Genomic DNA, 57,671 nt, shown 5'->3' with positions numbered 1-57,671 from the left:
AGCGTTCCCTGATTCGGGTCGGCTTCGTCGCGGGGGATGTCCTGATTCGCTTTCTGATAGCAGGTGACTAGCGTAATAACGAACAGAAACAACGCGCTCACGCCCGTCATCAGGAGCCAGCTTCCGAAACCACTAAAACTTACTTTATTGAAGGGCCAGATATAAAAGGCAAACGCCACCACGAAGGCCAGCCCAACGGCCGTCCAGGTTAACGGTGACAGGAGTTCTTCCTGATACAAATCTTCAAGCAGGCTGCCGTTAACGAACAGATTGTAAAAGTTATAAAGCGATTCTTCCATGTTTAGAAAGGTGAAAGAGTAAATGAGCGAAAGAGCGAAATAAAACTCGCGTCAGCTTTTCGCTCTTTCGCTCATTTACTCTTTCGCTCTTTACATCTTTTTTACTCATCGTAAATTGATTGTTAGCGTGAAATATTCGGTTTGGTTAGTAGGGTTGTACGCTCGTTCGACGCCTTGCAACAGATTTTGAATACCAAAGGTCGAGTTGGCATCTGGCGAGGCATCGTTGGTCGTGTTTGTATTGGCAATCCAGCGTGGTGGAAACTGCCGACGAAGCCGGATTGTTGCCGTGCGTTCGCCACGTGCGGGCTTATCGGTGGTCAATAGTAGTTTGTGTGTCGTGCCATTAGCTCCCGAATAGGGTTGAACGGCCGATACCTTAAAGTTATCTTTTCCGTCAACAACATACTGGCTGGCATCGGTCAACAACGACGCTGGTACGCGCAGGGCCGACAAGTCGACGGCTACCGGAATGGTCAGGCTTTTGTCGGCGACATCGGGTTGCACATCATCGAGGGCGTGAATGGCTTTGGCATGACTGCGAACTTCTTCGTTTGATCGTTTGAAGCGGCCTTTCCGAGCCGGGTCCGTTACCAGAATGCTGTAAAATGGCGTTGTGGCTTTGGTATCCCGGCCAAAAAACCAGGAGTCGGCGTAACCGGGCAACTGATCGAACCGGCGAATCGTTTGATACGTCTGATCCTGGTAAAGCCGCTGCATGGTTTCATTTCGACCCACGAGGCAGAGGTAATAAGGTCGCTCTCCCTTGTACACTTTTTTGGCGTTATTCCAGCTATAATACGTTCCGTCGAAGTCGGATGTCAGCTTAATCACCAGCATCGAATGTGTGCTGGCGTATGGATTGAAGACCGTTGTGAGCAGTGAACTAGCCGCATCGAGCGTTTTCTGAGCGCTCATGCCGGCCAGGGTTGGGTCAGAATAAATCAGATCGGACACCAGCACGCTCAGGTCATCGCCCGTAGTGTTTCGCAAAATTTCGCTGAAAATACCTTCAAAGTCGGTGCTGGTGGTTTTGCCTTTCGTTTTGGCGATTGTAAAAATGTCTTTCTGTTTGAAAAACTGCGGCAGCGTCAGACCCAGATCATTCACCTCCGTGTTGACAACGAATAACTTGCCCTGGCCCGGATTGACGGCATCGAATTCTGTCAGCACATCATTGATGGTTCGTTTAAACGCGCCATTTCCGGTGGGTGCATCGTAAGGAAACATACTGGCGCTGGCTTCGAGGTAAACGTTCAGTCGCAACGGTTTGCTGGATGTGGCCGTACCCGCCATAGACAGGGTCGGTTCTTTGCCTTCTTTGGCCAGTTTGCGGTACGTGCGATTGCGCTTAATGTACGCTACCAGGGCCGATTCGTCGATTTTACCATCGGGCGTTAAGAGTGCCTTTGTTTTTTTGTCGGCACCCAATTCTTTGCTTTCCTGACCAATAAAGACACGCAGCGCATCGGCTTCCGTCACGTCCAGGGCGTTGTCATTACTCAGGGCGTCGCTAATCTGGTCATCTAATTTGTCGCCTGAACTGGAACAGCCCGATAGCCAGCTTATGGATAGAACAAGAAGTGGCAACAAACAAAAACGGCGGTGAATCATGAAGTTTTTTTTATTTTTTGATGGGTAGGGATCCGGCTGTCGATCCGCTCCCAGCGGCCCAATACGTCGCAAAAGTAGGAATCTGACTATACGTTAACCTGTCATAAACCCAAGTGACCTTAAATTTTCTTAAATTACTATAGAACGTAACGAACCACCGGGCCATTTTATGTCAATCGGTACGGATTAACGATGAACGGACGTTTACCTTTGTAGTTCTGATTACACCCAACATGACGCTTCGCCATCTAGTACTGAGTTTTTTACTGGTTCTTCCCATTCTTCTCCAAAACTGCGCACAGGTCGCTCAACCGCCTGGTGGTAAGAAAGACACGCTGGCCCCGAAACTAGTGAGTAGTATGCCTACCGCCCGCCAGCTTAACTACAAAGGCAAAACGGTTGAACTGGAGTTTAGTGAATACGTGAACAGTGAAAACCTTCAGCAAAAAATAACGATTACGCCCCAGGACAGCAATACGTTTGTGGTGAAATCATTGCCTTTGGGCATCCGGCTTACGTTTGCCAAATCCTTCCTACCCAACACAACCTACACCATTGATTTCGCCGATGGTATCAAAGACATTACCGAGCGTAACATTGCTAAGAATACCAAAATCGTGTTCAGTACGGGGGCCAGTATTGATTCGCTTTACCTGACGGGCAATGTGGTAGACGACGAGAGCCGTCAGCCGCTGCTGGGGTTTGTTGTCGGCTTGTTTGCGCCGACGGATACGCTGCCCATCAATCGAAAACGCCCCCAATATTTTGCCCGAACCGATAGTAGCGGCAATTACCGCATCGAAAACGTGAAGGCTGGCCAATATAAAGTGTATGGTTTCGACGATAAAGATTTGAACCTGGTGAACAACACACCGGGCGAGCGCATCGCTTTCCGGGATAGCGTTCTGAACCTGAATCGCAATTATTCAGATGTGAACATGGTCGCGTTTCGCGGCTACGGCAAGCCACGCATCAGCCGACGCGAACGCACCGACGAAACGCTGGGCCTCGAACTTAGCAGTGGTATTGCGAGCTATAAACTTCGCTTTGGTAAACCCGTGTCCACCACAACTAGCGCTACGACAGCAACAACGCCCGTTTCTACAACGTCGCGAAATGCATCGGCCGACACGTTAATTTCATTTCTGGAGAACCCTAAAATGATCCGGCTCTATCGACCGGCGAACCGGGCTGCCGACGACACGCTTCATTTAACCATCATGGCCGAAGATTCGGTGGGTAACGTGACGGAGTTGAGAGAGCGGGTTTATTTTTCTCCATTGAAAACAAGGGCCAAAAACCGGACCCCACTGGCCGTGCAGGTAACTCCTCCGTCGGGCGAGCCGATTGATAATAACCTGGAATTTACGCTGGTTTTCAACAAGCCCGTTTTACGTTTCAGTGCAGCGCTCATGATTATTGGGCCGGATAGCACGAAGCCCCTTAAACTGACGCCTGCCAACCTGACATGGAGTAATAATTACTCCCGACTGGTCATCCGGCAAAAGACCAATCTACGCGATACATTGCTCTTTCGGCTTCAAAAAGGGGCCTTTGTCAGCGTGCAGGGTGATACGCTGCCCCGTTATTCTGCCCGGTACCTGATCGCTAAGGATGATAGTTATGGGCTCATTGCCGGTAAAGTGAACCCGGCTACCGTTGGGCCCGCCGGAACCAACTTCATTGTTGAGCTACTGGACGATAAATACCAGGTGGTACGCACGGCCTACAGTACTCCCGCCTTTAGCTTCGGCCGACTCAAGCCAGGGCTCTACCGCCTTCGGCTGATCATCGACGCCAATAATAACCGACGGCGCGACATTGGTAATGTACAAAAAGGGATTCAGCCAGAACGGATCATTTATAACCCCGGCACCGAGGAGAACGGAACCATCCGGGTCAAGCAGGATTTTGAGTTGACCGACCTTGATTTTTGAGGAAAGAAACGAACCACCCCCAACCCCCTCCTAAAACAGGAGGGGGCTAAAAAAGTAACCCTCTGGGTAGCCCCCTCCTGTTTTAGGAGGGGGTTGGGGGTGGTTTTAATCACAAGGCAATGAGAAACCGACAACTGAATAACCTTACCGTACTGAAATCTATCCGAAAGGAATTATGCAACGGCGCAACGGATGCTGAAAAGTTACTTTGGCAACATCTAAAAGGCAGTCAGTTAGCAGGCTTGAAGTTTAGAAGACAGCACAGTATCGGCTTGTTCGTATTAGATTTCTATTGCCCTTCAGAACGGCTGGCTATCGAATTAGATGGTGAAATACACCAAACCAGCGAGGTTCGATTAAATGATGAAGAGCGGCAGAAAGCCATTGAAACGCTGGAAATTCAGGTTATTCGCTTTCAGAATGCAGCCGTTATGGATAATCTAAGCCAGGTACTTCGTGACATTCAGCAACACGTCAAAAAAGGATAGCACCAAACCACACTAAAGCTCTGTTACATGCTGAATAATAAACAAAACGGTAGCCGGGTGGCCGCTAATTATTCAGACCTTGCCCCGTACCTTTGCGTTGGGTAACAAAAACAGCCCCAATCCGCCGGTATTATGTACGTCAAACCTAAAAAAGAACTCGGTCAGCATTTTCTGAAAGACCTGAGTATTGCCCAACGTATTGCTGAATTGCTGACGATGCATGCGGGCGTTGACGGAGTGCCCTACACAAAAGTCCTCGAAATTGGGCCAGGGATGGGTGTCTTGACCCAGTTCTTACTTCAAAATACGAAACTTGACACCTATGTTATCGAGATTGACCGGGAGTCGGTCGATTACCTGAAGCAGCACGTTCCTGCGCTGGAAGGCCGAATTCTGGGGGCTGATTTTCTGAACATTCGCCCCGACCTGTTGCCGACCAAACAAGCCAATAGCACCGAGCCCTTTGCCGTTATTGGCAACTTCCCCTATAATATTTCGACCCAGATTCTTTTCAAGGTGCTGGACATGCGTGATCGTGTACCCGAAGTGGTGGGCATGTTTCAGCGCGAAGTGGCCCAGCGGGTAGCCTCGGGGCCAGGCAACAAGGATTACGGAATTTTGAGCGTGTTGTTGCAGGCCTGGTATGACATCAAGTATGAGTTCACCGTTGATCCAGACGTATTTAACCCGCCCCCGAAGGTTTTTTCGGGCGTGATTTCCCTTCGGCGTAACAAAACGACCGACCTCGGCTGCGATGTGAAGAAGTTTACGCAGGTTGTTAAACACGGCTTTAGCCAGCGCCGGAAAACGCTGCGCAATGCCCTTAAACCACTCGCTCCGTCGGAGGCTGCCCTCGCCAGTCCCTTCATGGACAAACGGGCCGAGCAGCTAAGTGTGGCGGAGTTTGTAGCGCTAACGAAGCTAATGGGCGAGAATACGCCAGAATGAATGAGTGAACACGCGTCGCCAGAACTATAAAATACAGACCATCACTCTCTCGCTCATTCACTCTTTCGCTCTTTAAAAACGTGACGTTCGAACTTACTAAAGATTATCTTGATACGATCCAGGCAGCTATCGACGCGGAGGATGATGCCTTGCTTCGGACGGAGATGGAGGAGCTGTATCCGGCCGATATTTCGGGAATTCTGGATGAGTTAGCGCCCGAATCAGCGCATTATCTGCTCAGCCTGCTCGATAAAACGGTTGGCGCCGAAATTCTGGCTAACCTCGACCAGAGTGAGCGGACGACATTGCTCAAGCTGTTTACCTCTGCTGAGATTGCCCCGTTCATCAACCAGATGGACTCCGACGATGCCGTCGACGTACTGAACCAGCAGCCCATTCAGGTGCGGGAGGAAGTCATTGGCTTGCTCGAAGACCGGGAGCAGGCGCGGTTCATTCTGGATTTGCTGCATTATGAAGATGGCGTAGCAGGTAGTCTGATGCAGAAGGAGTTAATCCGGATCAATGTCAACCTGACCGTAAATGCCTGCATTGAAGAGATCCGTCAGCAAGCCGAAGACGTCGAAAATGTATATGCGGTTTACGTAGTCGATGATGTAGGTAAACTGCTTGGACTGGTCTCGCTGAAGAAGATCGTGCTTGCCCGAAAGAATGCCAAAATCGCGGATATCTACGACGACGACATTGTTTTTGTCGAGACCTACCGACCCGTGGATGAAGTGGCCGAGGTTATGCAGAAGTATGACCTGGATGCCATTCCGGTCGTGAATGTGCAGCAACGATTATTGGGCCGGATCACCATTGATGACGTAGTGGACGTTATTACCGAACAGGCAGAAGAAGATATTCAGGTGATTTCCGGTCTGTCGGGCGAAGTAGAAGAAGATGATAACATTTGGCGACGCTCGAAAGTACAGTTGCCTTGGCTGGTAGCCGGGGCGGTGGGCAGCCTGATGGCGGCAACGGTTATTAATGGCTTTCAAAGCGAACTGGGCAAGATTGCCGCTCTGGCTGCCTTCATTCCCATTATTGGGTCAACGGGTGGCAACGTCGGCATTCAGACTTCCTCATTGATCTTGCAAAGTCTGGCCGATACGTCGGGATTGAGTACAACCCTTGGTCGGCGGTTGTTGCGAACGCTGATGGTGGCGGTGATCAATGGCCTGGTCGTGGGCCTGATTGCGGGCACCTATACGTTCATTATTGGCGAACCGCGCCTGTTTTTCGTTGTCGCCACGTCGCTACTGGCGGTTGTGTTGCTGGCCTCCTTCATGGGGACTGTAACTCCACTGTTGCTCAATAAAGTAGGTATCAACCCGGCTGTAGCCTCAGGACCATTTATCACCACCGCAAATGACCTGATTGGCATTGGCGTTTATTTCATGATTGCCCAGTGGCTTCTAGCCGAAGTTTGATATATTGGCAAAGCTATGACAATTCGTTTTGCTACTCTGGCTGATGTACCCGCTATTCTGGCTATTTATGCGCCCTACATCACCGACTCTGTTATTTCGTTCGAATACGAGGTGCCGACGCTGGCTGAGTTCTCGGAGCGTGTTCGGGTCATTCAAACGCAGTTTCCGTACTTAGTGGCCGAGCTGGATGGCCGCGTGCTGGGCTACGCGTATGCGTCGAAGCACCGCGACCGTACGGCTTACCAATGGTCGGTCGAAACGTCGGTGTATGTGCACCCCGACGGTCATCGGCAAGGCATTGCCCGACAACTTTATACGACCTTACTGACGTACCTGCGTCGGCAGGGATACATCAATGCATTTGCGGGCATCACCAGCCCGAACCCGTCGAGCGAAGCGTTTCATCGCGCTATGGCTTTTACTCATATTGGAACCTATAGCAATATTGGTTATAAAATGGGTTCCTGGCACAGTGTTTCCTGGTTTCAACTCGCTTTGCAGGCGCACAAAGTTGATCCGCCAGTGCCCTTATCAATCGGTCAACTTACGTAAGGGATATTTGCCGGTGTAAATGACTACCGATGCACATGCCTTGCCCGTACCCGGCGTCCGCCCCGGGCAAGGCCTACAATGCCCCCGGAGTCAGTGCGTTGCAGCCCATACCGCAGGATAAATCCGTAGAACGTTTTGGAACTGTCGAACGAGTCATTACTGAAATCGTAGTAGCCTGTCGTAATACCAAAACCGACTTTGGGTGAAATCTGAGCAAAAATATTGTAGGTCAATTCGAGCATCAAACTGCCTTTTGAGTCGAAAACGCGGCCCGCACCAATCGCCATTTCATTGGCGAAGATGCCATAGTTCGCTACATCCATGGTTACCCTGGCTTCCAGAAACAGGGTGGTATCGGGTCTGAGGGAATTCCGGCCGAAGGCAATTCCCAGATCAATAACATCAAATGTTTTACCGATCTCAATATTCTGCGCTACCCGATCACTGGTTTTTCCGGCCCCTGTGTAAATGGAAAACGGCACGGATCGGGCGTACCAGGGAGCTTGTTTAAAGTTAAAGGCCGTCTTCGTCGAATCGGACGCTGGTTGTCCCTGCGTCTTTGTTGATTGCCCTTGAGCCTGAATCGTACCGTTTAAGACAAGCAGGAGTAGAAGTGAACAGAAACAAGTATTCAGTAGAAAATGGCGCATAGGCAACTGAAAAGAAGTATCAAGTTAAGACACGTTAACCAAGCAGACAGGTAAATGAGTGATCAGGTCATTTACCTTGACAAAACTAGAGCCTTCTGCCTACTTGCCAATGCAAAACTTACTGAATATCGAGTCCAGTAAATCGTCTGTCGTTATTTCTCCTGTCAACTCACCTAAATGTTGTAAGGCCACGCGTAAGTCCATAGCCAGCCAGTCGGGTGTGACGCCGGCATCCAGTCCGGCAATGGCGCGGGCAAGGGCATCGTCCGTACCGATGAGGTGGTTGTAATGGCGCGCGTTGGTTACGACGGCGCTGCCCGTTTGTACGGCGGCATCCGTACGCACGCGAGCCGAGAGAGCCGCCTTTAAGTCATCCAGATGCGTTTGTCTGGCCGCCGAAATCCAGATGACTTGTTCGTTAGCCAGGATAGGACTCAAGGCTTCATGCTTGGTTTCGGTCATCAAATCGGCCTTATTACCGACCAGCAAATACGGTTTCCCCGACTGGTGTAATTCAGCAGTAACCTCGTCCAGATCGTCAGGACGTATGGCTGGGCCGTCAAACAAATAAACGACCAGAGCCGCATCGCGCATTTTCTGTTGCGTACGTTCAATGCCGATGGCTTCGATCTGGTCGGTAGCCTGACGTAATCCGGCCGTATCAATCAGCCGGAAGCGAATGCCATCCAGAAACAGTTCATCTTCAATAACATCGCGGGTCGTACCGGGAATGTCGGAAACGATCGCTTTCTCCTCGTTTAATAAGGCGTTGAGCAAGGTGGATTTCCCGGCGTTGGGTTTACCGATGATGACCGTTGGAACACCATTTTTGATCGCGTTGCCGGTGGAAAAGGAGTCGATCAAGGGATGGAGTACACGGCGTATGTCGAGCATCAGTTGGCGAAGCTTGTCGCGGTGAGCGAATTCAACATCTTCCTCACCAAAATCCAGTTCCAGTTCAACCAGCGCGACGAAATCAATGAGCTGCTGACGAAGGTCTTTCAGTTGCCGGGAGAAACCACCGCGCAGCTGATTCAGGGCGGCTCGGTGGCTGGCGTCTGAGTCGGACGCAATCAGGTCAGCTACGGCTTCGGCTTGTACAAGGTCGAACTGGCCGTTCAGAAACGCCCGCTGTGTGAACTCGCCCGGTCGTGCCAGGCGAACACCCTCCTGCATGAGCCGACGCAGAATTTGCTGAATAATGAACTCCGACCCATGGCAGGAGATTTCAGCAACGTCTTCTTTCGTGAAAGACTTCGGGGCTCTGAAAATCGTTACCAGAACCTCATCGATAATGCCACCGGTTTCGGTACGGAGAGTTCCAAAATGAGCTGTATGGCTGGCCTGTTGGGTGAGGTCTTTTCCTTTAAACAGGCGATTGGTTAATTCGATGGCGCCTTCGCCCGACACGCGCAAAACAGCAATGGCACCGATGCCTGGCGCAGTAGCGAGCGCAGCGATGGGTTCTAATTGATACAAGTTTATAAGTATTTCGGTTTATAGTTTACCGGTTTTCGGTTTGGCCTACCGGAAGCGACGGATACTGAATACCGTAAACCGAGTACGACAAATTTAAAACCTGTTCGGAAAAATGGGCAGGCGGTTTAGTAATCCGGCTAACCGCTTTTCGACTGGCGCGTTGGGAATACCAAGCCAATCGGCGTACTGGTCGCCCAGGAAGAAACGCATTTCACCCGCTGCCAGGTTCCGAATGGTTTCGGAGCCTGCTGCCATTGGCTTACCGACGCTCGCTTGGCCTGCTGCGGGCGACGCTTGAGCCGCTCCGATCCCAGCCGCTACGGCGTTCAATAACGAGCGGGTCAGACCCACACCTGCTTCGGAGGGCGCAAACTGCCGCCGGGCAATTGCATTGCCCAGGTTATAGGCTTCGCGCAGGTTCCGGGGCATGAGTTCTTCAGAAACGCCATTAAAATAGCCGACCACATTAACATGATGCAGATAGTCTTCTTCTTCCTGCTCGGTCATGGAAACGTTCAGTTTTCGTAAGCCTAGCAGCACAATATACGAAAACGCCAGGTTGGTACCGGCCATATCTTCCTGATTGACCGGATAGCCCCAGGCCATATCCCAGCGTTTTGAGTGCAGGGAAAACCAGCGGGCTCCTGCGTGAATCAGTCGGATTTTCTGTGTCCGGCTTATGGCCTGTTTAGATACCCATTCCTTGGGATTGTTGACCGCAAACACCCATTCGCCGGTTTCCTGCAATCGGCGTGTGGTGTCGTTTTTAATTCGTTCGGTCAGCCACAAAACCTGCGCTCCGTTGGCTCCGAGGTAGGAAAAAGGTAGGGAAAAGAAACCCAGCGTCAGCCCAATCTGTTGGGCGTGTTTCCTGAAAAAGGACATACCCCGCTTCATCCGGTCCGTATCCGCCCAGTCGGGCATACGAGCATACTCCGCAAAAAAAGCCTGTACGGCAGGATGCTGCGTCGTCAGCGAGAAATCACTTGTGTCGGCCAGCCAGTGCATCAGTGCTCGTAAGCCAGGGGCTGCATCGGCCTCAACAACGGCGGCAATGACTGCGTCAGCAACAGGATCGCCCTGCTGCCGGTACTGATCCAGTAACGTGTCTGTAAAGGAACGGGAAGGCTTTATGAGCGTCGGCATCGTATAACAGGTAAACTAAACGGGTAACGATGCGTGGACGGAATTGGTTTTAAGAGACTGTTTAAGGCTAGAGCGTAATCTGTAACCCATCGTAGCCCAGCCGAATATGAGGAGGCAGTTCCTCCTCGACTTCCCGATGCAGGCCCAGCTTATGGCTGATATGAACAAAATAGGTGCGGTCGGCACCAACGCGGTTGGCAAGAGCAACGGCCTGATCCAGGGTGAAATGAGAAATGTGCGGTAGGCGCTGCAGTGCATCCAGTACCAGCACTTTGGTGCCGTAAACCTTGGTTAATTCTTCGTCAGAAATGTAATTCAGATCGGTGAGGTACGTGAAATCGCCCACACGGAAGCCATAAACGGGGAGTTTATGGTGCATCACTTCAATGGGAGTGAACCGAACGCCCAGGACATCGAAAGGCTCGTTGGCCAGATCGTTTAGCTGAACGCTGGGCGTACCAGGATATTTTTTTTCGGCGAATACATACGCAAACTCGCGTTGCAGCTGCGCCAGTACCGTTGGGCGGCCATAAACGGGAATATCTTTGCCGGACCGAAAATTATACGCCCTGATTTCGTCCAGCCCGGCCGTATGGTCTTTGTGTTCGTGTGTAAACAGAACCGCGTCGAGCTGCTGTAAATTGAGCCGAAGGACTTGCTGGCGGAAATCGGGGCCGGTGTCGATGACAAAACTACGTCCGTCGATCGCCAGGTGAACGGACGTCCGGAGCCGTTTGTCCCGAAAGTCAACCGAACGGCATACTTCGCAAGTACAGCCAATGAGCGGTACTCCCGACGATGTTCCCGTACCGAGCAGCGTGATCAGCATAAAGAGCGAAGGAGTGAATGAGCGAAAGAGTGGCTGGCGCATTACTTTCGCTCATTCACTCCTTCGCTCTTTCGCTCATTTATTTATCCGTCAGTTGATTAACGACTTCCACCAGGCGGTCGAAGTTGAGGGGTTTTACCAGTACGTCGTTAAATCCAGCGGTTTTGAATTCTTCTTCGGTGTAATTTTTAGCATTGCCGGTGATGGCCACGATGGGGACACTGGCTTTTTCTTTTTCGGGTAGCGCCCTAACCCGCCGAACGCATTCCATACCATCCATAAGTGGCATGTTGATATCCAGGAGGAGAATACTGAAATCTTCTTTTTCCAGAATTTGCAGCACTTGTTCTCCGTTTTTTACGGCGGTGATGTCGTAATTCTGAAACTCAAGAATTTTGCGGGCCAGATTCTGGATAACAGAGCTATCTTCGGCAATCAGGACGCGTTTGGAAGCTGACATAGGGCTTGAGAGATCGTGATTCGTTATACTGTGGTGAAATTATAGAGTTAAATTGGCAAACGCAAAAAGGGTTTGGATTCTACAAGGGCCAAAACCATCTTTTTGCTAAATAGACGTGCGGTATGTGCATTGACTGCCAGTGATGTAACAAACAGCAGCTTGGCCTTCGCCCGATTCATAGAATTTTTTCCATGACCATAAACTCCAATGGCTGCTTTTTGATGCCAAACCGCGGATCATCCGGGAAGGGTTGTTTGTTGCCGGTCGGCTGGTAGCCGCGTCGTTCGTACCAGGCAATCAACTCGTGCCGTACCGTAATGACGGTCATGGTAATTGCCCGGCATTTTCTCTCAACGGCGAGCTGTTCAGCTGCTGTCAGTAATTGTTTGCCAATGCCATTGGCTTGCGCATCAGGCGAAACGGTCAACATGCCCAGATAAAGGTCGTTCCCTTTGGCCTCCAGATAAACACAACCTAGCAGATGGTCCGCATCTTCATATTTGAGAATCAGGGCATTGGGGTTCTGAAACATCTCCCGTAGCGATTCTTCGCTGGTTCGGACACCACCCAGCAAATCCGCTTCGGTCGTCCACCCTTTGCGCGAACTGTCGCCCCGGTAGGCACTATTTACTAAACTGACCAGGGCCGGTATGTCCTGTTCAGTAGCGGTCGATATTGGGTTTAGGTGAGTTATGTTCACAGTTGGTAATGTTAGTAGGAGGTAAGAAACATCGTGGTTGTACTAGGTTGATGTTTATTGAGGTTAACTTCTTTTAAGTTGTTATTTGGGCACCTCCCGGAAATCAAGTTGCTGAATCAGCGCGGGGTTTTCGGGTGTCAGGGTATAAAAGACATCGATATTGGCTTTGTCTCCTTCCAGCAAGAAATGGCCTCGTAGCTGATTTTCGGGAATTAGGTCGCCAACGTGCTTGATGGCCCCTGCTTTAACGTATAGGTCCTGCACCGTTTTCCGGCGTATGGCCACCGACTTATCAGGAAAGAAGTTCTCCGCGAAAATGCCGCTTTGTTCGGCATTCGTCCAATCGGGGAGCAGCTTAAGTAAGTCCGCTTTTCGCTGGGCCAGTATGCTGGATACGGGGAGTTGGCGGGGTTGAAGTTTGCCAATAGCTACCAGCGTATCGAGTACCGCCGAGTTAACGGACCCTAAGCCGGCGTAAGTCAGGTTGCCATAAGCGATGACACCAATGCCATAGTCAGGCAAAATGCGCCACTGGCTTCCAAAACCGGGTAAACCGCCACTGTGCCCAACGCCCACCTGGCCCGTGCAGTTTTTACTCCAGCCCAGCCCGTAACCATAGCCACTGGTGACCGGACAGAGCTGCCCGGCTGAATTTTTGGCCTGCGTCGACAGACCCGAGAATGTCCAGGGTTGCTGCATCTCGCGCACCGAACTCCGCTTTATGGGTGATCCGTTGTCTATCGCATTGCTGGGCGGCCAGGCGGCTTCATGCAGGGCCACATACTTACTGAAATCGTCAATGGACGTGATGAGTCCACCCATTGCGCCGTATGATCCATCATGCAGAAGGGGCTCTGCGAGCCATTGCCCGACCCCCTGACCGTTATCCTGCCAGCGGTAACCCAACGCCAGCTTGTCGGCCGGAACGCGGCTGTATTCCCACTGCGTGTCGTTCATGCCGAGTGGTTTCAGAATAGTATCGGTGATGTATTGCTGATACGGCTTCTTCGAGACAACGGTAATGATATGCCCAAGCATGGCAAAACCAAGATTGCTGTATTCGTAGGCCACGCTGGGCACGTTGGCATTTGAGAGGCCGCCTTTGATGAGGTTGAGTAAATCAGCGTCAGAGTCGGCGAGTTGCCGGTCGCCCCAGGGGTTATCTTCGGGAAAACCGGCCGAGTGCGTCATCAGGTTTCGAACCGTAATCAGGGGCGCGTCAGCCGTAAGGTATTTATGCGATTTTAGTTCAGGAATATATAATTCTGCGGGATCGTCGAGACGGAGTTTTCCTTCATCGCGGAGCTTAAGAATGGCCATTGCGGTCAGGCTCTTGGTCATCGACGCGATCCGAAACAGCGATTTGGGCGTGGCTGGCGTTTTAGCCGCTAGGTTTGTGTAGCCGAAACCGCCGGAATAAACCAGCTTGCCATCGACCACAATCCCAAAGGCGAGGCCAGGCATACGCCGTTTTTCTGCGACGTCTTTGTACAATTTTTCAACAACCGGGAAGGCCGCTTCCAGTTTTTTTAATCGGTCAGTGTCGGCAAAGACCGGTGGTTGATAGGTAGTTATATGAGGTACCGTACGGCCTGGAATCGGTTGTTGAGCCAATGCCGATGAGGCCAGAAGGAGCAGAGCTGGAAAAATTGGTTTCATTGAACGAGGGATTCAACTATTGGATTTATGTGTGCTAACATACTGAATAATGCGAAAAGCCACACCAGAAGCATGGCCTTTCGCATGAACAGGCTTTTTAGATTGGCTTAAACGGGCTTTATTTTCCCTTGCTTTCTGGTTTCTTCTCCAGGTCGGCCCGCTGATCGTCGCGGAGGGTTGGGTATTTGATACCGAGTTGCTCCAGATAAGTTTTATACTTGGTTGGATCGTAGTAGAACTTCTCCAGCTTCGGTTTAAACTCGGTCATGATCTTCTGATTCAGATAGATAGCGGGAATCTCTTTGGCCGAGATCAGGGGCGTGTACTTGGTATCTTTGGTTTGTTCGTCGGTATAATATGCCTTGGCCTGCTGGAGAACCTCGGGTTTCAGCAACATATCCAGCAACGTCATGGCTTCTACTTTAGCACCGGCCACAATACCTTTGTGGGCAATGGGCGTCGCCATCGAGATTGCATCGGACCAGTGATGCCCCGGCAAGCCCGGAATATTCGATGGGTACAAAAGCACCACCGTTGGTACGGCCCATGAAATATCCGAAATGTCATCCGAGCCACCCGTGAGCGGAACCATCGACTGGCCGCCCATCATAACCGTTGGCGCTGTAGGAACCGGGGTGCCTATGGTATCCAGCTTAATGGCTAGTCCTTCCCGTTTGGGCGATTGTAATTCTTTCTGGGTTGCTTTTGCCAGTAGTTGATCATCTGATGACCAGGTTGGTAGCCCAATCCGTTTGATGTTATCATACATTGCCGAGGCTATCGGTTTGTTAAAATGCCCTGGCCAGGCCGACCCCAGAATTTCATAGGTGAATTTTGTATCGGTCATCAGCGCAGCGCCTTCCGCCACTTTGATGCCTTTCTCGAACAGGGCTTTGATTTTAGGGTAAGAGCGTTCCCGAAAATAATACCAGACCGAAGCTTTGGAAGGGACAACATTGGGCTGATCGCCACCGTCAGACACGACATAATGCGAGCGTTGAGTCAACTCCAGGTGTTCGCGCCGGAAGTTCCAGCCGATGTTCATCAATTCGACGGCATCCAGCGCACTTCGACCGCGCCAGGGAGCCCCCGCTGCGTGAGCCGCCTGCCCCTCGAATGAAAATTTGACCGAAATCATGCCGTTATAGCCTGCATCGCCATAATTGACGCTGAGGTTGTCGGCAACGTGAGTGAAAATACACGCATCGACATCCTTGAAATACCCGTCGCGGACGTAGAACGCTTTGGCACCCAGTAACTCCTCGGCTACGCCGGGCCATAACATTAGCGTACCCGACAGTTTGTTTTTCTCCATCAATTGCTTCACGCTCAAAGCGGCTACTATATTCAGGGCCTGCCCTGAGTTGTGCCCTTCGCCATGACCGGGCGCCCCTTCCACAATCGGATCTTTATAGGCTACACCGGGTTTCTGACTGGCTTTCGGAATGCAGTCAACATCGGAGCCGATGGCAATGACAGGTTTACCAGAACCCCAGGTCGCAATCCAGGCAGTAGGCATTCCAGCAATACCTTTTTGAATGGTAAAGCCTTCTTTCTCAAGGAGGTTGGTTAGGTAATTGAAGGATTCTACTTCCTGAAAGCCGAGTTCAGAAAAGCTGAATAGCATGTCATTAATTTGCTGTGCCTGATCTTTACGCTGATCAATTGCCGCAATCGCTTCCTGTTTCAGCTTCTCTACCTTATCACTTGTCCGACCGTCGACCTTTTTAAACTTATTCCCCTGCGCGAATAGAATGGACGGAACAATGAACAAAAAAAGCAGTGTATTGGAAAGGTATTTCATAGAAGAAATGAAATTTTATTTTGATAAAAAGTCTAAGTAGCTATAAATATATTGGTTAAGTATATAAATAAGAAATAATTATGAAGCGCGCTTGCTGCACTGCTAAAAAGTCGGCCTAGTACGACATGTTTGTAACTTATGTAGGTGTTACAAACCTTAGACCGCCACACAGCCATTAGTCGCGTTGCTCACAAAAAAGAGCGGATTACATGGATAGTAGTCCATATAATCCGCTCAAATGAATGCTGCTGGCTTCGCTTATTCGGATAAAATCACTTTTCGGCTAACTCGCTGATTACCCTGAATGAGCGTGAGTATGTAATAACCACGGCTAAGCTCCCCGACGGGTAATTTGATTAGGTTTTCGCCTGCTATCACCTGATGTTTGGCTTCAATCACCGGCAGCGCTGATACTGATAATAATTGCAGACTTACTTCGCCATCGGTCTCGGCAATGTAACGGATACTGACTTCGTCGCGGGCGGGGATGGGGTATACGCGTACCGGCGAGAACTCGGTTGATTCCTGGCTGGCCAGTCGTCCGCTACCGCTGCCTGTCAATCGCGCTCCAGCCCAGTCGGCATGGTCGCAGCTTACATTGTCGCCCCCATTGGTAACCACCAGCTTTAAGGTCTGTTTGCCCGTTACGTTCAGGTCAACGGACTTGGTTGCCGAAGCGGGTGTCATAGTGCCGCTGTCGTAAACCAGCGCATTATCAACGTAGACCTGAAAATTCACTGTTCCGCAACCTGCATCGGCCATTTCGTCATCTATGCCCATATCCGTCAGAAAATGAGTATACTGGCCATTCAGGTTATAGACGATTTCGGACGGAGAATGTACACCTAGTCCTTTGGGATACGTTACCCCGTTCAGTGTGATTGTCCGGCCATCGCCCGCGGCTGATTCACCGTTGCTACGGTCTTTCTCCACGGGTCCGTGACCATTTGTGGCACTCACCCAGTTCAGATCCGATAAGTAAACCCCAGTACTCGCTGATGATGTCGTTGGTGTAGCCGGATACAGGTAGCTTTGAGGAACTACTTGCTGACCCTGTCCAGGGTAAGCCCACAGCAACTTGGCAACGGCACCGTTACCGCCATCATAATACTCCATCTGGATCGTATAGCGTTGTCCTGCCGTAAGGGTCACCGCATTGCCATCGTTGTTCGTTGACGCGTGCACTGTCCAGTTGTTGATCACCATCACACCGTTTACCCACAGCCGAACCCCATCGTCAGATGTTGTGGTGAATATGTAATTGCCGGTAATGGGTGCCTGCACTTGCCCGGTCCAGCGAACGGAAAAATTATCGTTGTTGACGCCGGATGCGGGTGAACCTGTTCCCCAATCGAAGTTGATGGTTGCGTCCGTGCGGGTAAGTACGATGGGCGCGTTGAGATTCGCATTATTGTAGTACTGGCCCAGCAGGCCGGTGCCATTGCCGGCGGTGGGCGTTGTTGGGTTAGTCGGCGTCGTTGTTGTGGCTACCCGATAAAAGGCGGAGTTTGGAATGGTCTGTTTACTGATGCCGGGGCCTTCGTAACTAACAATAAAACTTTGGCCGCCACCTCCCTGAAGGAATGGCAACGCTAGCGCATGCTTGCCTGCTTTCAATCCGATGGTGCCCGACTTTTCAATGGCTCCGTGAATACCGTCATTATTAACGACTTCGGTAGTACCGATCAGAAGTTTACTGCCGTCATCGGAGTTTGTATAGAACGTATAGGTTCCGTCTGTGGGTACATTGATGTATCCTTTATACCGAATGCCAAACTGCTCATCCCGGTTGCGAACGGATAAATCGACACTGGAAACGGTTCCTGTTTTAGTGGGATTGAGGGAGTTAAAATCAGGTATTGTGTTCCAGGAACCTTCATAATACTGATAATCAAGACCCGTGACGGCATTGCCTGGATTTTCAGGGTCGCGCAGGGAAACAGGCGGAGGGGGCGTTGCATTGACCTCTTTCATCAACACCGCCGATGTATAGGGTTGCAGCGTGATCTGGTTGGTATACTGCGTGTTTTTGGCATCCCGGTAAGAGCCACTGAGCGATGTTGTCTGGGGCTGAGCCGTTGCGTTATAAACGAGTTTAATGTAGTCGTCGGGGTTGAGGTTTGAGAGGGTAGCCTCTTTCAGCCGGATATTGTCGACCCAGGCTGTTTGCCCATCACCGGTCACCTGAAATACCAGAATGGCGTTCGATTCATCCGCTGTAGCGGTAAAAACGGCTTCATACTGCTGTCTCGACGTACCGAGCAACTGAACGCTACGCGGAGCCAGATCGCTGTAATTACCAGACAGCTGGCGGGGGTAAAGTTCAATCCGCTTATTGTTTCCGGTGGCTATCCCATCGAACAGCAACTGATACGATTTGCCACGCGAAACGGCGCCAATATTGACCGTAGCGAGCAGGTAGGAATTAGCCTGAGTATTAGAAAAGAACAATTGAAGTGACCCACCGTCGAGCCGGTTCGAGTTGTCCCAGTCGGCCCGGCCGTTGCCATTGGGCGACCATACGCTCCAGCCTTCGGTGTTGCTGTTAAACGAATTGGTAAGCAGGCTGGCCCCTGTCTGACTAACAACCTGACTCTTGTAGGTTACAGGGCTGTTGGATGAGTGTGCATCTTTTCCATACATGGCCTGCCAGGTCGTGAGGGTATTGTCCGCGCCCGTTAGTCCCGAACCGGGATTATAAACCGCTCGGATTTTAAATAGGTCTTCAAACGGACGAATGTAATAGTTGTAATCAAACTGACCATAACTCGCCAGATCATTGGCATTCGATTCGTAAGCGGCTACAACCTGGTTGGGTAGCTTGCTAAACAATATATTGTTCTGAACAACATTGTTTCGCAAGGCACAGGCACCGTTATAGGCGAGCTTGAGCTGTTCTTCTGTGTTGTTGAAACTGGTGTTTCCATTCACGGTGATGCTGGATACGCCCCGCAAGAAAATTCCCATGCCCCGCGACCCGAATGAGGTGTTACTGGCAACTTCTACATTCTGCGAGCAGTCGTCCAGGAAAATCCCGTTCGCACCCGAATAAGCGCCCCCCGGTGTTCCTTCCGGCGCACCAATGCCGTTGTAAACAATGTTCGATAGGATATGCAGATCGCCTACATTGCTACGCGCACCATTCCAGGAGTAAATGCCGCCCCCATCGCTTTTAGTCAAACAGAAGTTCGATACCTGGTTGTACCGTACCGTCGCGTTTGTAACCACCGCAATGCCGTTGTACCCCACACTCTCGACTACGTTATTTTCGATCAGCGTATTGCCCGTGCATAGTGACTGCAGGGCCGAATAGGTGCCATCGCCACTTTTGCCCCGGCCGGGCACCAGCCCAATGCGCCGGAGTGTATTGCCCCGAAAGGTAAAATTTTGATAGGGTCCAATATACATTCCGCTACTGTTGGCGTCTTCGAGCAGGTTGTTTTCGGCTACTACATTGTTGCCGGAGCCAATAATGGTTATCCCGTCTTCGCCCGAGTTCGTAATGTCGTTGCCCGAAAAGACAAAGTTCGAGCCGCCGTTAACGGCCAGACCCGTACTCAGCGTTTCTGTGATCTTGATATTCCGAACGGTAATGGACGATACATTGGTTAGGTTTATGCCTTCATTGAAAGCCGTTACGGTAATGAGCTGACTATTGGGGTTGTTCTGATTGTCGAACAAACGAATTTTTTTGCTGGAAGGGTCATAATACCACTCGCCAACCTGGTCCAGCGTAGCCGGGTGATTCTGAATGAAAAAGCCCCAGCCATCGGCAAGGTCATAGCTGCTGGAATTGTTTAACGAGAGCGAGTTTCCATTCTGTTGGGTGATAGTGGCCCGGTCCAGAATCCATTGGGTTGGCCGTAGTACCGCTTCGCCACCTGACCAGTTCTGAGATAACCCCTGCTGACTGGTTAACTGGTTTTTGCCGCTGTGCGACTGGATGGTCAGGTAACCTTTGTTGGCATCGCTGAGGTTAGGATACCGGCCTAATGGCAGTGCAGAGCCGTTTCGGTATACGCCTGTTACCCGGCTTCCGCACGAAGGGCAATCGGCCTGCCAGACGTTGTTCCCGATATTGTTCCAGCCCGAGACGGGCACTGAGCCGGCAAGAATGGGTTTGTTGCCCGAGCCATAGGCATCAACCACTATAGGACTTCCTGATGTACCGGATTGCCGGATGAGTAAGGTACCGCGGAAGGTATCGCCCCGCCGAAACAGAATGGCGTCGCCCGGTTGAAGGGACAAACTGTTTATTTTGGCAATGGTCTGAAACGGAGAGCCATCCGATCGGCCGTTGTTGGCGTCGTTTCCTGAATTCGCGACGTAATAGGTTGTTTGGGCTTTGGCAAGCTGCCAGGTTGTGCATAAAAACGCCAGGGCGATGGCGCAAACAGTAAACAGTCGACCTGTCTGGCCGTGTTTCCAGCTAGAGAAGTGAAGCATGTAGCAATAAGTATAGGTAGATACGGAAGTTAGGAGATGGAAGTAGACCAGTGCTTGCCCTATTCACATGGGCAAGTTAAGTCTAAAAATTTGTTTATTAAACGGTAGGTATATTAAAACAGTAGAGAATCCAATTTATTCTGGAATAAATCGGATAGATTTATATTTTAGCCAGTTGAACGCTGATTTTTAACTAGATAGAATACGTTTTTTACAAACAAAGGCTTCTGCCGCCTAAGCAAGCCACACCTGTACAAGGTGGCCCGATTAGGCAGCAGAAGCCTTTGTGTAAGCCCTTCGGTACTGCTTACGATGTCCGTGTTTCTACTTACTTACGATATGCATTGGTTTTGTGATCACTCTGCAAGGCTTCGAGGGCGGCTGCCAGGTAAACGAATGGAGCGTTCCAGTTGATCGCAATTTCGTTGGAAGCATAGGAGCAATCGGCATCGAGATAGACTTCATCCGCAACGGTTGTGGTGTAACCCGTACACTTATCCTGCCGGGCTGCATTGGCGTTTGTACCTCCCGAAAGCAGACCGGGCACGGGGGCTTCGATGCCATCCGCTACGGACGGACGGTGATGCGGATGCATGGTCGATCTGTCGCCGAAACCCGTCAGAAATGAGTAGCCAACTGCATTTCGGCCCAGTAAATAATCCAGGTTGGTAAGCGCGTAGTGAAGATACTGCCCGCGGTTTGGCGAGTCGGTAAAGCGGTATGCCTGAAGAAGAGCGATGCCCTGGTTCGCGGCTTCGGAACTACTGCCCCAGGTGAAATCCTTGCCCGATTTGCCCATTACCGTCTGAAACGCCTGTTGATCTGCCCCTTTGATGAGTGAATCCGCCAGTGTACTTATCTGCTGTTTCACTTTTGGCAGGTCCTGTTTGCCGCGAGCCGTCAGTGCTTTTCCTGTCCGGGCCAGTGTATAGTAAGCCAGCGTACGAACTTGCGGCCAGGAAGGTAACGGGATTTTGGTGTCAGGAAAGAAGTTGACGGCCGTGTAGTAGGCGTCGTCTTTTGTTGTCGCGTAGAGTTCGGCAGCGGCCCAAATCCACTCATCGTCGGCGCTGCGATCTTCGTACGTACCCGTCGAGATATCCGGGTCATAGTTGTCATTAATAGCCTTCTGGTTATACAGCGCATTTGGGTTCGCTTTGGCCCAGCCCCAGGCTTTTACGGCCATCGATAAGCAAGAATCCGCCAGACCGGGCAGTTCTTTATTGTATGGTTTGAGAACCCGACTTGCCTGCGCCAGTACAGCCGCAAAATCGAGGGTGGCAGTAACACTCTTAGCTACGACATAACGCTCCTTTGTCGCCTTGTCAGGCATAATCATTCCATCGAAGCTGGCATTGGTCAGTTTGTGGTAAACGCCCCCATCGGCGGGATCCTGCATGGTCAGCATCCAGCGTAAGTTCCAGAGCACTTCGTCCAGCACATCGGGCACTTTGTTGGTACTTTCAGGAATGTTCGTGTTTAGCGTTTTTACATAATCCGGAAAGTCCTCACAAAGCGAGAGCAGCGTTCCCATCGTGATGCCGGAATTGACGATGTATTTGTTGTAATCGCCGGCATCGTACCAGCCTTTAGGCGATGAAATGACCGTTCCTGCCGGCCGGCTCGCGGAAGCCGCCGAGGGGTGAATTAGCACCCGTGTATCGGGGTGACCCGCCGGACGCGCCCATTGCCCGGCAAATTTGGCCGGTAAATCAATAGCAGTCCGTTGGTAGTAAAAACCTTTGATAGCCCCGATGGCGACGTCCTGGTGGACATTCGCCCGGATTTCGAACGGGTAGGAGTGACCCAAACCGGGGATGATCACCACATACGTACCCGGTTTCGTGACCGCCGAAAAATCGGCCGAGTGGGTTGTTTTTCCCGAGATGGCATTGATGCGGGCGCTGCCCAGTGTGCCGGTAAAGATTACTGTTTTGAGGTCTGAGGTTGCCACCTGAAAAGGTCCCTGTACCTCGCCAACGACGACGGCCAGTTTAGCTCCGTTCGGGTAAAATCCAACCTGGTTCAGTCGTATCGCTTCGGAAAGTGGCTGGGCAGATAGCTTACCGGATGCAAACAACAGGCTCAATGAAAGGACAGTTAATCCCTTGAATGCACAATTCATGATGTATTTTAATAAGACCAGTAAGGCTATTGGGGGCCTTACCGGCTTAGGAAAGACTATTATTTCACTACTTTCATGGTGCCCTGCATCACGTAAAAGTGGCCGGGAACCGAACACTCGTACATATAATCGCCGGGCTTTTCGGGGGCAATAAAATAAATGGACTCGTTGGTGTTGGGCTGTAACAGATTAGTGTGGTGCAACACCTTGTCTGTCTGCGGAATGTAATTCTTTTCCTGACCCTCAAGTCCAAGTTTCATGGCCAGTTCACCTACCTGAAGCGCTGAGCCAGGAGCTACCACCACAAAGTTGTGGAGCATGTCATCCTCATTGTTGAATACGACCCGTACTTTGCTGCCTGCTTTTACCTGAAACTGCTCGGGCGCAAACTTCAGGCCTGGTTTTGTGCCCATGTTAATCGTATAATCAGGTTCTGTCCAGGACGCAGGCATTTCCGTTACCCGTTTGGCCATTGTGCTACCCGTAGCTTTCACGGTGGCTGATTTTACCGATGTTACTTTCTTCGAAACTCCTCTGGTACTCACAGGTGGTGCCGTCGACGTAGATGCCGTCATCATAGCTGAGTGGTCATGAGCGGGCGTCGTAGCGGCAACGGTCAGCTTTTCGCCGTCGGGAATATTATTGAGCGTGTAGTAGCCAACGTTATGCAGTAACGCACGACCCTCTTTTGAGCGAACGCCCGGCGTCGTGATTTCGTGAATATAGCCTAAGCGCAGACTGTCGACCACCAACCGGGCTTTCAGGCCATCTTTCGATACCACAATACCACGAATCGGGCAACCACCCCGATTGATCACCGGGCTGCCATAGGTTGCATGGTACTTGTAATTGAAGCCTGTTACTTTGTACGATGCCGGATCTGCGGCTAATTCCTCATCGACTGGCTCGGTAAATTCAATCTCAAAACCATCCGGCATGGCGTGTATAGTCTTCATCTCAAAGGGCATTTTTCCCGTCCAGACTACCCGCTGCAGGCTGAAAAGCTCTTTACCTGTCGACGACCAGCCCCGGCTGGTCATCCCCACAAACATCGAGGCATCGTGGCCCCAAACGAGACGTAGTACGCCCGATGAGAAACCCTCCCGAAATGGGAATACAACACCCTGATAAACTCCCTTTACTTTTTCTAAATCGACCCGCGAGAGAATACTTTGCCCTTGGTCGCCAACGAACAACTGGTTCTCGAACGGCCCAAATTTTCCTTTCGTGTTATCTGTCAGTAAACCGGATGTTGAAATGCCCAGGATGCCGTGTGGCAACCAGACGGCAGGCGCTTTCAGGGCTGTAAACTTCTTGGATACATCGTAGAGGGGCTCGCCTGTGTTGGGAACATCCTGTGGCTTGATTTTTAGGGGTGAGCCCGGCATATCTGTCCACCGCAGACTTTCGGCATTGCCTAGGAAATCCCCTTTCTCGACCTGCGAAAGCCGGCCCGAGCCAACCCAGTCGCCCTGGTTTTCGGTGTAGAAGTAATCACCGGCTGCATTCATGCCGTAACCAGCGGGGGAGCGCATTCCCGCGGCAAAAGGAGTCATTTTTCCGTCGGGGGTAATTTCCAGCGTCCAGCCACGCCAGGGGACCAGGCTAACGCCATGTCCAAGGCTATTGCTCCAGCCCACGTTCAGCGTGACGAGCATATTGCCGTTTGGTAAAAACGTTGGGCCGTAGGAATACTCGTGGTAATTACCCGACAACGGCCAGGAGTAAACTTTATCGTAGGAGTCAGCCCGTCCGTCGCCGTCGGCATCGTGCAGGCGGGTAAGTTCGCTGCGCTGGGTAACGTAAATGTCTCCGTCTTTATAGGCCAGCCCCAGCGGTTCGTGCAGTCCATACGCAAAGCGTTTGTAGGTTGGCCGAATCGAACCACTGACATAGGGATTCGACACGATCCAGACTTCGCCCCGGCGGGTACAAACGGCCAGGTTACCATCCGGTAAAGTAACCATACCACCGACCTCCAGAATAATATCTTCCGGAACAGGTAGCGAAATCAGTTTATAAAAATCGTCTTCTTTTTCGGGATCTGCTGCCACCTTAGCCAGGCCTTTCGGGGCAGGCGCTGGCTGCTTACTACTAGAACTAACGGGTAAGCCCGTCTTGGACTGAATTTGCGCCTGGGTCGAAACGTGACTTACACAGGCAAGGCCAGACGCCAGCAGGGCGGTTCTGGCTAAACGTTGTATGGTCTGATGATTGATGTTCATGAGAAAGTTCGGTCAGAAAGTTGAGCTTACCAGATAATAGAATAGGTTATTGTACCGGCGGCAGTGGCTGGCTTTACGGGCAGCAGCATTTCTTTTGTTTTTTGCGCTGTCGTACGAATAACGGGCTTCTGTTTAGCCGGTAGCTCAATGAAGTACTGTTTGTCATTTATGGCATAAAGTCCGTTTGGCAACTCCGTAATGTCATTCCCTTCAGCAACCCGGCACCAGACTTCTCCCCGAGTGGACGCTCCCGGAGTGGACGCTCCCGGAGTGGATGCTCCCGGAGTGGACGCTCCTGACGAAGGTGTTACGGTAAAGGAATGTGAAAGCTTGTGCCCCTCTTCTTCAGCCGCAAACGATTCACGCACCTGCGAAGCACCCAGTGTATATTTGAAAATTGGCCGACCGTTGGAATCTACATCATAGCCCATGTTCATATAGGTAGCGTTGGAATCTGGCCAGGCCGCGTTCTGATCGGCGAGGTACGTGAGCGAAGGCTTGCCCGACAGTTCAATAACACTGCCCAAAGGAACCGATAACTGGGTTTCGCCCCGTCCGTACCACATCGGTGTGGTTTCCAGAAAGTTGCCCCGCCAGATTTGCAAAAATTCACCTTTCCGCAAATCGACGCTGTAGTTTACATGGCCTGGTTCGCCAACGGATATAGTATGCGTATGTTTCTGGCCGTGGTGATTGACAAAGCCACGCTGCATAACCGGCTCATCTTTGGCCTGCAGCGCAATCTCACCGACCGGCTCTTCGACCCGAATCACCTGATTCAGGGTTGTATACTGAACACCGGGGCCTTCAACGCCCAGAACAATATCGTTTCGGCGGGCATACCACAGCCCGAAGTTTTTGTAGTAAGCCAGCACCACCGGATGATCACCGGCTTCCAACTGTACCATGGCTGATGCCGTGCCGCCACTCTTGCCGCTGATGCTTAGAACGGGCTTATTATCGATCATCAATTCGCCAGCCCCGTTTGGATTTGCCGGGTTGGTTTCGGCCGGAATCCAGTTCAGATTCAGATTTAGTGAGTACTGGCCCGAACGGGGAATGTGCAGGAGGCCTGTAATTTTACCGCCGAACTTATCCCGGCTGCCGGGTGCCGAATGCGCCAGCATTGTAATGTCCATTTCCCGCGTGGGCGTGAGCGAACCGAAGTCATTTACCGATGCGAACTTGCCTTCGTAAGCACTCAGCTTCATGTTGGTGAGCGTTACGGGCTCGATTCCGTAGGACTTGTATCGGATGTTACGGATGGCTACCGGGCCATGATCGCCCTGAATCATGAGTGAGCCGGTGGGCTTTTCGTCCTGAAAAGCGGCTGAGCGCGTTGGTCCTAATACTTCGACGTTTTCCTGAACCGTTACACCGTTCAAAATGACCTTTAGGAAGCGGGCATTCGCTGTTTTTTCGCCCTTTTCATTAAATCGGGGTGCTTTGAACATAATGCTCAGGTGCTGCCAAAGACCAGGCGCTTTACTTACATTCTGGGCCGGTGGGTGACCTTCGTATCCTTTCCGGCCTTCGGGGCGGCTGTCGTCCCAGCGTTCATAAATTGCCCCGCAATCGCTCGCTTTCGGTACGCTGGCGCCCCAACTGTCGAACAATTGAACTTCATAACGGCTTTGGAGATAAACTCCTGAATTCGACCCTTTCTCCATCATAAAATCGAGTTCCAGGTCCAGGTCGCCATGTTCCATCTTGGTAAAAAGATGGTCTTTGCTTTTTCCGGATGGATCATTGACCAGAATGCCCGTGCCCGACTTTGTCGTGCCTTTACCTGGTTTGGTCAGGTCATAAAAAACATCACCGACGATTTTCCAATTGCTACCCGTTGGCTTAAAATCGTTGAGATTTTGAAGGCTAATTGTTGCGTAAGGTATTTGGTTTTGTTGCGCTGATGCACCTAGGGCGCAGAGCAAAAGGCAAAAAAGAGAACAACAGACGTTGCGTTGCATAATTAAGTAGAAACAAATGATAAGCAGGAATAAGGGTACTCAATAGCGTTTACAGGGCCACACAAGTAGAGCGCATCGACTCGATAGGGCAATAACAGAGCTTGGTCGGCAAAATATAAACGAGTGAAAGAACGAGTCTACTCACAGCCGAATACATAAGCCAAAAGCAGATCAAAAATAGTTGAATCTATTCATTATTTATGATAACAATTACAGGTCAGTTTGATAATTAACCTGCTGTTAATTGCTTTTTTAGGGTTCCTCCAGGCTGTACCGGGCACTACATTACGCTCAAAAATACGTTGCCCACTATGCCAACAACTACTCATACGTGCCAACCAGCGTCACAACTGATTTTGGCTCGGCCTGAATTTGGTTGGCCGCTACAATCGATTTGGCCAGTGATTTGGTATTCGTTGTTGTGTAACTCGCAAAACGATTATGCCTGATATGTACACCATTGATGGGCAGACTCACCGCATCTGATGTCATGTTGATGCAGACGAGTACCAGTTGTTTGCGAATGGGGTCTTTGTAGGCCGACACCATAAAGTGACTGGCTTCGGCTACTGGATTGCTGACAGCACCCAGGCGAACACCAACCCGTTTCATACCAGGCCGAACAAAACGGGCATAGTTGCCAAACGCCCATAACTGCTTGGAGTCCAGGACCTCGCCATCCCGTCGGGCGTTGTCATGCTTCTGATAAGTACCATCGGGGCCGTTGATGTAGACGAGCCCATCGCTATAATTGTACGGATTGATGGCCAGCCACCACTGCCATGAGGTTACATTGGCCACTGTCAGGTCATTGTGAATGACTTTGGCCACGTATAACCCATAATCTATTCCGGTGTGACGCGGACTGCCATTGTATTTGCCGCAAATATCGCCCAATACCCCAAATTCACTTTGCCACAACATCGGGTTACCAACAGCCTTGGCTCGCTGAGCGGCCCTCTGACGAATTGCTACTAATGTTGAATCGGAACAGGTTGTGAAATAACTGTGATAAGCCCAGATCGGCGCAACGTTGGGTTGCCTGGCCAGGGGCGAAGGGCCGTTGTTTGTAAAAAAGTAATCGAGTTGATTTCCCCGCCCACTTTCGGCTTTTTCGTAGAGGTAATTTAATTGGCCAGCTTCGCCTGTAACAACCGTCGTTTTGGCTTTACTAGCCAGCAACTTGGTCGATAAAGCACTTGTTACGCTGGCAATATCCTTGTTTTCGGCGGGCGAACCTTCCTGATTGGCCCTGCCATTTTTCCCGGCTGTCCAGTCCCACTGCGGTTCGTTGATGGGGCTGAGGTAATCGAGCTGGAAATGAGTGGCAACTGTCACTAAAAAATCGGTGAAGGACGCCAGGGCGGTTGGTTTGAGGTTAAAGCTTTTTCCGCCTGCCGAAAACGCTTTGCCATTGCGGGTCATCTGCACGGGTGGCGAGTTAGTAAAGCCCAGCGCATAGCGGACACCCCGACGGCGGGCTGCCTGCAGAAACCACTGGCTTCCGGCTTGTTTGCTCCAGTCGTACTGGCCATCGGGGCTGAGAAAGCATGCTTCCCGACGCCATTCATCCGTAATGAAGCTGCTGTCTTTCTGCTCATAACTCCCGGCGCCAATGTTCATCCGCCAGAGTGACAGGCCTATGCCTTTAGGCTGGCCATCAGACAGGGTATCCAAACTAAAGAGGAGGTCGGCTATCTGATTCTTCTTTGTTTCGTTTTGCCAGGTGCCAATAAACTTAGCCGACCAGCAATCCGATGCCCCAAAACTATGAATCGTTTGAAATTCCTCCTTTAGATTGAGGCTAATGGGTAAAGGAGCCCGAAGGGTGGACTTGGTAACAATGACTTTGCTGCCCAGGCTGGTCAGTACCAGTAAATTGAGTAAAACAGCTTTATAGACCAGTTTCATGGCAAACGAGGAATAGAACCCAATAAGGCGCTAGACCTTGAAGGTTCCTCGTGCCAGAATCTACCTGTTTAGCCGCCAAAGTAGCTGCGGTTAATGGAGTAGGCAATGCATAGATTAAGAACGCTGTCTTTTGTGATTCGCGTCCAAGCTATGCAGGCAGCAGGGTAGTTAACCAAAGTTTGGTTTGTGCCTGCTGGTTTAGTTTATTGATAATCCGGGTATGCGTAGCCAGCTTTTTATAGTTTTCTGCCCGTACTGGCTGAGCAGGATAATTTATCTGCTCCATATCGGCTACCAGTCTTCCCATTTGCTCTTGCATTATCTTCAGCAGGGTTATAATCTGATCAACAGGGCATTGTCCAATGTATAACCGACCCGATGATGTTGCCCTTGTCTTTTTCTCCGGCTTGTTCTGACTGATACAGGCCATCAGTCTGGTATAGTTTTCGTGCAAACTGGCAGTTGCCTCAGCCCATTCCGTCAATGTATTGAAAGTCGTATTTATCGTTTGTAATTGATTAGCTGTATGGTTCGGTAGGGCAGTCATATCGGGTGTTTTGTTAAATGGTTGACAATAAGAATAGTAGTTCTGTTGAACAAAATTTTGCACTATAGATGCTTACGTAAGAATGGTACAAGGTATCTAAGCAGACATGCTGGGCAATGTGAACGGGCCATCTTACTCATTTATCGGGCGACTCGATGAATGCATCCCGTATTCCATTTGTTAATACATCATCACAAGTTATGATAAGCCTCAACCGCAGGTGCGCCCTTACCTTTGTGAAGTAGACGGTTAAGCTTATAGTAAGTAACGAAAAAGATTGACGAGTCGATAAAATCGGCTCGTTCACTAGACATGATAACAACAGATATTTGCATAATTGGCGCTGGTCCGGTGGGCCTGTTTGCTGTTTTTGAGGCTGGTTTATTGAAAATGCGCTGCCACCTGATTGATGCCTTACCACAGGTGGGTGGGCAGCTTTCAGAAATTTATCCGCAGAAACCAATCTATGACATTCCCGGCTATCCGGCCATCAACGCACAGACGCTGGTCGATAACCTGATGGAGCAGATTGCCCCCTTCAATCCGGGGTTCACCCTGGGCGAACGCGTTGAGTCGCTTGATCGCCAGGAGGATGGCTCTTACCAAATTACCACCAGCGATGGCACAGCTGTGCATTGCCAGGTCGTCGTTATTGCGGGCGGGCTGGGCAGCTTTGAACCACGCAAACCCGAAATTCTGAACCTGGAACAGTTTGAAGGAAAGGGTGTTGCTTACATGGTCAAAAATCCCGAGCAGTTACGCAACCGGCGGGTCGTGCTGGCCGGTGGGGGCGACTCTGCCCTTGACTGGACCATTTTCCTGGCCGAAATAGCGAAAGAAGTAACGCTTGTTCACCGGAGCGACAGTTTTCGAGGAGCACCCGATTCGGCCGAGAAAGTGGTTGAGTTAGCTAAACAAGGGCGTATTAACCTCGTTCTTCAATCGAACATCACCAGCATCAATGGTAACGGCCATTTGCAGGAGGTTACTATTACGGCGAAAGACAAGTCCGTCACAACCCTGGAGGCTGACAACCTGATTCCCCTTTTCGGCTTAACGCCTAAACTGGGCCCTATTGCTGATTGGGGATTAAGCATCGACAAGTCCGCCATTAGCGTTGATACGACCGACTACTCTACAAACGTCGAGCGGATCTACGCCATCGGCGACATCAATACCTATCCGGGTAAGTTAAAGTTGATTTTGTGTGGTTTCCATGAGGCTGCTCTGATGTGTCAGAGTGCCTTTCATCATGTCCACCCAAATCAGAAACTGAGTTTCAAATACACAACCGTCAACGGTGTTCCTACCTTTTAATATGATTACATTCACAGTAGAAGACCGGGATGGCGAACAGAAGCCGGTAGAGGTACCCGAAGGCATTAGCCTGAGCCTGATGGAAGTGCTGAAAGCGTCGGACTACAACATTTTGGCAACCTGTGGTGGGATGGCTCTCTGCGCGACCTGCCACGTTCAGGTCGTGAACGGATTTGATAACTTACCGCCGGCGCAGGATCTTGAACTGGATATGCTCGATACCCTGCCCGACGCTGATTCGGATAGTCGATTGGCTTGCCAGATTCGGGTAGATGAGGCAGTCGAGGGAGCCCTATTTAGAATAAAGAGCGAAGAGCCTTCCTGAGTGAACCGCTTTCAGATTTTGTAATGAAATTTTCAGATTATAAGACCATGATAATGGTATTATAAAGCTGACTGTTAGTATTTTCTTTGCTCTGTTCGGTAGAATAGAAAATAAAAAGCTTATTTGAGGATGTTTCACAGACTTCTCAGATAAGCTTTTTATTTTAGCCATCAACTCATGAAAAAGTTTACGTTGCTGAGCCTGCTATTCGGGCTCTGGCTATATCAATCTGTTCAGGCTCAGACCTTCTCGCTGGAAGCGGTGAAGAGTTACCCCTTCCCAAATGAGCTAACCAGTTCGGCACAGGGGTCGCGTATTGCGTGGGCATTCAATGAGCAGGGTAAACGGAATGTATACGTTGCCGAAGGACCTGACTTTGCACCCCGAAAACTGACTAACTACACCGACGATGATGGGCAGGAAATTACGAGCCTGTCCATTTCCGATGATGGAAAATGGGTCATCTACGTGCGGGGGGGCGATCATGGTTCTAACTGGGACGACGAATTGCCCGTCAATACGATGTCGACGCCCGTGCCGCCCAAGGTTCAAATCTGGAGTATTCCCTTTGCGGGTGGTGAAGCCAAGGCCATTGCCGAGGGCGATGCACCTGCTATTTCGCCCAAAAGCGACCGCGTTGCCTTTATTAAAAGTGGTCAGGTTTGGGTAGCCCCCCTGGATGCGTCTTCAGCGGCAAAAGCCATGTTTACCGCCAGGGGTACAAATAGCTCCATTCAATGGGCGCCCGATGGCTCGAAACTGGCCTTTGTCTGCGACCGCAAGGACCACGCCTTTGTGGGCGTTTTTACCAACGAAACCACGCCCATTTTGTGGATCGCGCCGTCGTTCTCGCAGGATGAGTCACCCCGTTGGGCACCCGACAGCAAGCGACTTGTTTTTGTTCGCACACCCGGCTCCGGTGGTGCTCCCGACTCGCTGCTAACGCGTAAGCACCGCCCCTGGTCGATCTGGACGGCCGATGTTGCGTCGTCGGGCAATGCATCACAAATCTGGCAGGCTCCCAAAACGCTGGCGGGGTCAGTGCCTTCCACGCACGGAGGCTTTAACCTGAACTGGGCCGCCAATGAGCGCATTGTTTTTCTGTCGTATCAGGATGGCTGGCCGCATTTGTATTCCATTGCCTCGTCGGGAGGAAGTCCCTTGTTATTGACACCGGCGCCGTTCATGGCCGAACATATTACAATGAGCCACGACCGAAAATGGTTGTTATTCAGTGGGAATACTGGCCCCGATAAACTGGACATCGACCGCCGGCACGCCGTTCGTGTGCCTGTCGATAAAGCGGCTATGGAAGTATTGACACCGGGAGCGGGCCTGGAATGGACACCCGTCGTAACGGGGGATGGCGCTACCATTGCCATGATCAGTGCCACGGCCCAGCGCCCGCCACTGCCAACGGTGATGGCCTTTACCAAAGGGACACCTAAAGTATTAGCCCAGAATCTGGTGCCAGCCAACTTCCCGACCACTCAGTTGGTAATACCTAAGCAAGTTACATTTAAGTCGCCGGACGGAATGACCGTTCATGGCCAGCTTTTTGAGCCAACAGGTGGGCCTTCCAAAAAGCCCACGCTGATTTATGTTCATGGTGGCCCTCCGCGCCAAATGCTGTTGGGTTGGAATTACTCAGATTACTACGCCAATTCATACGCCCTCAACCAGTATTTAGCTGGTCAGGGATTTGTAGTGTTATCCGTGAATTATCGGCTGGGTATCGGGTATGGCTATGATTTCCATCAGCCGGCAAATGGTGGCGCAACCGGCGCATCCGAATACCAGGATGTTCGCGCTGCGGCCGTATGGCTTTCGGAGCAACCCCAGGTCGATGCCACTAAAATTGGTATTTATGGCGGCTCGTATGGCGGTTATCTGACGGCGCTTGCCCTCGCCCGTGATTCTAAACTTTTCGCGGCTGGTGTAGATATTCACGGCGTTCATGACTGGAGCCAGCAACGCTATGGGGTTAGCGCGACCGATCGGTTTGAGAAGGTCCCGGATGCCGATAAAGCAGCTAAAATTGTCTGGGAATCATCGCCGGTTTCATCGGTTAGTAGCTGGACATCGCCCGTACTCATCATTCATGGCGACGATGACCGCAATGTGCGCTTCAGCCAAAGCACAGACCTTGTCCAGCGTCTTGATAAACAGGGCGTTCCCATGGAAACGTTAGTGATTGTGGACGACACACACCACTGGATGAAACACACCAATGCCTTGAAAATGAGTGCTGCTACTGCCGAATACTTCAAACGAAAACTGATGAAGCCAAAGCAATAGTTTGTGGTTGTGGATGGTACGAACGTCTTCGTTCGTACCATCCACAACCACAAACCGTAAACTATAAATCATAAACCAGCACGACAGATTCAGGCACCGAGCCCAGTCAACGTTTAAACTGCGCTAGCAGGTAGTCATAAAAATAGGCCACATTCACATCCGTTGCGATGGTCAGCTCGTAGCCTGATTCGTCCAGGTACGTTTGTCCCGCATTGGGTGGCCGTGTACTGACGTTTGCTTTCACCCGTTCGGTGGTGAAGTGTTCGGGCATTGCTAAGTAGCTGGTTGCCAAAATGTCCCACATAAAATAGGTGTACTGATAACTTGGAATGGTGTCGATCGTTAGCGCCCAAAACTGGCCCGTAAGGTTAGATAGCCTGTAGTCAATCTGGGTAGCTAACGCGGACAGAAACGGCTTGGTAACCGGCACATGATTCGTTACATCCAGCGGAATGAGTGTCAGCGGTAATTCATAGGAAACCAGCTTTTGCGAACTGATCGGGTCCCAAAATACATTCCATTCGGCCGTACCATCGTGTTGATACGTCTGCACATTGCCTGGAACGCGAAACGCCCCGGCCATCCAAACGATTTCCTGGATCTTCTCTTTTAATTCCGGTGCTTTCTCCAGTGCCAGGACCAGATTGGCGCATGGGCCCGTCAGTAAAATGCTTACCTTTTCGGTCGCCTTCGTTAACGTCTCCATGATCAAATCGGGCGCACTCAAATAGGCGTAAGGATCGGGCGACTTGGGCAGATTGATGAGCAGTGGCAGGGCATTAATGATTTCGGGCCGTGCCCGCCATTCGCCCGGAAAGGCGTTGATGCCGTAATAGTCACCGCGCCCTAGGGGAACATGCTCCTGCTCCATCAGTTGAAGCAGCTTATACGTCGAGTCAAGGGCGGGCTCAATGTAGCAATCGGCGGGCGTGACCGTAACACCGATCAGCTGAACATCGGGCATGGTCAGGACGAGTAATTGCGATAACAGATCATCAATGGCCCCATCGTGGTCCATCAGGAGAAGTTTGGGCATGACAGAAGGAAGATTTTAAGATTTTTAACGGCTTACTTTTTGGCTGCGGCATGCTTGGCCAGCAGTTGCAGCGTATGCTCCATCGACTTTGAATCACCCCAGTCCTGATGGCCGGGTACCACAATCCGGGCTCCTCCGAACTGCTTCATCAGCGTTTGAATGGAGCCAGCCCATTGGTTGAGGTTCGCATCGGCGAGGTTTCCCATGCCAAAGGCCGCTACACTTTTTATCAGACAGCCGCCGTAGAGTATTTGCTGGTTGGGCAGCCAGACGACGATGTTATCATTCGTGTGCCCTTCGCCGGGGAAGAAACAACGAATGGGCTCCTGACCGATTGAGAACGTGGTATCGTTTGGTAAAATACCGTCGGGTGCCTGAAAGCCCAGTGCGACTGATTTTCGGGCGGTCAGTGGTGTGCTGATGACCCGGATACCTGCTTTGCGGAGTTCGCTGATACCGCCCACCCGATCTTCGTGGGCGTGCGTCACGATACAAAGCCGAACCGGCTGATGCAGGTTATTACTAACCCACTGGAGCAACTGGCGCGTATTATCGGTGTTGGTGTCCGTATCCCAGCCTGTATCAACCAAAACGACACCGTCAGTTGTTTTAATAATCAGTCCGTTAGACGGAAAAGGCGTTTTTCCATAAATACCGTAGGTTGTGTGGACATAAACCTGGTCGTTGAGGGGCGTAACCGCAAGCATTGGCCTGGCTTGAGCCTGAACAAAAAAAGGAATAAACAGAAGCCCTGCTAAGGCAAATAGCACACGCATACGTTGCGACTGAGAATGAATCATTTGCGTGGACTAATTACTGAGCCAGAACGCCCACTTTTAAGAAACTGGCGCCCGGCTTGCCGTGGTACACCCGATGGGTTGCTTTCTTGTAGTCGGACTCTTTCGCGCTAAAAATAGGGACAAATGTTTGCGGATTCCGGTCACTCCAGGGGAAGCATGAACTTTGTACCTGCACCATAAGCCGATGCCCTTTTTTGAACGTATGCAGCACATCCTGCAACTCGACGGCAACGGAAGTGGGCTGATTCGGGGTGAATGGTTCAGGTTTGCTGATGTTATTCCGGTAACGTCCCCGAATAATATCACTGCGCACCAACTGCTGATAATCGCCGTAGACAACATCTGGTTTCTTCGGATTCTGGGGCGCATCGGGCGGATACACATCAATGACTTTAACAACCCAGTCGGCATCGGTACCCGTGGTGGAAACGGTAAGCTGGGCTAAAATTGGTCCGGCTAACGTCAAGTCTTCGGTAAGCGCGTCGGTTTGGAACGTTAGCACATCCGGGCGTGCCGAGGCAAATCGCTGATCCTCGACCATGTAATCGGCGGAAAAGCCATCGTTGATTTTGCTGGAAAATGGGACCGGATGCGCCGGGTCAGACGGGAATTCGGAGAAGGCCGCACCGGTTGTTGACGGGGTAAAGCTGAGTTTGCCATTTCCTGCCAGATACAGTTGTTTCTGAACCGTTCCTTTCGGCGGATACGTATCGAAGGAACGCCAGCGATTCGACCCGGTTTCAAATAGGGTGGCTTCGGGAAGGGATAGGGAAGTAGCCTCGTTGAAGAGGTAATGTTTGAAGAATTTCGCTTCGATATTTTCCTGATAGTAGGGCGATACCTTCGAACCAAAATCCAGGTCAGCCAGCGTTTGCCCCGACGGACCCGCCCAGCCGCCATGCACCCAGGGGCCTACCACGAAGATGCTTTGAATACCCGGATTCTGTTTCTCAATTGCCTTGTAGGTATTGAAGGTACCAAATAAATCCTGCTCATCGTACCAGCCGCCGACAACCATAACGGCCTGCTTAATGCCTTTGAGGTGCGGCAGAATGTTGCGCTTTTTCCAATGCTCGTCGTAATCTGGATGCTCGAAATTCTCGTGATAGTATTTGTTGCGTCCCTTGTAGTAAGCACTTTCCGAATTGGCCGTTGGGCCCATGTTCAGGTAAAAATGATAGCCGTCGGGATCGTTGATGTCGAAGATAGCTGGAGGATTCTGTTTGGTCGGTTGTTTGTGTTCCTGAAAAAACGTGTAGAACCCAAAGTTGGCGGCAATCATAAACGCCCCATTGTGAAACGCATCATCGCGCCAGAGGTCAGCCATAGGCGCTTGTGGAGAGGATGCTTTCAGGGCAGGATGCCCCGATACGGCCCCCGCTGAGGTAAAGAAGCCGGGATAACTAATGCCCCATTGCCCGACATTGCCGTTGTTGTTAGGCATGTTTTTCAGCAGCCAATCGATGGTATCGTAGGTGTCAGATGCTTCGTCGTGGTCGGCGTTTCCTTTCTTGACATCTATGTGCGGAGTCATTTCGACAAATGTTCCCTCAGATGCCCACCGCCCCCGAACGTCCTGATAGACAACGATGTAATTATCGCGAAGCATGAATGCATTGGGCCCAACCCGCCGACGGATGCGCTCAACGCCGTAAGGCTGGCAACTGTAGGGCGTCCGTTGCATAATGATCGGATGTTTTACGGTCTGGTCTTTTGGGGCATAGACCTGCGTAAACAGTTTGGTGCCATCGCGCATGGGCACCAGAAATTCAGATTTCTGGTAGTTCTCACGCACATAAGCGGAATCTTGGGCGGGAGTAAATGGGTATGGATTAGCCGATGGCGTCGTTTGGGCAACAACAAATACGGGGATCAGCAGCAGGAACGTGATGAGTGTTTTCAAAAGGATATGTGACTGAATGAGTTTCGTCGCAAAATAGAATTTTATTCCGCTGGTCGATAATCTTGGCTGTTAATTATGTGGAGACGGCAACTTTCTCCACGGTTTGTGTCCTCACGGACCGTACTCGCGTCAGCAACCTTAATAAGCGGTCCGTGAGGACACAAACCGTGGAAGTAGGGCACGGACCGTGGAGGAATAGTCAAAAATGAGCGATTTCGATCAGGTCAAAAAATAACCGGGCCGCTGGTTCGATCAGGTTATCGTTAAAATCATAATCGTCATTGTGCAGAGCTGGCGAGTCTACACCATTGCCAATGCCAAACATAGCACCGGGAAAATGCTGGGTAAATAATCCGAAATCTTCGCCCCATTTGAAGGGCTCTTGTTTTTCAACGAATGTGTAGCCGAGTTTTAGTGCGCTGGATTTGATCTGCTCATACGCGTCGGTATTGTTTTCATTGGCAAAGAAGGCCTCCGTATAGCTTGTTTTTATGGCCAGGCCACTGTCGGTAGCCAGGTCATCGAGCAACGCCACTAACTGAGCCGTCAAAGCTTCCATCCGTTTGGCATTGCGGGTTCGTAAGGTTAAATGAACCTCTCCATAACCCGCCGAGATGCCGTAGGATTTCTCCCCCATTGTCGTATAAACCGGCGTTATCAGCGCAAACGCATCCGACCCCGGATCAGTATGTTGTATTTGCCTGGTTTTAAGCATGAAATCGGCCATAGCATAAGCTGGATTCAAGCCCTTTTCAGGTTCGGCCGAATGGGAAACCTTCCCTTCGAACGTGGCAATCAGACTCAGTACAGATGGCGTAAATGAGCCTGGTTTACACACAATGACGCCTTGTTCATAACCCGGTATATTGTGCAGAGCGAAAACCCGGTCGGGACGAATGGCCGCGAAGGCGGGGTCAGCCAGTACCGATTCGGCCCCTTTGCCATTTTCTTCGGCGGGCTGAAATAGCAAATATACCCGGCCCAGTGCGATCGGTTTTTGCCCCAACAGAGACGCCAGCCGAGCCAGGATAGCCACGTGACCATCGTGACCGCACTTGTGTGAGACACCGTCAATTCTTGACCTGTGAGCAAACGTATTTATCTCCTGGATTGGTAACGCATCACTATCTGCCCGGATTAAGGTGACGGGCCCTTCATTGCTTTCACCATATTGGAGCAGCAAACCAGTAGTGGCCAGTTCAACCAGGCGGGTGGGCGCAAACGGATTGACAAACGATTTTATCCGTCTTTGCGTGTCCACTTCCTGACACGACACTTCAGGGAACTGATGAAGTTCCCGCCTGAATTGAACAAAGATATCTGCCTCGTCTAACGCCATAAAAACAGCTTGTTGAAGTGATTGTAAGTGCATTGGCACGAAGAAAAAAAGTGAGTCTTTGTGCCAATGCATTAAAAAATAACAGCGCTACCGGCTTCCCGAATACTTAGCGGGTGCGCTGTTTTGGGGAGTGCTTTTCTGAATGAACTTTCGCAGGTGTTCGTTGCTGGTGGCGAGATCTTCTTTGCGGAGATACATCATGTGGCCGCTCCGGTAGCCAACCCATTCCATTCGGTCGTTCAGTTTGCCGCTGGCGTCCATCTGCCACATATTGTATTTGGCATTAAAGTAATCGCAGGCCCCATCATAATAGCCCGATTGCACCAATAGATGCAGATACGGATTCTGAGCCATCGCCTGACGCAGGTTTTCGCCCGTATGGTTGTTGGTATTGTCCCAGGGAAATGTGGGACCAAACATGTAATATTTCAGATCAGTTTTGTAGTTCAGTTCTTCGCGCATAAACATGTTGATAGCGGGCGTGAAGGAATGCAGCCAGGAGGTCAGCTCGGCATTATAATCGGGACTGATACCGGCATCTTTACTATCTATACCCAGATACCGGGAATCCAGCCGTCCGACCGTCTGGCTTTTGCTTCGGAGCAGTTCTTTCCAGAAAAAATTAGCGGGTACATCCAGGTTCTGCTGCATCACGGCCGTTTCGGATAAGCCCGAATACCGGGCCACTTTAGCCGCGATTTCCTTCCGTTTCTGATCGCTCAGGGAGCCGCCCAGGGCCAGAGCGGGCAGGTACTCCGAGATTGTGAAGGCTTCCACCTCGGGCAGAATATCGGTCAGGTCTTTCTTTTGCAAGTCAGCGGGTAAGGCTTTGTGATACCAGGCTGTAGCGGCAAAGTAGGGGAGCTTGAGGGCTCCTTTGGCAGGACCATCCCGTTCGATCCCCAAATCAGTTGGCGAAACCAGAATAACGCCATTCAGGTACATCCAGTGGGCGTTCTGGAGTTCAAGGGCCAAGCCCGATACGCGGGTAGTGCCGTAACTTTCACCAATCAAATACTTGGGCGATGCCCAGCGGTTGTAGCGACTAACAAAGGTATTGAGCCAATCGGCTAAGTATTTAATGTCGGCGTTGACGCCAAAGAACAGTTTGGCTGCGGGTACATCTTTATTGGCGGGGCGGGAAAACCCCGTATTGACCGGATCGACATACACAATGTCGGCCACATCCAGAATCGAGTTCGGATTGTCTTTAATGCCATAAGGCTGGGTTGGATAGCCTTCGTCATCAATCTTCAGGATGCGCGGGCCGGTGTAGCCAATCATCATCCAGACGGAAGCCGTACCTGGCCCACCATTGAACGAGATGACTAACGGACGGGTCGTTCGGTCGGCTACGTCGGACCGTTCGAAATAAGTAAAAAATACCCCGGCAATGGGCTTCCCCTCTTCATCCCAAACCGGAATGGTGCCTGCGGTCGCTTTATAAGGAACCCGTTGACCTTTAATCGTGACCTGCCCATTGGTCACAACCTGCGCGTCCATGTTCAGCGTGCGGGAAGAGGCACTGGGCTTGTCTTCTTTTGGGCCTTGTTTTTCTGTACTGGCAGGCTTTTGGGCAAACGTATCGGTGAGGGTGTAGAAACAGAGAAGCAGAATCAGGGAAACGTATTTCATGAATAGTGACGTGACTGACGTTATAAATGGTGGTTTGACGAGGTACCATTTTGGACCGAAGATAAGAAGAATAGCAGAAGAAGTGATGAACAGCGGGATGTTGAATCCGTTTAGATTAATTACTGTGCGTTTATTGAGTTTATTTTTAAGACTAGGCGCATAAGCAATTTATATCACCTTAAGATTGTACGTTTGTCACTTAATATTTTGTCTTTTAGGTAATTTCCCCAATTAAATTAAAGTCATGAAGCATATTTTATTTAGTCTGTTAATGGTCACATCGGGTGCGTTCGCCCAGTCACTTCCCAAAACAGAAGCAGGCGTTGTGGCCACCGTCAAAAAGCAGATGCCTGAAACCGAGGCCTTTCTCGAAAAGGTCGTTAATATCAATAGCGGCTCGTTAAATAAAGAAGGCGTCCGGACGGTCGGTAAGCTAATGTCGGATGAACTCGGCAAGCTGGGCTTTAAAACAGAGTGGATTACCTTACCCGATTCCCTCAATCGGGCCGGACACCTGGTGGCTACCCGGCAGGGTAAGAAAGGGAAAAAGCTGTTTCTGATTGGCCATCTGGATACCGTCTTTGAGAAGAGCCTGCCGATGGAACCTTTCACCCGTGTCAATGATTCGACGGCTTCGGGGCAGGGGGTCAATGACATCAAAGGGGGCGACGTGCTGGTGATTGCCGCTTTAAAAGCTCTGAATGACCAAAAACTGCTCGACGACGCGTCTATTACGGTCTATTTTACTGGCGATGAAGAAAGTGGGGGCGGGGCCGCCAGCCGTATTGATTTTGTGGAACGAGCCAAGAAATGTGATATCGCCCTGGCGTTCGAAACGGCGCAGGGGTTGCATAGTGTCACTACTGGTCGGCGGGGTTCCAGCAGCTGGACGCTCAACGTAAAAGCCCGAACGGGGCATTCGTCCCGGATTTTCAGCGACCTGGGTTACGGCGCGATTTATGAAGCTGTTCGCATTCTGAACGAATTTCGGCGCACGTTGGGGCAGGAACAATACCTGACCTTCAATCCCGGCTTGATCGTAGGCGGTTCGGAGGTGCATTATGATGATAAAACCGCCAAAGCGGAAACCATCGGCAAGACAAACATTGTAGCCGGAACGGCGCTGGTAAAAGGCGACCTGCGGTTTTTGACCGAAGCGCAGAAGGAAAGCGCCCGAACCCACATGCGCGAAATTGTCGATAAGTCGCTGCCACTCACGAAAGCAACGATCTCATTTTCAGACGGCATTCCAGGAATGGAACCATCGGCGGCCAACGATGACCTTCGAAAACAACTAGATAAACTCAGTCGCGATATGGGCATCGGTCCCGTTCAGGCGGGTGATCCCGGTTCGCGCGGGGCGGGCGACGTGTCGTTTGTCGCGCAATACATGCCCTGTCTGGATGGGTTGGGTGCGTCGGGTAAAGGAGCGCACAGTATTGAAGAAACCATGAACACCAAAGAATATCCCTTGTTGATTCAACGGACGGCTCTGTTCATTTATCGGCTGACGCGATAGGGAATTTTAACTCAATTTCGAAAATCTCAGATTACCATTGTGAGTTTTTTATGGTTTCCTGCTTTTGTACCAAATACAATTTATTTAAGTATGTTCAGTAATCGTAAAGCAGTAGGTACTCCGTTCGTTGGCCTTCTCGTGGCTCTCCTCTTCAGCCTGAATCAAGGATTTGGTTTCGCGCCTAAACGTGAATTTTACCAGATCAAAATTTATCACCTAAAAGATAACAGCCAGAAAGACCGGCTGGAAACGTATTTGAAGCAGGCGTATCTACCCGCGCTGCATCGAGCAGGTATCGGAAAAATTGGCGTCTTCACACCCGCCGACGCCGACTCACTGGTGTACATGCTTATTCCGTTCAAATCGGTCGATCAGTTTATGGGCCTGCCCGAAACACTGGCGAAAGACAAACAATATACGTCGGCCGGGCAGGATTATCTGGAGGCTGCTTTTGACAAGCCTGTTTATAAGGGCTTCGAATCGATTCTGATGGAGTCGTTTGCCGGTATGCCCAGTATGATCGTGCCAAAATTGAACGCACCAGCTTCCGAGCGTATTTATGAACTTCGCCGGTACGAAGCCGCTACCGAGAAATTGCATGAGAACAAGATCAGCCAGTTCAACAATGGCGAGCTGGATATTTTCAAGCGGCTGGGTTTCAACACGGTGTTCTGTGGTCAGGTAAAAGTGGGCGGCAAGCAGCCGAGCATGATGTATATGACCTCATTTGAAAACAAAACGGAACGTGATACTCATTGGAAAGCGTTCGGTGCCGATCCGGCCTGGAAAACGTTAAATGCGCTCCCTGAATATGCCCACAACTTTCTGCGGGCCGACATTTACCTGTTGCACCCAACAGCTTATTCAGAGATCTAAGGCAACTAGTACGCTGGATTAAAACGGCTTTGACTGAAAAAAGAGCTCTATTTCGGTTCCTTTTTTCAGTCAAAGCCGTTTTAATGTATCCTCGGTCTGTGTCCTCACAGACCGCTTTAGCAAAGGCTGATCTAAGGCGGTCTATGAGGACACAGACCGAGGATGCCTGGCCGATTCGATTCATCGGTTTATTGGGTCAAATCAATCAATCCGGCGCAAATCAAAAAAAGTAGTACTAGTTCTGCGGTTACTTCAGAAATCGGTAGAGGTAAGGTGCCTTGTTGGCGGCACCCGTGAACTTCTTATCAAGCCGTTCCAACACATTAAGGTCCAGAATTTTTTTTTGGAAATTATTGCGGGCCAGGGGCTTATCAAAAATAGCTTCGTAGAGTTCCTGCACTTCCTTCATCGTAAATGTTTCAGGAAGCAGGTTAAATCCGATCAGCTTTTGATCGAGGTTTTGCCGCAAGGTGTCGAGGGCACTGGTTATCATCTCATTGTGGTCCATTATCAGGGTTGGTAAATGCTTACAATTATACCACCCAACGGACTCGTCAATATCACTCTTCTGGGGAACGACCTTCTTCATGTCCACCAGAGCATAATACCCGATCGAGATAAAGCGTCGGGTAATCCACTCAAGTTCTTTTAAATTGAACGGCCCACTTCCCAAGGTGTCTTCATTGCGTTCAAGTAATTCCTGTACAAAACGAGCGTTTGTACGCTCAGTGTCGCCAAATACCCGAAACTGCTCCAAATAGATGTCTTTTAAGCCAGTTCGCTCTTGGAGAATTCGGCGGGCGGCCTGGTCTATACTCTCATTCTGGGAAATAAACCCACCCGGCAACGCCCAAAAATCACCCCAGAATTTAAGCTTAGGAATTAAGACGTTGAGTTGCTTGTCTTGGTAGCCAAAAATGATGCAATCAATGGAAAGCTGTTGAATATAGTCCTGTTCGTGTAAGGAAGGCATACGTAATGAGCTGAAATACGCTGAGATTATAACGGTGCAAATATAGAATTGAATAAAATTTATTGTCTAAAAAAAAGACAATAAAAAATTTACTGCTACATTTGCTTATCAATCGTCCGTAAACAGTTTCAGAAATGAGCGCTAACCGTCTACTAGCCTGTGCCCTTTCATGGGGTTTGTGGCTGGCTACATTGGCTGTACAGGCCCAATCCCCCAAAATCAACGTATTAGTTTTTAGTAAAACGGCCGCGTTCCGGCATCAGTCCATCGAAGCGGGTAAAAAGGCACTGGCTAAAATGTCGGCGGAGAAGGGATTTGGCGTGAGCTTTACCGAAGATGCGACGCAGTTTACCGAAGCGAATCTCAAGAAATACAACACGGTTATCTTCCTCAACACGACGGGCGATGTCCTGAATAACGAAGAACAATCGTCATTTGAGCGCTATATCCAGGCCGGTGGCGGTTATGTGGGTATTCACGCGGCTACGGATACGGAATATGAATGGCCCTGGTACGGGAAACTGGCGGGCGCTTATTTTCTCGACCACCCGATGCCTAACAATGTACAGAAAGGCAAGTTCATCGTAGCCATGAAGAACCACTGGGCGACAAAAGGCATGCCCGACGAGTTCGAACGAACCGATGAGTTTTATAGCTTCAAAGATATTTCGCCCAAAATAAACGTCGTCCTCAAGATTGACGAAAAGAGCTATACCGGCGGTAAAAATCCTGATTTTCACCCCATGAGCTGGTATCAGACCTACGACGGTGGCCGTTCGTTTTATACCGCGATGGGTCATACCGACGAGTCATTCGCTGAGCCGTTGTTCTTGAATCATTTGTGGGCGGGTATTCAATACACGACCGGTGGTGATGCACCCAAACCGCTTGATTTTTCCAAAGCCCGGCCTGAAGAAAACCGGTTCAACAAAGCCATTTTAGCCGAAAAGCTCGACGAGCCAATGGAACTGTGCGTATTGGGTGACGGACGTGTGCTGTTCATTCAGCGCAAGGGAGAAGTTCAGTTATACAACATCAAAACCAAAGAGCTAAAAACCATTGCCCGAATTCCCGTCAGCACCAAATATGTCAGCAAAGAAGGCAAAGAGTCGATGGGAGAAGATGGGCTGATGGGCCTGAACAAAGACCCGAACTTTGCTCAGAATCATTGGATATACCTTTACTATTCAGACCCCAGCGAATCTAAAAACGTACTGGCTCGCTTCGACCTGAAAGGCGACGAGCTGGATATGGTGTCTAAAAAAGTATTGCTGGATGTGGCTACCCAACGCGAGGAATGCTGCCATACCGGCGGCTCGATTGCCTGGGACCGATCGGGTAACCTGTACCTCTCGACGGGCGACAATACAAATCCGCACGGATCAAATGGCTACAGCCCCAGCGACGAGCGGGAAGGACGCAGTGCCTGGGATGCCCAGAAGTCGTCGGCCAACACCAACGACCTGCGCGGTAAGATTATCCGCATCAAACCCCAGCCCGACGGCACCTATACGATTCCGGAAGGCAATCTGTTTGCTAAAGGCACCCCAAAAACGCGCCCTGAAATTTACACCATGGGCCACCGTAACCCATTCCGCATCTCGGTTGATCCCAAAACCGGTTACGTATACTGGGGCGAGGTGGGGCCTGATGCGGCCAAACCCGATGCCAATCGGGGTCCTGCCGGACATGACGAAGTGGGTCAGGCGCGTAAGGCCGGTAACTTCGGCTGGCCACATTTCGTGGGTGATAATAAAGCATATACCAAATACGACTTTGCCGCCAGCAAGTCGGGTGATAAGTGGGACGTTAATGCGCCTACCAATACCTCGCCCAACAACACGGGTCTGACCGTGCTCCCCCCGGCCCAGAAAGCCTTCATCTGGTATCCGTACGATGGTTCGCCTGAGTTTCCGTTGGTGGGTGCCGGTGGTCGTAATGCCATGGCGGGACCAGTCTTCTACGCCGACGACTTCAAGGGTGCGTCCCAGGCGTTTCCGAAATACTACGACGGTAAACTGTTGGCGTACGACTGGATGCGCGGCTGGATCATGGCTGTGACCATGGATTCGGTTGGTAATTATCAGTCGATGGAGCGGTTCATGCCGAGTTACAAATTTTCCAATCCAATGGATATGGAGTTTGCCGACAATGGTGATCTGTACATGCTCGAATACGGCTCCGGCTGGTTTACGGCCAATGACGATGCCCGCCTGATTCGCATCGAGTACAACGGAGGAAACCGCAAGCCACAAGTGCAGGTCGCGGCTAACAAACTGGGAGGATCGGCACCAATGAATCTGAAGCTGACCGCGAAAGGTACGACGGATAGTGACGGCGACGCCCTGACGTATGCCTGGAAGATTACATCTCTCAATAAAGCGGCCAAATTCAATAAGGTAATCAACACGGCCGATGCTAATCTGACGCTGGCCCAGGCCGGTGTCTACAAAGCGACCCTGACGGTGAACGATGGGAAAGGCGGTATCAGCTCGCAGTCGATGGATATTACCGTAGGAAACGAAGCACCGGTACTGACGGTCGAAATGCCGGGTGGCAACAAGTCATTCTTTACACCGAATAAACCGTTCCGGTACGATGTGAAGGTAAGCGACAAAGAAGATGGTACGTTGGGAAAAGGCATTGATCCAGAACGAGTTGCGGTTAATATCGATTACCTACCCGAAGGTTTCGATCAGGTTGCTATCGCACAGGGCCACCGGTCGGCTGATGCCGGAGCACTGTTGGCGGGCGGAAAAAAGCTCATCGAAGCGGGCGATTGTAAAGCGTGCCACAGCCTGAATAAAAAGTCGATTGGACCAGCGTACATGGATGTCGCCAAGAAATACAGGGGCGATAATGCAGCGCTGGAGCGACTGACGAAAAAAGTAATTTCGGGCGGTAGTGGCGTTTGGGGTGAAACCGCTATGGCGGCCCACCCGCAACTCTCAACCGCCGATGCCGCCGAAATGGTTAAGTACATTCTCAGCGTATCGAGTGAAGCCACTGCTGCCAGTGCGTTGCCGGTAAAGGGTAACTATACGGCTAACCTGCCCGCAGGCGACAAGGGCAAAGGTATATACATTGTACGGGCTTCTTACGAAGACAAAGGCGCAAAAGGCCTGCCATCACTGAAGTCGGAACAGACGTTCGTATTGCGGAATGCGAAAGCTGATGTGCATAGTTTTGATGCTTACGACAACGTAAATAAAATGTCTTACGGTGGCAACAACCTGGCCATTCCCAGCAAGTCGGGCGCTTACATAACCATGAAGCAAGTCGATCTGAATGGTGTTACAGAATTTCACATCATGGCTACTGCGCCTAAACCTCAACTGAATGCAAAAGGAGGCAAGGTTGAGGTGCACCTGGACAGCCCAACGGGTAAATTAGTTGGGGAGTCTTCATTTCTGGAGCCTTCCGATAAAATGGATTTCAAGCCGTCTGTATTAACGGTTCCCGTTAAACTCCCTGTTCCGCTGGATGGCAAGCCGCACGACGTGTACTTTGTCTTTACCAATCCAAAGGAAGCACTCGGCAGTCTGATGGTGGTGATGGGTGTCGAAGCCGTACTGGGTTCCGCTGGTCAGTAATTAATTTTTTTTTCCTAACAATTCACCTTTAACTCTTTAATATCATGAAAAAAACAAGCGTCCTTTTCTTCTTTATGCTGTTGAGCGTTGCTATGAACGGTATTGCACAAGCGCCCGCGCCCGCCGACTTCTTTGCCGGGAAATGGGACATTATGGTGGTAGGAACACCCAATGGCGATGCACAACTGGTGGCTAATCTGGTTCGGAAAGACGGTAAATTAACGGGAGAGATCACCACGCCTGCCGACACCACCAAGGGAGCCATTCCAATTACCAAGATCGAAGAAGGGACGGATAAACTTTCCCTATACTTTACGGCTCAGGGTTACGATGTTAACCTTGACCTGGCCAAAGTTGACGACGATAACCTCAAAGGGAGCCTGATGAATATGTTTGATGCCAAGGCAAAACGGCTAAAGGAGTAGCCAGAAAGTCAGGCGTTTTATAAAATGAGGACGGGAATCGAACCCCGTCCTCATTTTGCGTTTTAACCGTTCTGAGCAATTGGCTAACGCCAAAAGATACATTGCCTTTAGCTCAAGCGAGCCTGAAAATACGCTTGATATAACTTTCTGAAATAAAAGATGAACGAAAAAGAGAAACTCACTTGGATTCCGCTAAAGTGTTTATTTTTACCCACGTACCTTGTCTTCTTACTCCTTCCTTTGCATGAATAAACGATTACTCTGGCTCCTTCCCGTTGTCCTGATTAGTGCGGTTTACCTGTATCCTACCCCTAAAAAAGACGCACTCGACTTATATACAGGCTCCGATAAGACACCAATTAATGGCCTGGCCGCCTTCCGCAAACGACCGACGCGTACCATTGACACACAAGGGTACAGCTGGACCTATATGACCCTGGGGAAAGGCCCTAGAACCATCTTGTTCCTGCACGGAATGACCGGTGGCTACGACTTTTGGTGGCAACAGATGAACGCGTTTAGCCCTAACTACAGAGTCATCAGCGTTACTTACCCACCGGTCGATAATCTGTCTGAACTGGGAAAAGGCATCATGGCCATTCTCGATAAAGAAAATGTCGATTCTACGGTTGTCGTTGGCAGTTCGCTGGGCGGCTATCTGACGCAATACTTGCTGGCCACCTATCCGCAACGGGTAACAAAGGCGGTTTTAGGCAATACGTTTCCGAAGAATGATGTCTACGAAGAACTGAACCATAGCCGCGTTTCGCTGGCCTCCTGGCTGCCGGAATGGGCTGTCATGAACGCACTCCGGCAAAACCTGACGAATGTTGTGTTGCCCACCTCTGAGAATAACCCGCTGGTTGGAGCGCAATTGCTCGAAAATGCATACGGACGCATGTCGAAGGCGCAGTTTCTGGCCCGATACCATTGTGTGATCGATAAATTCCAGCCGATTGACGGAAAACAATCGGCAGTCCCACTGTTGATTCTGGAATCCGATAATGACCCGCTCATACTTCCTGAACTACGTGCCAAGCTAAAACAATATTACACGACAGCACAGGTGCATACTTTTCATCAGAAAGGCCATTTTCCGTACCTGAACGACCCTGAAGAGTACAATACTGTGTTGCGGGCGTTTCTGTCGAAGTGATTTTGTAAGTCCTGGCTTATCCAGTCGACAAAACTCATGTCTTTTTCAGTTGTATCGATCAGCGAAGCTCATTAAACTTTTTTTAACTAGGCTGAATTTGTCATTCCGACGCAGGAGGAATTTTCGGTAAGTGTAATAAAATAGCCCTCCTGCTGAAGATTCCTCCTGCGTCGGAATGACAAAGAACACTTATCGCCAACCTATTTTTAAAGTTTAAACGGCTCCTTTGGTAATATCCTTACAATCAAACTTTTAGATCTACTTTTATGAAACATCTTCTGCTCTGTCTACTAGCTTTTAGCATCACCTTTTCGGCCTTTGGTCAAAACAAGAAAATCGTTCAGCCTGGGAAAGCGCCGGCAAATCCATATCCGTTCAGTCCGGGTGTTATCAGCAATGGGCTGCTGTTTGTATCCGGGCAGGTAGGCACGGACCCGCAAACGGGCAAACTGGTGTCGGGTGGGGTAGAAGCAGAAACGACCCAGACTATCCAAAACATAAAAACCGTACTGGAGGCTGCTGGCGCTTCCCTCGATGATGTAGTGAGCGTGACGGTCTACCTAAGTAATATGGATGATTTTTCGAAGATGAACGCGATCTATAAGCAGTTCTTTAAAGAAGGCACGTACCCGGCCCGCACAACGGTGGGTGTAGCGAAGCTGGTGTTTGGTTCCAGTGTGGAAATGACCATGACAGCCGCCATGCCCAAAAAATAATCCATATTTTCCGCTAAACTTCTCAATGAACAAATACACAAAATTACTGGTCATTACGGCCCTGTTCTGGGCAAATTTGTCTGTTGCTCAAAAGCAGAAAGCAACAAAACTAGCCGAACCCACAGCCGCCTTTACGGTTCCGGTCCGGCTTTCGCAGGAGCTTATGCGCCTGTCCGACATGTCGGGCGGGAAAGTGGGCATTTGTGCCACGCACATTGAAACAGGAAAGACCATTACGCAAAATGGGAAAGAAGGATTTCCCATGGCTAGCTCGTACAAAGTAGCCATCGCTACCCAACTGCTAACCCGCGTAGACAGCGGGAGTCTGACGCTGGCTCAGCTCGTGCCCATCACCAAGAGCGATTTCCATCCGGGTAGCGGCATGTTATCGGATCGGTTCAACTGGCCTAACTCCTCAAATTCTGACCTGTCTCTATCGGTCAGGAGCCTGCTTGAATTGATGCTGCTTATCAGCGACAACAGTGCAACAGATATTTGCCTTCGGCTGGCGGGTGGCCCTGCTGCGGTGAACGCCTGTATGAAGCGGATAGGCGTTGAAGGCTTGCGTGTCGACCGGCCAACCGCCTGGCTCATTGCCGATTGTGTGGGAATACCGATGGCGGCCAATCAGGCCTGGTCGTCTGCTCGCTATGATTCATTGGCCAGGTTCAGTACGGCCTTAACGCGAGAAGCCAGTTATGTAGCGTTCGAGAATGACCCGCGCGACACATCGACCCCGGAAGCGATGACGCTGCTCTTAACGAAACTGTATACGCAACCGGTGTTGAAGCCAGCCAGTCAGGCTTTGGTTCTTGATATCATGAAACGCTGCGAAACAGGACTTGCCCGCCTAAAAGGAGCCCTCCCGCCTGATACTGAAGTGTTGCATAAAACAGGTACAATTGGCCTGACTGCCAGCGATGTCGGCATTATCACACTACCGGGCAACGCTGGTCATGTGGCTATCTCCGTCTTCGTTAAAGCATCGCATAAAGACGGACCTGTGCGGGAACGAACCATTGCGGAAGTAACCCGGACCATTTACGACTACTTCCTGTTTTTGTAGGAAATATATACTACCTGCGTAAGCACCTATAACGACCCGCGCCGGATCATGTAAAACGGGTTTTTGACTTTTATTCGCTTGTTGTCCAGCAGGAGCGAGGCTGCCGTGTAGCCCATCGCTTCGAAATCGGTGGTGATAACGGTAATATTCAACAACTCCTTGAGTGTCGTTTCGTTAAACGAAATGACGCCGACGTCATGACCCAATTCGTAATTTGATTGCCGGGCCTTTTTGACTACTTCCGATAAGTCAGTTTCTTCAACGACCACATACGCCGTGCCTTCCTGCAAGTGCTCATGGATGGCGTTTTCCTTAATTGAGAACTCTTTGTTGTAGTTAATGCAGAATGACCGGAACCCATGAGCAATTTCGACAGGATAGTTGCCGTCGCTGGGTAAAATAAGGACCATCCGATTGTACTTGTCCAGCAAGTCCTGAGCGTTTTCCAGTGCCCCGCAAATATCCTTGTCGAAGTTCTGATGAACGCTCAGGGGTGACCCTTCCAGTTCAGATACATCTTTGTCGAGCAGCACCAGTTCATTGGATGGGATGGAGGCAAGCACTCGCCTATAATCCGCTTTATCCAGGTCCTGCGTAAAATGCGGCATAACAACGTAGTAGTTATACTTGCCCAGATTCTTTGCGATAATCTCCTGGAAATGACAGGCGTTGTAATGGTGAATTTGTAGATCGACCGTTGCCTTGTCGCCGAGCGCTTTCAGAAAAGCGTAATAAATGATCTTTTTGTAAGAACTGAGCTTATTGAAAACCAGCAGGATCTTGATCTTCGCATCCGTATTGGTCTGCACATAATAGCCCTTACCCTGCACAGAGGTAATATAGCCTCGCTCGCGAAGTTCGCGGTAAGCCTTCTCGACGGTGTCCCGGGCAAGGTAATACTCCACGCTCAACTCGCTGATGGAGGGTAGTTGCTCATTGTTTTTCAAGACTCCCCGCTCAATATCGGTAATAATCGACTGTACAATTTGCCTATACTTAGGTGTCTTATCTTTGGGGTTGAACTGAAGTTTGTAGGCAGGAGAAAAGGCGTTGCTATAAACATCGACAAGATCGCCGTAAGGTTGACGGCGACCAGGACCCGGAGACGTAAGTTTAGCAATCATACTAGTCGATCTTTATGTATTATTCTAGGAGTGACCCTACGCTATTTAGACTTTGATAACAGTAAAGCTTTATAAGCTTCCGAATAATAACAGACATAAAGAAGAAATTTACGCACTTTTTTTCTGCAAACGCTACCGGTAGCGTTACCGAAGAGTATGAATGCCAGATTTAGTTGTAAGAAAGTAAGCCATAATAGCCTGATTAGCCAGTACTTCGCTTCACTGTTTCCGTGGCTATAAAGACTGCTAAATTGTACTTAAGTGAGAAGCTGGCAATGTTACTGGCGGCTGCTTTCAGCTTTCCCGGTTAATGCAGTGAGTGCCCATACGCTTAAAAGTTGCCTACACTAATTAAGTGGGGAAGTACAGTAACTGTCTAATCATCAAAAAGCTGAAATCGGGTAGAAAACTGACGATACGCTGGTAGATGACTGTTCACTTTGTCTTTACGTAGTAAATACGGTTTCAAAAGTCTCTCCCGCTCTTATTGATCAGCGCTGAACACTCAACTATGCCTAAGACCTTTACGAACAATCTGCTTCTTGTTTTCTTTTTATTTCCCCCGCTGCTATATGCCCAGGGGACAGCCTCCCGTCAGGCCTGGATTCGGGGTACACTGGTGGATGAGAAGAAAGTCCCAATCCCGTTTACGACGGTTGAGCTGCACCGAATGGCTGATTCCGTTCTCGTAACCGGCGTGGTGGCCAACGAGTCGGGCGTATTTGCGATACAAACTAAACCAGGGCGTTATTATTTGAAAGTCAGTGCCGTATCTTATCGCGAGAAACTTACACCGGCTATTAATCTAGATGAGCAGGATAAACAACTCGGCTCGCTCGTGCTTGTTGCGAGCGCCAAACGGCTGGATGAAGTCGTTGTCAGGGGAGAAAAAAGCCAGATGGAACTAGCCCTGGACAAACGAATATTCAATGTCGGAAAAGACCTGGCCAATGCAGGGGGAACAGCTTCCGATATTCTGAAAAATATTCCATCGGTGGCTGTGGATGGTGACGGAAACGTGAGCCTGCGGGGCAGCAACAGCGTTCGTATTTTGATTGACGGGAAGCCCTCCGGACTGGTGAGTTTTAAGGGAGGAAGCGGCCTACAACAACTGCAGGGCAGTATGATTGAGCGGGTGGAGGTCATCACCAACCCATCGGCGCGCTACGAGGCAGAAGGCATGGGCGGTGTCATCAACATCGTGTTGAAGAAAGAACGAAAAGAGGGTTTCAATGGCTCGTTTGACGTGATTACGGGCTATCCAACCAATTTTGGCGCAGCAGCTAACATTAACTACCGGCGCAGAAATTTAAACTTTTTCGTCAATTACACAGCCTCTTTCCGAAATACGCCCGGCCGAAGTTCGCTCTATCAGGAAGTGTATAGCAACGATACCACTTTTGTGTATCGGCAGAACTCCACGAGTAGTCTCAAAGGGCAAAATAATAATGCCCGTGCGGGTATTGATTATTATTTTAATCCAAAGAGTATCCTGACGGCTTCGTATACCTGGCGGCTCAGCAAAGGCAAACGTTTCTCGGATATTCAATACCTCGATTACAAAGTCAACACCAATAACGTCCTGCAAAGCATTACCAGCCGAACGCAGGACGAGACTGAAACCGAACCGAATTCGGAGTATGTGGTAAGTTATAAAAAGACGTTTGCCCGCGAAGGCCATGAACTGACCGCGGATGTCCGCTACCTGGACAACTGGGAAAAGTCAGACCAGTTTTTTGCCCAAAAGACCGCTCTGCCCGATGGCAACCCGTCGAGCATTCCAAGTACGTTGCAGCGGGCCATCAATGACGAAACCGAAAAGCAACTGCTGGTACAGGTCGATTATGTGAAGCCGTTTGCCAAAGATGGTAAGCTGGAAAGTGGCTTACGGATTAGCTCTCGCAACATGACGAACAACTACTCGGTCACCCAGCAAAATGCAGATAACACCTGGACACCTTTGCCCGGCCTAACGAATGATTTCCTGTACGTCGAAAAAATCAACGCGTTATATGGTATCGTTGGCAACAAGGTCCGTAAGTTCTCGTATCAAATGGGGCTTCGGGCTGAGTGGACGGACGTAACGACAACGCTTAAGCAAACCAATGACGTCAATCCACGCAGTTACGCCAATCTGTTTCCGAGTGTACACGCTACCTACGACCTACCTCGCCAGCACGCGCTACAAATCAGTTACAGCCGTCGAGTACGCCGACCCCAGTACAATGATTTAAGTCCCTTCATGACCTTTAGCGATAACCGCAATTTTTTCAGCGGAAATCCTGACCTGAACCCTGAGTTCACCAACGCTTTTGAAGTGGGTCATATCAAATATGTCGAGAAAGGGTCGATGAGCTCATCGGTTTACTACCGGCACACAACGGGAAAGATTATTCGGATTCGGCGGGTCGATGAGCTGGGAAATTCGACGACCCGCCCCGAAAATCTGGCAACTGAGGATTCGTATGGCGCAGAATTTACGGGCTCATATGCACTCTATAAGTGGTGGAAACTGGATGGGAGTGTTAACTTTTTTCGGGCCGTTACCAATGGAGGCAACCTGGATGCCAGTTACCAAAGCGATACCTATAGCTGGTATACGCGTCTGATGTCTCGTTTTACAATCCTGAAAAGCCTTGATTTTCAGTTGCGCGGGAACTACGAAGCGCCCCAGAAAACGCCACAGGGCACTCGTCAGGCCATTGCTACGCTGGATTTGTCAATGAGCAAAGATGTACTCCACAACAACGGCACGCTGGTGCTTAATGTAATCGACGTGTTCAACTCCCGACGTTATCGATCCATTACCGAAGGCGCTAACTTTTATACCGAAAGCAGTTCGCAGGGACGTCTGCGGCAACTAAATCTAACGTTCAATTACCGACTGCATCAAGCCAAAAAGAAGACGAAAGAGCCTGGAGAAGGGGAGTTTTAGCCAGTTGCATTGCTTCCTCGGTCCGTGTCCGCACGGATCGAGGAAGCAATGCAAAGGTGCGTTCCGCGTCCGCACGGATCGAGAAAGCAGAAGCCTGAATAATGAACCTGTTCAGCGTAAATGTTGTCTTTAACATCTGCGCGAAAAGGCAACAGTATTAAACGCAACCTCAACTTGACCAATACACATCCACAAACGAAAGCGACTTTATTCGCCTTGTGTCAGGCGTATGTACAGAAACGCATCGACACCGCCCGAGAGGCCATGGAAGCCGCTCAGGAAGCCGCCAATTCAGAATCGAAGAGTAGCGCGGGTGATAAATATGAAACCGGGCGGGCCATGGCGCAACTCGAACGGGACCGTCATGCTCAACTACTTGCCGAAGCTCAGAAGGTGGAGCGTGAGTTGAAGCAAGTTAACATTGATAAAACCTATGAGACAGTTCAGCCCGGAAGCCTGGCCTTTACGAGCCGAGGGTTATTCTTTATCTGTATTGGCGCGGGTAAACTAACCGTCGATGGCGTGGACTACTTCGCTGTTTCGGCAGCATCGCCTATTGCTTCGGCTTTAGTTGGCCGCAAGGCCAATGATGCCGTTACGTTCAACAAGCTAACTTATCAGGTACTGGAAGTAAGTTAATATAAACAGTGGATGACAAAAACTTTTTCGTAATCAATTGTTGATAAGATACATAAGTCATAACTCACCATTTTCAATACACTCGTTCTCCGCCAATCCAGGTTTGGTTTACTTTTGTCTGGCGTAATTGGGGGTTGGGGGCGGTCATGATGTCGCGGTCGAGTATGACAAAGTCGGCCTGTTTGCCAACGGCGATACTGCCCCGCAAATGATCTTCAAAACAAGCGTAGGCGGCCCAGCGGGTCATGGCTAGCAAGGCCGATTTACGGTCAACGGCGTTCTCCATCTGATAGCCACCCGCCGGGAAGTTCTTCGCATCCTGACGAGCTACGGCAGCATGAAAACCGAAGAGCGGATTGACGGCTTCGACCGGAAAATCACTACCAAAGGCGATCAGGCCATTCTGTTTCATAAGGTCCTTAAAGGCATAGGCTCCTTTTACGCGGATCGGTCCCAGGCGCTCAGTAGCCCAGTACATATCCGAAGTGGCATGGGTTGGTTGAACGGATGGAATGATCGAATACTTGCCAAACTTCCAGAAATCGTCGGCTGACACGACTTGAGCGTGCTCAATGCGCCAGCGCCGATTATTCGTTCCTTTCAATAGTTTCCCATACAAATCGAGCATCAGGTGGTTCGCTGAATCACCGATGCAGTGGGTATTGGCCTGAAAATTTGACGCATACAACAACTTGGTCACGCGCTCCAGCTCCGACGGGCCGAGCAGTAGAAAGCCGCCCGTTTGTGGTCGGTCACTATAAGGACGTCTTAGGCAGGCCCCGCGTGAGCCCAGCGCCCCATCGGCATACAGTTTGAACGATTTTACCGTTAGCCAGTCGGTTTGAAAAGGCCCCCGTTTGAGGAAATAATTGAGGTTTGGTTCGCCAAGGCTGATCATCGCATAATCGCGGATTTTCAGTTTAGAAGCCTTTTGCAGACTATCGATCAGGTTAATTTCTTCGGGGCTGATCCCAGCATCCGAAACGGTTGTCAAGCCTAGTGCTACACAAACTTTCTGCGCTTCCAGCAGCATATTGGCTTTATCCGCCAAATCGGGTTGGGGAATTACACGCTTGATAAGTTGCATGGCGTTATCCACCAAAACGCCGGTCGGCTGACCATTCTGGATGATGACTTCGCCCCCTGGCAGTTTCGAGCCAGCCGTTACCTGAGCCAGCCGCAGCGCTTTTGAATTCACAAACAGCGCGTGTCCGTCCACCCGCATCAGGGCAACTGGAACGTCGGGGAAAGCCGCGTCCAGTTTTTCTTTAGTCGGAAAGGTTTTCTCGGGCCAGTCATTCTGATCCCAGCCACGGCCCGTGAGCCACATAGCCTCCGGGTGTTTCTGGCGAAATGCTTTCAGGCGGTCAAGCAGCTCGTCGTAGGAGTTTGTGCCCACCAGGTCGGCCTGGGTAAGTACCTGACCGAGTCCCAGGAAGTGGGAGTGAGGGTCATAAAAGCCGGGATAGACGGGTTGTCCACCCAGATCGGCCGTACTATCGGCTTCGTATTCGCTAGCCAGTGTATTAGCCTGACCGACGGCCAGAAATCTGCCGTCTTTAATCACAAATGCATCGGCAATGGTAAAGCTCGAATCGGCGGTATAAATGCGGGCGTTCTTTACGAACAGATCAGCCTTTTTTTTTGATGAACAGCCTAAAAGAACTGTCAGAAGAGACATTAATAGCAGTAAACGGCGCATAATGGAGACTTAATGAAAAATGCAAGTTAACTCAAAGTTAATAAGCTACCGAGTCAATCGCAGATTCTCTTACTTTTGTTATACGTGTCGTTGTTAACCTATATTCGATGAAACTCAGCAGTTACCTTCTTTTAGCTTTCTTACCTTTTTCGGCGCTGGCCCAACAGCAAACTCAACCCGCCCAAACTCCAATCCAGCGTGCCCTTCGCAATTCCACCGTTGTCCAACAAGGAGACATTGTCACGCTGGCTGATGCTATTCGAACGGCACTTGCTCAAAATTATCAGATTAAGATAACCCAGGCGCAACAACAAATCGCTGTGTATAATAACACGCTGGGCAACGCTGGTATGTTGCCGTCTCTGGTCGGGAACCTGAACAACAACAACTCCAATCAGCACTTGCGGCAAACGTACCTGGTGCCAACTACATCACCAACCGACCGGCCGGGAGTTATCAGTAAAAACACAACCGTCAGTCTCAATTTAAACTGGACGGTTTTCAACGGGTTTGCTACATTTTATTTGCTGGACCAGTTAAAGGAACTCGTGCGGATTAGTGAAGTAAATACCCGAGCCAACATTGAAGGAACTGTAGCGAGCGTGTCAACGGCTTATTATGATGTGGTGCGTCAATTGCAACGCTTACTCGCTGTGCGGCAGGCACTGGATATATCGCAGTATCGCCTTGATCTGGCTAAAACTAATTTTGAAGTCGGAAGCTTTTCCCGGGTGGATTATTTAACGGCTCAGGTCGACTATAATGTAGATAGCGCGGCCCTGATTGCTCAGCAATTAGCCCTGTCAAACGCTAAAATCCTGTTGAATACGCTTTTAGTCCGCGACCCAGCTACTGAATTTGCCGTGCGCGACACAATTTTGGTTCGTTCGAATCTGGCACTCGCTCAACTGCGCGAATCGCTGCTCAACAACAACCCACTGCTGGCAGCCGCCGTCCTGAACAGACGCGTTGCTGATCTGAATATAAAATTAGCGAAAGCCCAACAGCTTCCTACTGTGAATCTCTTGTCGGGATATACCTATACCAGTACCAATAACCAGGGCGGAAACACAAC

The 57,671-nt window shown here is 50.4% G+C and carries 42 protein-coding genes (2 of these 42 cut by a window edge); 18 read left to right on the top strand and 24 right to left on the bottom strand.

Annotation, left to right across the window (positions count from 1 at the left end; genetic code table 11):
- Both SD10_RS17570 and SD10_RS17565 read right to left on the bottom strand, forming a co-directional pair.
- A protein-coding gene (locus SD10_RS17570) for a hypothetical protein (RefSeq protein WP_046575506.1) crosses the window boundary here: on the bottom strand, positions 1–299 show its 5' portion. It extends 145 nt beyond the left edge of the window; 299 of the gene's 444 nt are visible here — the first part of the coding sequence; the start codon lies at positions 297–299; its stop codon lies beyond the left edge, outside the window.
- Positions 300–404: 105 nt separating this feature from the next.
- Positions 405–1,913 carry a hypothetical protein gene (locus tag SD10_RS17565; RefSeq protein WP_046579710.1) on the bottom strand — a complete coding sequence of 503 codons (1,509 nt, stop codon included), beginning with the start codon at positions 1,911–1,913 and terminating at the stop codon, positions 405–407.
- 233 nt (positions 1,914–2,146) lie between these two features.
- Here SD10_RS17565 and SD10_RS17560 point away from each other — a divergent pair, with 233 nt between their 5' ends.
- The 5 genes from SD10_RS17560 (at position 2,147) to SD10_RS17540 (ending at position 7,271) form a co-directional block, all read left to right on the top strand.
- Positions 2,147–3,850: an Ig-like domain-containing domain gene (locus SD10_RS17560; protein ID WP_046575504.1), complete on the top strand. Its 1,704-nt coding sequence runs from the start codon at positions 2,147–2,149 to the stop codon at positions 3,848–3,850.
- A 119-nt stretch (positions 3,851–3,969) separates the two neighbouring features.
- The gene (locus tag SD10_RS17555; RefSeq protein ID WP_046575502.1) at positions 3,970–4,338 is read left to right on the top strand and encodes an endonuclease domain-containing protein; all 369 of its coding nucleotides are present in this window, start codon (positions 3,970–3,972) and stop codon (positions 4,336–4,338) included.
- Between the two features lie 132 nt (positions 4,339–4,470).
- Complete coding sequence (gene rsmA, locus SD10_RS17550; RefSeq protein ID WP_046575500.1) at positions 4,471–5,286, top strand: 16S rRNA (adenine(1518)-N(6)/adenine(1519)-N(6))-dimethyltransferase RsmA; 816 nt, start codon at positions 4,471–4,473, stop codon at positions 5,284–5,286.
- Between the two features lie 80 nt (positions 5,287–5,366).
- Positions 5,367–6,719, top strand: a complete 1,353-nt coding sequence (gene mgtE, locus SD10_RS17545) for a magnesium transporter (protein ID WP_046575498.1) — start codon at positions 5,367–5,369, stop codon at positions 6,717–6,719.
- A gap of 15 nt (positions 6,720–6,734) precedes the next feature.
- Positions 6,735–7,271, top strand: a complete 537-nt coding sequence (locus tag SD10_RS17540) for a GNAT family N-acetyltransferase (protein WP_046575496.1) — start codon at positions 6,735–6,737, stop codon at positions 7,269–7,271.
- Positions 7,272–7,294: 23 nt separating this feature from the next.
- Here the strand turns inward: SD10_RS17540 and SD10_RS17535 are convergent, their stop codons facing one another.
- The 14 genes from SD10_RS17535 to SD10_RS17470 all read right to left on the bottom strand — a co-directional run bounded on the left by SD10_RS17535 (position 7,295) and on the right by SD10_RS17470 (position 29,219).
- The gene (locus SD10_RS17535) at positions 7,295–7,921 is read right to left on the bottom strand and encodes a hypothetical protein (RefSeq protein ID WP_227699001.1); all 627 of its coding nucleotides are present in this window, start codon (positions 7,919–7,921) and stop codon (positions 7,295–7,297) included.
- Positions 7,922–8,020: 99 nt separating this feature from the next.
- Complete coding sequence (mnmE, locus tag SD10_RS17530; protein ID WP_046575495.1) at positions 8,021–9,400, bottom strand: tRNA uridine-5-carboxymethylaminomethyl(34) synthesis GTPase MnmE; 1,380 nt, start codon at positions 9,398–9,400, stop codon at positions 8,021–8,023.
- A gap of 93 nt (positions 9,401–9,493) precedes the next feature.
- Entirely contained in the window at positions 9,494–10,546 is a 1,053-nt protein-coding gene (locus SD10_RS17525; RefSeq protein ID WP_046575493.1) for an oxygenase MpaB family protein, read from the bottom strand.
- Positions 10,547–10,613: 67 nt separating this feature from the next.
- A complete protein-coding gene (locus SD10_RS17520) occupies positions 10,614–11,375 on the bottom strand; it encodes an MBL fold metallo-hydrolase (protein WP_046575491.1) in 762 nt (253 codons plus the stop codon).
- A gap of 79 nt (positions 11,376–11,454) precedes the next feature.
- A complete protein-coding gene (locus SD10_RS17515) occupies positions 11,455–11,835 on the bottom strand; it encodes a response regulator (RefSeq protein ID WP_046575488.1) in 381 nt (126 codons plus the stop codon).
- A gap of 175 nt (positions 11,836–12,010) precedes the next feature.
- Positions 12,011–12,535, bottom strand: coding sequence for a GNAT family N-acetyltransferase (locus SD10_RS17510; RefSeq protein WP_394330447.1), 525 nt, complete (start codon positions 12,533–12,535; stop codon positions 12,011–12,013).
- A gap of 81 nt (positions 12,536–12,616) precedes the next feature.
- Entirely contained in the window at positions 12,617–14,194 is a 1,578-nt protein-coding gene (locus SD10_RS17505) for a serine hydrolase domain-containing protein (RefSeq protein ID WP_046575486.1), read from the bottom strand.
- A 118-nt stretch (positions 14,195–14,312) separates the two neighbouring features.
- Positions 14,313–15,998, bottom strand: coding sequence for an amidohydrolase (locus SD10_RS17500; RefSeq protein WP_046575484.1), 1,686 nt, complete (start codon positions 15,996–15,998; stop codon positions 14,313–14,315).
- Between the two features lie 258 nt (positions 15,999–16,256).
- Positions 16,257–20,444: an NPCBM/NEW2 domain-containing protein gene (locus SD10_RS17495; RefSeq protein ID WP_082111629.1), complete on the bottom strand. Its 4,188-nt coding sequence runs from the start codon at positions 20,442–20,444 to the stop codon at positions 16,257–16,259.
- A 328-nt stretch (positions 20,445–20,772) separates the two neighbouring features.
- Complete coding sequence (locus tag SD10_RS17490; RefSeq protein WP_046575483.1) at positions 20,773–22,569, bottom strand: glycoside hydrolase family 9 protein; 1,797 nt, start codon at positions 22,567–22,569, stop codon at positions 20,773–20,775.
- A 59-nt stretch (positions 22,570–22,628) separates the two neighbouring features.
- Positions 22,629–24,794 (bottom strand): auracyanin family protein, encoded by a 2,166-nt coding sequence (locus SD10_RS17485; protein WP_052731214.1) that lies wholly within the window; start codon positions 24,792–24,794, stop codon positions 22,629–22,631.
- A 26-nt stretch (positions 24,795–24,820) separates the two neighbouring features.
- Positions 24,821–26,725, bottom strand: a complete 1,905-nt coding sequence (locus SD10_RS17480) for a 3-keto-disaccharide hydrolase (protein ID WP_046575481.1) — start codon at positions 26,723–26,725, stop codon at positions 24,821–24,823.
- Positions 26,726–27,082: 357 nt separating this feature from the next.
- Positions 27,083–28,672 carry a glycoside hydrolase gene (locus SD10_RS17475; RefSeq protein WP_082111627.1) on the bottom strand — a complete coding sequence of 530 codons (1,590 nt, stop codon included), beginning with the start codon at positions 28,670–28,672 and terminating at the stop codon, positions 27,083–27,085.
- A 148-nt stretch (positions 28,673–28,820) separates the two neighbouring features.
- On the bottom strand, positions 28,821–29,219 hold the full coding sequence (locus tag SD10_RS17470; protein ID WP_046575479.1) for a hypothetical protein: 399 nt from the start codon (positions 29,217–29,219) through the stop codon (positions 28,821–28,823).
- A gap of 312 nt (positions 29,220–29,531) precedes the next feature.
- Here SD10_RS17470 and SD10_RS17465 point away from each other — a divergent pair, with 312 nt between their 5' ends.
- From SD10_RS17465 to SD10_RS17455, 3 genes are all read left to right on the top strand, one after another.
- Positions 29,532–30,536, top strand: coding sequence for an NAD(P)/FAD-dependent oxidoreductase (locus SD10_RS17465; RefSeq protein WP_046575477.1), 1,005 nt, complete (start codon positions 29,532–29,534; stop codon positions 30,534–30,536).
- Between the two features lies 1 nt (position 30,537).
- On the top strand, positions 30,538–30,861 hold the full coding sequence (locus SD10_RS17460; protein ID WP_046575476.1) for a 2Fe-2S iron-sulfur cluster-binding protein: 324 nt from the start codon (positions 30,538–30,540) through the stop codon (positions 30,859–30,861).
- Positions 30,862–31,038: 177 nt separating this feature from the next.
- A complete protein-coding gene (locus tag SD10_RS17455; protein WP_046575473.1) occupies positions 31,039–33,159 on the top strand; it encodes a S9 family peptidase in 2,121 nt (706 codons plus the stop codon).
- Between the two features lie 106 nt (positions 33,160–33,265).
- Here SD10_RS17455 and SD10_RS17450 read toward each other — a convergent pair whose 3' ends face one another.
- The 5 genes from SD10_RS17450 to SD10_RS17430 form a co-directional block, all read right to left on the bottom strand.
- Positions 33,266–34,195, bottom strand: coding sequence for a nucleoside hydrolase (locus SD10_RS17450; protein ID WP_046575472.1), 930 nt, complete (start codon positions 34,193–34,195; stop codon positions 33,266–33,268).
- 32 nt (positions 34,196–34,227) lie between these two features.
- Entirely contained in the window at positions 34,228–34,995 is a 768-nt protein-coding gene (bla, locus tag SD10_RS17445) for a subclass B1 metallo-beta-lactamase (RefSeq protein ID WP_227699000.1), read from the bottom strand.
- Between the two features lie 13 nt (positions 34,996–35,008).
- On the bottom strand, positions 35,009–36,898 hold the full coding sequence (locus SD10_RS17440; protein ID WP_227698998.1) for a CocE/NonD family hydrolase: 1,890 nt from the start codon (positions 36,896–36,898) through the stop codon (positions 35,009–35,011).
- A gap of 199 nt (positions 36,899–37,097) precedes the next feature.
- Positions 37,098–38,270 (bottom strand): amidohydrolase, encoded by a 1,173-nt coding sequence (locus SD10_RS17435; RefSeq protein WP_227698996.1) that lies wholly within the window; start codon positions 38,268–38,270, stop codon positions 37,098–37,100.
- Between the two features lie 54 nt (positions 38,271–38,324).
- Positions 38,325–39,872, bottom strand: coding sequence for a S10 family peptidase (locus SD10_RS17430; RefSeq protein ID WP_046575464.1), 1,548 nt, complete (start codon positions 39,870–39,872; stop codon positions 38,325–38,327).
- Positions 39,873–40,116: 244 nt separating this feature from the next.
- Between SD10_RS17430 and SD10_RS17425 the strand changes: the two genes are divergently transcribed.
- Entirely contained in the window at positions 40,117–41,391 is a 1,275-nt protein-coding gene (locus SD10_RS17425; protein WP_046575462.1) for a M20/M25/M40 family metallo-hydrolase, read from the top strand.
- 90 nt (positions 41,392–41,481) lie between these two features.
- The gene (locus SD10_RS17420) at positions 41,482–42,267 is read left to right on the top strand and encodes an NIPSNAP family protein (RefSeq protein ID WP_046575459.1); all 786 of its coding nucleotides are present in this window, start codon (positions 41,482–41,484) and stop codon (positions 42,265–42,267) included.
- A 247-nt stretch (positions 42,268–42,514) separates the two neighbouring features.
- Here SD10_RS17420 and SD10_RS17415 read toward each other — a convergent pair whose 3' ends face one another.
- Entirely contained in the window at positions 42,515–43,240 is a 726-nt protein-coding gene (locus tag SD10_RS17415; RefSeq protein ID WP_046575457.1) for an NUDIX hydrolase, read from the bottom strand.
- A 134-nt stretch (positions 43,241–43,374) separates the two neighbouring features.
- Here SD10_RS17415 and SD10_RS17410 point away from each other — a divergent pair, with 134 nt between their 5' ends.
- The 5 genes from SD10_RS17410 to bla (SD10_RS17390) all read left to right on the top strand — a co-directional run bounded on the left by SD10_RS17410 (position 43,375) and on the right by bla (SD10_RS17390) (position 50,196).
- Positions 43,375–46,833, top strand: a complete 3,459-nt coding sequence (locus SD10_RS17410) for a ThuA domain-containing protein (protein WP_046575455.1) — start codon at positions 43,375–43,377, stop codon at positions 46,831–46,833.
- A gap of 44 nt (positions 46,834–46,877) precedes the next feature.
- Complete coding sequence (locus SD10_RS17405) at positions 46,878–47,258, top strand: hypothetical protein (protein WP_046575453.1); 381 nt, start codon at positions 46,878–46,880, stop codon at positions 47,256–47,258.
- 244 nt (positions 47,259–47,502) lie between these two features.
- A complete protein-coding gene (locus SD10_RS17400) occupies positions 47,503–48,414 on the top strand; it encodes an alpha/beta fold hydrolase (RefSeq protein ID WP_046575452.1) in 912 nt (303 codons plus the stop codon).
- 266 nt (positions 48,415–48,680) lie between these two features.
- On the top strand, positions 48,681–49,130 hold the full coding sequence (locus tag SD10_RS17395; RefSeq protein ID WP_052731212.1) for a RidA family protein: 450 nt from the start codon (positions 48,681–48,683) through the stop codon (positions 49,128–49,130).
- Between the two features lie 25 nt (positions 49,131–49,155).
- Positions 49,156–50,196, top strand: coding sequence for a class A beta-lactamase (gene bla / locus SD10_RS17390; protein ID WP_046575450.1), 1,041 nt, complete (start codon positions 49,156–49,158; stop codon positions 50,194–50,196).
- A gap of 26 nt (positions 50,197–50,222) precedes the next feature.
- Here the strand turns inward: bla (SD10_RS17390) and SD10_RS17385 are convergent, their stop codons facing one another.
- Positions 50,223–51,320, bottom strand: a complete 1,098-nt coding sequence (locus SD10_RS17385) for a GntR family transcriptional regulator (RefSeq protein ID WP_046575448.1) — start codon at positions 51,318–51,320, stop codon at positions 50,223–50,225.
- Positions 51,321–51,831: 511 nt separating this feature from the next.
- Between SD10_RS17385 and SD10_RS17380 the strand changes: the two genes are divergently transcribed.
- Together SD10_RS17380 and SD10_RS17375 are read left to right on the top strand one after the other, a co-directional pair.
- Entirely contained in the window at positions 51,832–54,255 is a 2,424-nt protein-coding gene (locus SD10_RS17380) for a TonB-dependent receptor (protein WP_046575446.1), read from the top strand.
- Between the two features lie 174 nt (positions 54,256–54,429).
- Positions 54,430–54,894, top strand: coding sequence for a 3-oxoacyl-ACP synthase (locus SD10_RS17375; protein WP_046579697.1), 465 nt, complete (start codon positions 54,430–54,432; stop codon positions 54,892–54,894).
- A gap of 73 nt (positions 54,895–54,967) precedes the next feature.
- Here the strand turns inward: SD10_RS17375 and SD10_RS17370 are convergent, their stop codons facing one another.
- The gene (locus SD10_RS17370) at positions 54,968–56,596 is read right to left on the bottom strand and encodes an amidohydrolase (RefSeq protein ID WP_046575444.1); all 1,629 of its coding nucleotides are present in this window, start codon (positions 56,594–56,596) and stop codon (positions 54,968–54,970) included.
- A gap of 107 nt (positions 56,597–56,703) precedes the next feature.
- Here SD10_RS17370 and SD10_RS17365 point away from each other — a divergent pair, with 107 nt between their 5' ends.
- Positions 56,704–57,671: the 5' portion of a TolC family protein gene (locus tag SD10_RS17365; protein WP_046575442.1), read on the top strand. It continues 424 nt past the right edge of the window; the window shows 968 of its 1,392 coding nt (coding positions 1–968); its start codon is at positions 56,704–56,706; its stop codon lies off the right edge, out of view.

This window comes from Spirosoma radiotolerans, assembly GCF_000974425.1.
GTDB lineage: Bacteria > Bacteroidota > Bacteroidia > Cytophagales > Spirosomataceae > Spirosoma > Spirosoma radiotolerans.
This window is presented reverse-complemented; position numbering and strand designations above follow the sequence as displayed.

Coding starts and splice junctions, on each gene's coding strand:
- SD10_RS17395 (WP_052731212.1), top strand. CDS start 48,681: ATGAAACATCTTCTGCTCTGTCTACTAGCTTTTAGCATCACCTTTTCG.
- SD10_RS17485 (WP_052731214.1), bottom strand. CDS start 24,794: ATGAACATCAATCATCAGACCATACAACGTTTAGCCAGAACCGCCCTG.
- SD10_RS17500 (WP_046575484.1), bottom strand. CDS start 15,998: ATGAAATACCTTTCCAATACACTGCTTTTTTTGTTCATTGTTCCGTCC.
- SD10_RS17465 (WP_046575477.1), top strand. CDS start 29,532: ATGATAACAACAGATATTTGCATAATTGGCGCTGGTCCGGTGGGCCTG.
- SD10_RS17490 (WP_046575483.1), bottom strand. CDS start 22,569: ATGAATTGTGCATTCAAGGGATTAACTGTCCTTTCATTGAGCCTGTTG.
- bla (WP_227699000.1), bottom strand. CDS start 34,995: ATGATTCATTCTCAGTCGCAACGTATGCGTGTGCTATTTGCCTTAGCA.
- SD10_RS17435 (WP_227698996.1), bottom strand. CDS start 38,270: ATGCACTTACAATCACTTCAACAAGCTGTTTTTATGGCGTTAGACGAG.
- SD10_RS17370 (WP_046575444.1), bottom strand. CDS start 56,596: ATGCGCCGTTTACTGCTATTAATGTCTCTTCTGACAGTTCTTTTAGGC.
- SD10_RS17565 (WP_046579710.1), bottom strand. CDS start 1,913: ATGATTCACCGCCGTTTTTGTTTGTTGCCACTTCTTGTTCTATCCATA.
- SD10_RS17410 (WP_046575455.1), top strand. CDS start 43,375: ATGAGCGCTAACCGTCTACTAGCCTGTGCCCTTTCATGGGGTTTGTGG.
- SD10_RS17555 (WP_046575502.1), top strand. CDS start 3,970: ATGAGAAACCGACAACTGAATAACCTTACCGTACTGAAATCTATCCGA.
- SD10_RS17420 (WP_046575459.1), top strand. CDS start 41,482: ATGTTCAGTAATCGTAAAGCAGTAGGTACTCCGTTCGTTGGCCTTCTC.
- SD10_RS17495 (WP_082111629.1), bottom strand. CDS start 20,444: ATGCTTCACTTCTCTAGCTGGAAACACGGCCAGACAGGTCGACTGTTT.
- SD10_RS17455 (WP_046575473.1), top strand. CDS start 31,039: ATGAAAAAGTTTACGTTGCTGAGCCTGCTATTCGGGCTCTGGCTATAT.
- SD10_RS17525 (WP_046575493.1), bottom strand. CDS start 10,546: ATGCCGACGCTCATAAAGCCTTCCCGTTCCTTTACAGACACGTTACTG.
- SD10_RS17380 (WP_046575446.1), top strand. CDS start 51,832: ATGCCTAAGACCTTTACGAACAATCTGCTTCTTGTTTTCTTTTTATTT.
- SD10_RS17470 (WP_046575479.1), bottom strand. CDS start 29,219: ATGACTGCCCTACCGAACCATACAGCTAATCAATTACAAACGATAAAT.
- SD10_RS17505 (WP_046575486.1), bottom strand. CDS start 14,194: ATGAAACCAATTTTTCCAGCTCTGCTCCTTCTGGCCTCATCGGCATTG.
- SD10_RS17425 (WP_046575462.1), top strand. CDS start 40,117: ATGAAGCATATTTTATTTAGTCTGTTAATGGTCACATCGGGTGCGTTC.
- SD10_RS17385 (WP_046575448.1), bottom strand. CDS start 51,320: ATGATTGCTAAACTTACGTCTCCGGGTCCTGGTCGCCGTCAACCTTAC.
- SD10_RS17400 (WP_046575452.1), top strand. CDS start 47,503: ATGAATAAACGATTACTCTGGCTCCTTCCCGTTGTCCTGATTAGTGCG.
- rsmA (WP_046575500.1), top strand. CDS start 4,471: ATGTACGTCAAACCTAAAAAAGAACTCGGTCAGCATTTTCTGAAAGAC.
- SD10_RS17520 (WP_046575491.1), bottom strand. CDS start 11,375: ATGCTGATCACGCTGCTCGGTACGGGAACATCGTCGGGAGTACCGCTC.
- SD10_RS17405 (WP_046575453.1), top strand. CDS start 46,878: ATGAAAAAAACAAGCGTCCTTTTCTTCTTTATGCTGTTGAGCGTTGCT.
- SD10_RS17450 (WP_046575472.1), bottom strand. CDS start 34,195: ATGCCCAAACTTCTCCTGATGGACCACGATGGGGCCATTGATGATCTG.
- SD10_RS17535 (WP_227699001.1), bottom strand. CDS start 7,921: ATGCGCCATTTTCTACTGAATACTTGTTTCTGTTCACTTCTACTCCTG.
- SD10_RS17415 (WP_046575457.1), bottom strand. CDS start 43,240: ATGCCTTCCTTACACGAACAGGACTATATTCAACAGCTTTCCATTGAT.
- SD10_RS17460 (WP_046575476.1), top strand. CDS start 30,538: ATGATTACATTCACAGTAGAAGACCGGGATGGCGAACAGAAGCCGGTA.
- SD10_RS17540 (WP_046575496.1), top strand. CDS start 6,735: ATGACAATTCGTTTTGCTACTCTGGCTGATGTACCCGCTATTCTGGCT.
- bla (WP_046575450.1), top strand. CDS start 49,156: ATGAACAAATACACAAAATTACTGGTCATTACGGCCCTGTTCTGGGCA.
- SD10_RS17560 (WP_046575504.1), top strand. CDS start 2,147: ATGACGCTTCGCCATCTAGTACTGAGTTTTTTACTGGTTCTTCCCATT.
- SD10_RS17515 (WP_046575488.1), bottom strand. CDS start 11,835: ATGTCAGCTTCCAAACGCGTCCTGATTGCCGAAGATAGCTCTGTTATC.
- SD10_RS17430 (WP_046575464.1), bottom strand. CDS start 39,872: ATGAAATACGTTTCCCTGATTCTGCTTCTCTGTTTCTACACCCTCACC.
- SD10_RS17475 (WP_082111627.1), bottom strand. CDS start 28,672: ATGAAACTGGTCTATAAAGCTGTTTTACTCAATTTACTGGTACTGACC.